The 56,967-nt window shown below is 63.8% G+C and carries 48 protein-coding genes and 1 tRNA gene (1 of these 49 only partly in view); 20 read left to right on the top strand and 29 right to left on the bottom strand.

The features are described from left to right. Window positions 1-225, top strand: the end of a protein-coding gene (locus AB3N21_RS00245) for a sensor histidine kinase N-terminal domain-containing protein (protein WP_367933317.1). The gene continues 1,161 nt to the left of window position 1, outside the view; the window shows 225 of its 1,386 coding nt (coding positions 1,162-1,386); the start codon falls outside the window, past its left edge; the stop codon is at window positions 223-225. Next, window positions 195-1,226, top strand: coding sequence for an ABC transporter substrate-binding protein (locus tag AB3N21_RS00240; RefSeq protein ID WP_367933316.1), 1,032 nt, complete (start codon window positions 195-197; stop codon window positions 1,224-1,226). The genes AB3N21_RS00245 and AB3N21_RS00240 overlap by 31 nt, the downstream gene beginning before the upstream one ends. A 60-nt stretch (window positions 1,227-1,286) precedes the next feature. Here AB3N21_RS00240 and AB3N21_RS00235 read toward each other — a convergent pair whose 3' ends face one another. Genes AB3N21_RS00235 through AB3N21_RS00195 form a run of 9 tightly spaced genes read right to left on the bottom strand, consistent with a single transcriptional unit; the run spans window position 1,287 to window position 10,608 of the window. Then, window positions 1,287-1,664 carry a cytochrome c family protein gene (locus tag AB3N21_RS00235; protein ID WP_367933315.1) on the bottom strand — a complete coding sequence of 126 codons (378 nt, stop codon included), beginning with the start codon at window positions 1,662-1,664 and terminating at the stop codon, window positions 1,287-1,289. A gap of 19 nt (window positions 1,665-1,683) precedes the next feature. Next, window positions 1,684-2,586, bottom strand: coding sequence for an FAD:protein FMN transferase (locus AB3N21_RS00230; RefSeq protein WP_367933314.1), 903 nt, complete (start codon window positions 2,584-2,586; stop codon window positions 1,684-1,686). Further along, the gene (locus AB3N21_RS00225) at window positions 2,583-3,101 is read right to left on the bottom strand and encodes a nitrous oxide reductase accessory protein NosL (protein WP_367933313.1); all 519 of its coding nucleotides are present in this window, start codon (window positions 3,099-3,101) and stop codon (window positions 2,583-2,585) included. The genes AB3N21_RS00230 and AB3N21_RS00225 overlap by 4 nt, the downstream gene beginning before the upstream one ends. Further along, window positions 3,098-3,919, bottom strand: a complete 822-nt coding sequence (locus AB3N21_RS00220; RefSeq protein ID WP_367933312.1) for an ABC transporter permease — start codon at window positions 3,917-3,919, stop codon at window positions 3,098-3,100. Before AB3N21_RS00220 ends, AB3N21_RS00225 begins: the two co-directional genes overlap by 4 nt. After that, window positions 3,916-4,809, bottom strand: a complete 894-nt coding sequence (locus AB3N21_RS00215; protein WP_367933311.1) for an ABC transporter ATP-binding protein — start codon at window positions 4,807-4,809, stop codon at window positions 3,916-3,918. The genes AB3N21_RS00220 and AB3N21_RS00215 overlap by 4 nt, the downstream gene beginning before the upstream one ends. Further along, window positions 4,799-6,055, bottom strand: a complete 1,257-nt coding sequence (locus AB3N21_RS00210) for a nitrous oxide reductase family maturation protein NosD (protein WP_367933310.1) — start codon at window positions 6,053-6,055, stop codon at window positions 4,799-4,801. Before AB3N21_RS00210 ends, AB3N21_RS00215 begins: the two co-directional genes overlap by 11 nt. Window position 6,056: 1 nt before the next feature. Continuing rightward, the gene (gene nosZ / locus AB3N21_RS00205) at window positions 6,057-7,964 is read right to left on the bottom strand and encodes a TAT-dependent nitrous-oxide reductase (protein WP_367933309.1); all 1,908 of its coding nucleotides are present in this window, start codon (window positions 7,962-7,964) and stop codon (window positions 6,057-6,059) included. 14 nt (window positions 7,965-7,978) lie between these two features. Further along, window positions 7,979-10,147 (bottom strand): 4Fe-4S binding protein, encoded by a 2,169-nt coding sequence (locus AB3N21_RS00200; RefSeq protein WP_367933914.1) that lies wholly within the window; start codon window positions 10,145-10,147, stop codon window positions 7,979-7,981. Beyond that, window positions 10,147-10,608, bottom strand: a complete 462-nt coding sequence (locus AB3N21_RS00195; protein WP_367933308.1) for a hypothetical protein — start codon at window positions 10,606-10,608, stop codon at window positions 10,147-10,149. Before AB3N21_RS00195 ends, AB3N21_RS00200 begins: the two co-directional genes overlap by 1 nt. Before the next feature lie 250 nt (window positions 10,609-10,858). Between AB3N21_RS00195 and AB3N21_RS00190 the strand changes: the two genes are divergently transcribed. Then, entirely contained in the window at window positions 10,859-11,017 is a 159-nt protein-coding gene (locus AB3N21_RS00190; protein ID WP_171177149.1) for a hypothetical protein, read from the top strand. A gap of 110 nt (window positions 11,018-11,127) precedes the next feature. On the opposite strand, the gene AB3N21_RS00185 is transcribed toward AB3N21_RS00190, so the two are convergent. Beyond that, window positions 11,128-12,300 (bottom strand): NnrS family protein, encoded by a 1,173-nt coding sequence (locus AB3N21_RS00185; RefSeq protein ID WP_367933307.1) that lies wholly within the window; start codon window positions 12,298-12,300, stop codon window positions 11,128-11,130. 2 nt (window positions 12,301-12,302) lie between these two features. Continuing rightward, window positions 12,303-14,372, bottom strand: coding sequence for a 4Fe-4S binding protein (locus AB3N21_RS00180; RefSeq protein WP_367933306.1), 2,070 nt, complete (start codon window positions 14,370-14,372; stop codon window positions 12,303-12,305). 113 nt (window positions 14,373-14,485) lie between these two features. Here AB3N21_RS00180 and AB3N21_RS00175 point away from each other — a divergent pair, with 113 nt between their 5' ends. From AB3N21_RS00175 to AB3N21_RS00130, 10 genes are all read left to right on the top strand, one after another. Continuing rightward, a complete protein-coding gene (locus tag AB3N21_RS00175; protein ID WP_367933305.1) occupies window positions 14,486-16,240 on the top strand; it encodes a cytochrome D1 domain-containing protein in 1,755 nt (584 codons plus the stop codon). Between the two features lie 87 nt (window positions 16,241-16,327). Further along, window positions 16,328-17,101, top strand: a complete 774-nt coding sequence (cobA, locus tag AB3N21_RS00170; RefSeq protein ID WP_367933304.1) for a uroporphyrinogen-III C-methyltransferase — start codon at window positions 16,328-16,330, stop codon at window positions 17,099-17,101. Further along, entirely contained in the window at window positions 17,094-17,546 is a 453-nt protein-coding gene (locus AB3N21_RS00165; RefSeq protein WP_367933303.1) for a cytochrome c, read from the top strand. The genes cobA and AB3N21_RS00165 overlap by 8 nt, the downstream gene beginning before the upstream one ends. Then, window positions 17,543-18,688, top strand: a complete 1,146-nt coding sequence (locus AB3N21_RS00160) for a cytochrome D1 domain-containing protein (protein ID WP_367933302.1) — start codon at window positions 17,543-17,545, stop codon at window positions 18,686-18,688. Before AB3N21_RS00165 ends, AB3N21_RS00160 begins: the two co-directional genes overlap by 4 nt. 5 nt (window positions 18,689-18,693) lie before the next feature. Continuing rightward, window positions 18,694-19,683, top strand: coding sequence for an Lrp/AsnC family transcriptional regulator (locus AB3N21_RS00155; protein ID WP_367933301.1), 990 nt, complete (start codon window positions 18,694-18,696; stop codon window positions 19,681-19,683). After that, a complete protein-coding gene (locus AB3N21_RS00150) occupies window positions 19,680-20,132 on the top strand; it encodes an Lrp/AsnC family transcriptional regulator (RefSeq protein ID WP_367933300.1) in 453 nt (150 codons plus the stop codon). Before AB3N21_RS00155 ends, AB3N21_RS00150 begins: the two co-directional genes overlap by 4 nt. Next, entirely contained in the window at window positions 20,129-20,611 is a 483-nt protein-coding gene (locus AB3N21_RS00145; RefSeq protein ID WP_367933299.1) for an Lrp/AsnC family transcriptional regulator, read from the top strand. The genes AB3N21_RS00150 and AB3N21_RS00145 overlap by 4 nt, the downstream gene beginning before the upstream one ends. A 1-nt stretch (window position 20,612) precedes the next feature. Further along, window positions 20,613-21,824, top strand: coding sequence for a heme d1 biosynthesis radical SAM protein NirJ (nirJ, locus tag AB3N21_RS00140; protein WP_367933298.1), 1,212 nt, complete (start codon window positions 20,613-20,615; stop codon window positions 21,822-21,824). A 76-nt stretch (window positions 21,825-21,900) separates the two neighbouring features. Beyond that, window positions 21,901-23,448: a cytochrome D1 domain-containing protein gene (locus AB3N21_RS00135; protein WP_367933297.1), complete on the top strand. Its 1,548-nt coding sequence runs from the start codon at window positions 21,901-21,903 to the stop codon at window positions 23,446-23,448. After that, window positions 23,405-23,668: a hypothetical protein gene (locus AB3N21_RS00130; protein ID WP_367933296.1), complete on the top strand. Its 264-nt coding sequence runs from the start codon at window positions 23,405-23,407 to the stop codon at window positions 23,666-23,668. The genes AB3N21_RS00135 and AB3N21_RS00130 overlap by 44 nt, the downstream gene beginning before the upstream one ends. 1 nt (window position 23,669) lies before the next feature. Here AB3N21_RS00130 and lptF read toward each other — a convergent pair whose 3' ends face one another. From lptF to AB3N21_RS00090, 8 genes are all read right to left on the bottom strand, one after another. Beyond that, window positions 23,670-24,794: an LPS export ABC transporter permease LptF gene (lptF, locus tag AB3N21_RS00125; RefSeq protein ID WP_367933295.1), complete on the bottom strand. Its 1,125-nt coding sequence runs from the start codon at window positions 24,792-24,794 to the stop codon at window positions 23,670-23,672. 68 nt (window positions 24,795-24,862) lie between these two features. After that, a complete protein-coding gene (locus AB3N21_RS00120) occupies window positions 24,863-26,281 on the bottom strand; it encodes an NAD(P)/FAD-dependent oxidoreductase (protein ID WP_367933294.1) in 1,419 nt (472 codons plus the stop codon). A gap of 4 nt (window positions 26,282-26,285) precedes the next feature. Continuing rightward, window positions 26,286-27,617, bottom strand: a complete 1,332-nt coding sequence (locus AB3N21_RS00115; RefSeq protein WP_367933293.1) for a radical SAM protein — start codon at window positions 27,615-27,617, stop codon at window positions 26,286-26,288. Continuing rightward, entirely contained in the window at window positions 27,614-29,377 is a 1,764-nt protein-coding gene (locus AB3N21_RS00110; RefSeq protein ID WP_367933292.1) for a ferritin-like domain-containing protein, read from the bottom strand. Before AB3N21_RS00110 ends, AB3N21_RS00115 begins: the two co-directional genes overlap by 4 nt. Continuing rightward, a complete protein-coding gene (locus AB3N21_RS00105; RefSeq protein WP_367933291.1) occupies window positions 29,370-31,064 on the bottom strand; it encodes a hypothetical protein in 1,695 nt (564 codons plus the stop codon). Before AB3N21_RS00105 ends, AB3N21_RS00110 begins: the two co-directional genes overlap by 8 nt. 51 nt (window positions 31,065-31,115) lie before the next feature. After that, window positions 31,116-32,678, bottom strand: coding sequence for an FAD-binding protein (locus AB3N21_RS00100; protein WP_367933290.1), 1,563 nt, complete (start codon window positions 32,676-32,678; stop codon window positions 31,116-31,118). Window positions 32,679-32,801: 123 nt separating this feature from the next. After that, on the bottom strand, window positions 32,802-36,152 hold the full coding sequence (locus tag AB3N21_RS00095; protein WP_367933289.1) for an AAA family ATPase: 3,351 nt from the start codon (window positions 36,150-36,152) through the stop codon (window positions 32,802-32,804). 349 nt (window positions 36,153-36,501) lie between these two features. Next, a complete protein-coding gene (locus AB3N21_RS00090; RefSeq protein ID WP_367933288.1) occupies window positions 36,502-38,430 on the bottom strand; it encodes a hypothetical protein in 1,929 nt (642 codons plus the stop codon). A 423-nt stretch (window positions 38,431-38,853) separates the two neighbouring features. Here AB3N21_RS00090 and AB3N21_RS00085 point away from each other — a divergent pair, with 423 nt between their 5' ends. Together AB3N21_RS00085 and AB3N21_RS00080 are read left to right on the top strand one after the other, a co-directional pair. Beyond that, window positions 38,854-40,791, top strand: coding sequence for a hypothetical protein (locus tag AB3N21_RS00085; RefSeq protein ID WP_367933287.1), 1,938 nt, complete (start codon window positions 38,854-38,856; stop codon window positions 40,789-40,791). Further along, complete coding sequence (locus tag AB3N21_RS00080) at window positions 40,784-41,809, top strand: hypothetical protein (protein ID WP_367933286.1); 1,026 nt, start codon at window positions 40,784-40,786, stop codon at window positions 41,807-41,809. Before AB3N21_RS00085 ends, AB3N21_RS00080 begins: the two co-directional genes overlap by 8 nt. A 41-nt stretch (window positions 41,810-41,850) precedes the next feature. On the opposite strand, the gene AB3N21_RS00075 is transcribed toward AB3N21_RS00080, so the two are convergent. Both AB3N21_RS00075 and hemA read right to left on the bottom strand, forming a co-directional pair. Next, window positions 41,851-42,048 carry a hypothetical protein gene (locus tag AB3N21_RS00075; RefSeq protein ID WP_367933285.1) on the bottom strand — a complete coding sequence of 66 codons (198 nt, stop codon included), beginning with the start codon at window positions 42,046-42,048 and terminating at the stop codon, window positions 41,851-41,853. A 487-nt stretch (window positions 42,049-42,535) separates the two neighbouring features. Then, complete coding sequence (hemA, locus tag AB3N21_RS00070; protein ID WP_367933284.1) at window positions 42,536-43,759, bottom strand: 5-aminolevulinate synthase; 1,224 nt, start codon at window positions 43,757-43,759, stop codon at window positions 42,536-42,538. 214 nt (window positions 43,760-43,973) lie between these two features. On the opposite strand from hemA, the gene AB3N21_RS00065 reads away from it, so the two are divergent. The 4 genes from AB3N21_RS00065 to AB3N21_RS00050 all read left to right on the top strand — a co-directional run bounded on the left by AB3N21_RS00065 (window position 43,974) and on the right by AB3N21_RS00050 (window position 48,160). Beyond that, on the top strand, window positions 43,974-44,678 hold the full coding sequence (locus AB3N21_RS00065; RefSeq protein ID WP_367933283.1) for a Crp/Fnr family transcriptional regulator: 705 nt from the start codon (window positions 43,974-43,976) through the stop codon (window positions 44,676-44,678). Further along, window positions 44,675-45,238 (top strand): DUF4202 domain-containing protein, encoded by a 564-nt coding sequence (locus AB3N21_RS00060; RefSeq protein ID WP_367933282.1) that lies wholly within the window; start codon window positions 44,675-44,677, stop codon window positions 45,236-45,238. The genes AB3N21_RS00065 and AB3N21_RS00060 overlap by 4 nt, the downstream gene beginning before the upstream one ends. 335 nt (window positions 45,239-45,573) lie before the next feature. Further along, window positions 45,574-46,737 (top strand): CAP domain-containing protein, encoded by a 1,164-nt coding sequence (locus AB3N21_RS00055; protein WP_367933281.1) that lies wholly within the window; start codon window positions 45,574-45,576, stop codon window positions 46,735-46,737. A 247-nt stretch (window positions 46,738-46,984) separates the two neighbouring features. Beyond that, entirely contained in the window at window positions 46,985-48,160 is a 1,176-nt protein-coding gene (locus AB3N21_RS00050) for a peptidase S41 (RefSeq protein ID WP_367933280.1), read from the top strand. A gap of 108 nt (window positions 48,161-48,268) precedes the next feature. Here the strand turns inward: AB3N21_RS00050 and AB3N21_RS00045 are convergent, their stop codons facing one another. The 7 genes from AB3N21_RS00045 to AB3N21_RS00015 all read right to left on the bottom strand — a co-directional run bounded on the left by AB3N21_RS00045 (window position 48,269) and on the right by AB3N21_RS00015 (window position 54,621). Next, window positions 48,269-48,541, bottom strand: coding sequence for a cytochrome C oxidase subunit IV family protein (locus tag AB3N21_RS00045; protein WP_367933279.1), 273 nt, complete (start codon window positions 48,539-48,541; stop codon window positions 48,269-48,271). 5 nt (window positions 48,542-48,546) lie between these two features. Beyond that, on the bottom strand, window positions 48,547-49,095 hold the full coding sequence (locus AB3N21_RS00040; protein WP_367933278.1) for a cytochrome c oxidase subunit 3: 549 nt from the start codon (window positions 49,093-49,095) through the stop codon (window positions 48,547-48,549). Next, window positions 49,092-51,059 (bottom strand): nitric oxide reductase activation protein NorD, encoded by a 1,968-nt coding sequence (locus AB3N21_RS00035; RefSeq protein ID WP_367933277.1) that lies wholly within the window; start codon window positions 51,057-51,059, stop codon window positions 49,092-49,094. The genes AB3N21_RS00040 and AB3N21_RS00035 overlap by 4 nt, the downstream gene beginning before the upstream one ends. A 9-nt stretch (window positions 51,060-51,068) precedes the next feature. Continuing rightward, window positions 51,069-51,884 carry a CbbQ/NirQ/NorQ/GpvN family protein gene (locus AB3N21_RS00030; RefSeq protein WP_367933276.1) on the bottom strand — a complete coding sequence of 272 codons (816 nt, stop codon included), beginning with the start codon at window positions 51,882-51,884 and terminating at the stop codon, window positions 51,069-51,071. Further along, on the bottom strand, window positions 51,884-53,251 hold the full coding sequence (locus AB3N21_RS00025) for a cbb3-type cytochrome c oxidase subunit I (RefSeq protein ID WP_367933275.1): 1,368 nt from the start codon (window positions 53,249-53,251) through the stop codon (window positions 51,884-51,886). Before AB3N21_RS00025 ends, AB3N21_RS00030 begins: the two co-directional genes overlap by 1 nt. A 15-nt stretch (window positions 53,252-53,266) precedes the next feature. Next, window positions 53,267-53,719, bottom strand: coding sequence for a cytochrome c (locus tag AB3N21_RS00020; protein ID WP_171177209.1), 453 nt, complete (start codon window positions 53,717-53,719; stop codon window positions 53,267-53,269). Window positions 53,720-53,907: 188 nt separating this feature from the next. Beyond that, a complete protein-coding gene (locus AB3N21_RS00015) occupies window positions 53,908-54,621 on the bottom strand; it encodes a lysophospholipid acyltransferase family protein (RefSeq protein ID WP_367933274.1) in 714 nt (237 codons plus the stop codon). 150 nt (window positions 54,622-54,771) lie between these two features. Here AB3N21_RS00015 and AB3N21_RS00010 point away from each other — a divergent pair. Continuing rightward, a tRNA-Trp gene (locus AB3N21_RS00010) sits at window positions 54,772-54,847 on the top strand. Between the two features lie 567 nt (window positions 54,848-55,414). Here the strand turns inward: AB3N21_RS00010 and AB3N21_RS00005 are convergent. Continuing rightward, window positions 55,415-56,734, bottom strand: coding sequence for a tetratricopeptide repeat protein (locus tag AB3N21_RS00005; RefSeq protein ID WP_367933273.1), 1,320 nt, complete (start codon window positions 56,732-56,734; stop codon window positions 55,415-55,417). Window positions 56,735-56,967: the final 233 nt, after the last annotated feature.

Below are 56,967 nucleotides of genomic sequence, written 5' to 3'. Positions count from 1 at the left end.
GCCCGGGTGTCGATCGAAGATGAGGCCGGAGGGTTCGGCACCACCGACACCCATGCCCTGACCGAACGTTTCGTGCGGGGCGAGAATACCCAAGGCGTCGTCGGCTCCGGGCTGGGCCTGACCATTGCCCGCGAAGTGGCCGAGGCCCATGGCGGCACCCTGACCATCGAAACCAGTAAATCCGGAGCCGGTGCATGCGTAACCCTCTGCTTTCCCTCGCACTGATCGCCAGCCTGTGGGGCGTCTCGGCCAGCGCCTTCGAGATCGAGGACCGGCAATGGGTCGGCCCCGAGAATGCCCGCGCGCTCTCGGTCATATCGACCACCGATTTCGACATTCTGGCGCCGCTGATGGAGAGTTTTCTGCGTAACCGCCCCGGGGTGGCAGTCGATTATGTGGTGGCAAGCAGTTCCGAGCTGATGAAGGCCATCGCCGATGAGGGGCAGGCCTTTGATGTAGCGCTGTCCTCGGCCATGGACCTGCAGACCAAGCTGGCCAATGACGGCTTTACCCGCCCGCACCAATCCTCGGCCACGGCGCTGATCCCCGACTGGGGCGAATGGCGCAATCACGTGTTTGCGTTCTCGCAGGAACCCGCCTCGATCGTGGTCTCTGCCACCGCACTGACCGAGGCCGAGATGCCACGCACACGGCAGGCGCTGATCACGCTGCTGCGCGAACAGCCCGACCGGTTCCGGGGCCGTATCGGCACCTATGACGTCTCGGTCAGCGGTCTGGGCTACCTCTTTGCCACACAGGACGCCCGCACGTCCGAGACCTATTGGCGGCTGATGGAGCTGATGGGCGGGCTGGATTTGCAGCTATATTGCTGCTCCGGCGCGATGATCGAGCAGGTGGCAGATGGGGAGATCTTCGTGGCCTATAACGTGCTCGGCAGCTATGCGCGGGCGCGGGCGGATCTGGCGGATCGTATCGTGGTGATCGACCCCGAGGACTACACCCATCTGATGATGCGCTCGGCCATCCTGCTGAACGATGCCGCGCAGCCTGAACTGGCCGAGGCATTCGTCGATCACCTGATCACCGCTGCGTGGTCCAACCCTCCGGCGCCGGAATACCCGTTCCGCCACCCTCTGGGCGCCCCCGGGCCAAGCGAAAGCGCGCGGCGGCCGATTCAGTTGGGGCCGGGTCTGCTGGTCTATCAGGACAGGGAAAAACGCAAGCGCTTCCTCGGCGAATGGGTCAGCGCGTTGCGGCAGGAGTGATTCCGTCGTTATGCCGAAAAAGTGGAACCCGGCCCTGCTCAAACCGGGTTCGCATATGGATCAGAAACCGCTCAGATACGCGATGACGTCGGCCTGATCGCTTTCTTTCTTGAGGCCCGCAAAGGACATCTTGGTGCCCTTCATGAAGTCCTTGGGCTTGGCCAGAAACTCGGCCAGGCTGGCCTCGTCCCAGACCAGACCGCCCTCGGCGGCTTCGGTCAGGGCGGACGAGTATTTGAACCCTTCGACCTGACCGGCGGGCGCGCCGATGATACCGTTCAGCTGCGGACCTACCTTGTTCTTGGCGTCCTCGCCCACTGCGTGGCAGGCCTTGCATTTCCTGAAGACTTTCTCGCCCTTCTCGGCGTCGCCTTCGGCCAGTGCCGGCAGTGCCAGCGCCGAAGCGAGGGTTGCAAGGATCAGGCTACGTTTGATCATGAGGTTTCCTTTCCGTCTTTCAGATCAACAATTCCAGCTTGGTTCCGGGGAAACGTGTCAGAACCTGCGCGCCCCGGTCGCGCGGCATGAGGCAAAGCGCGGTCGACAGCCCGTCGGCCAGCGCAGCACTTGGGGCCGAGACAGCCACGGTCTGCTGCAGCGGTTCCTGCCCGGTCGGATTCAGGATATGGCCCTGCCCCTCGCCCAGCACCGTGCCCATCGGTGATGAGGTCGCCACCGCCCGATCCCGCAGGGCGATCCGCTGCGCAACCGCTCCGTCCGGTCCGGCCAGCCCCACCCGCCACGCGCCGCCGTCGGCGCGGGTGCCAAGGGCGGCGATCTCGCCCATATCCACCAGCACATCGGTCAGCCCCTGCCCGCGCAGCAGCGCCGCAACCCGGTCGGTGATCGCGCCCTGCGCAATACCGTTGAGCGTCAGGGCGGTACGCCCCGGCTGGTCCAGCCGGATTTCGTCGCGATGGATGTGCACTTGGCTCCACCCCACAGCCGATTTCGCGCGGTTCAGATCATCCCCGTTCGCACCCTGCGCCGTCGCCACCCAGAGCGGCTGAATGCTGGGATCGAAGACCCCACCGGTGGCGTCATGCAGCGCGGTCGACAGGCTCAGCACATCCAGCAGTTCCGGCGCCGGGTTGGACAGCCGCCCATCCCGGTTCAACCGGCTGAGCTGCGAGTCCGGGCGGTAGAGGCTGAAGACGCGCTCCAGCCGCTCCAGCTCGGCCTCGACCGAGGCGATGACCGGCGCGGCTTGCACATCCGTCAGCCCCTCCAGCCGCAGGCTTGCCCCGGCGCCCAGCGCATTGCCCCGCCAATGCGCAACAGGGGTGGCCAAAGCGCCCGTGGGCAACGCGGCGCAGGCGGCAGAGATGGTCAAAAAGCGGCGGCGTGAAAGATGGGTCATGCCGGTGTCTCCAGTTTCAAGTCCAGATCGACGGGGCCCAGAACGGCCTCGTCCGGAATATCCGTCAGGGGCATGGCCGAACCGCCATAGCGGGCGATGAAAGCCTCGGCCCCGATGCTGTCGGCAAAGGGCACCACCTCGGGCGCGCCCATGCCGCCTGCCACCCCCGCGCCAACGACGAATAGCGCGCCATCTGCGGCGATCCAGTTCGAGATCCCGGGGTTTCGCCAGTTCGGCGCCACGGTCATGTCGCTGACATAGACGGCGGTAATCTCGGCGTCGCGCTCGGGGCTTTTGAGATAAGCCAGCATGTCGCGCACCTGCGCGAAGAAGAGTGGCGCCGGATAGCCTTCCAGATGGATCTGTCCCTTGGGCCCGCCATGCTCGGCGATGTTCATCTGGCAGAAATAGCTGAGCGCAGTTTCGGTCAGCTCGACCGGCGCAGGGGGTGCTGCGGCCTGCTCCTCCTTGCAGGCGGCCAATGCGACCAGTGCGATCAGGGCGAGGTGTCTCATGGCTCGACCCTCCGGAATGCGGCGCGCGCGAGGATGAACCCCAGCACCGGCCAGATCAAAAGCGAGGCGGGCGCGGCCCAGACGGGCAGGGCCTGCGCGGCACCGGCCATACCCGAGGCCATCGCCACGCCCTCGGTCGCGGCGATGTTCCACAAACGGAATGCGTCGGCCGGGTTGGCCACCATCACCCATGGAAAGACGGATCGGGTGAAGGTGCCGCCCTGATCCATGACCACGGCCCCCAAAAGCCCCAGGTCATAGAGGACGACAAAGACCAGCCAGAGCCCGGCCGACAGACCTGCCGCCGCCGTGGCGCCCCGTGCCAGGGCGGACAGCAGGTATCCCAGCGCCAGAAACACGGCGCCCAGCAGGATGGATGTGAGGATAAGGCGCACCAGCGCCAGCAGGCTTTCGGGACCCGCTCCGCCAAACCACGCCGCGACGGCGCCTGCGGTGCCGAAACCGATGGTCATGGCGAAGGCCAGCGCCGCCAGATGGGCGGTGAACTTGCCCAACAGGATCTCTCCACGCCCCGCCGGGTAGGACAGAACCAGCGCAAGGCTGCCCCGGTCTACGTCGCCGGCGATGGCGTCGAACGAGATCATCAGCGCCAGCAGCGGCGCGAGATAGACCGAAAGCGTGGTCATCGACGCCACGGAAACGGTCAGCATGTCGACACCCAGCGTGCCGGTGGGGGCGCTGCCCGCAAAGGTCAGCGCCAGCGCAAACAGCACCATGATGAGCGTGGCCACCAGCAGCCAGCGGTTGCGGCGCAGGATCAGCATTTCGGCGCGGGCAATGGCAAAGAAACGGGTCATTGCAAGGCCTCCCGTGCATAGTGGCGATAGAGGTCTTCCAGCTTCGGCGGGGTCATTTCGACATCCGCCACCGCTTCACCCATCGCAGCGATGCGGCGCAGCGCCTCCATCTTGTCGGCGGGCGAACACAGCAGCTCGACCGAGGCGCCGTTGATGCGGTTGCCACCGATTTGAGCGGCCAGCGTGTCGGCATTCTCAGCCGCCCGCACCCGCAGTTTGATCGGCAAGCCGGCCAGTGCCGACAGGTTGGCCAGCGTGTCATCCGCCACCATCTGCCCCTTGCGCAGGATGGCGATGCGGTCGGTGCGGGCCTCGACCTCGGTCAGGGCATGTGAAGCGATCAGTACCGCCGTCCCCTGCCCCGCCAGCTCGTCGATGATGGCATAAAGGTCTTGCCGCGAGATCGGGTCCAAACCGCTCGTCGGCTCGTCCAACAGCGCCACTTTCGGCTGGCCCAACAGCACCTGCGCCAGACCAAGACGCTGCCGCATCCCCTTGGAATAGGTGCCGATGCGGCGGTCAAGCGCGTCGCGGAGGCCGACACGCTCAAGCAGGCCGGGAACATCGGCCTTTTCGCCCGAGAGCCGGGCAAACAGGGTCAGTTGCTCGCGCCCGGTGAGGGCGGGATGGAATGAGACGGCCTCCGGCAGATAGGCGGTATCGCGACGGGCCGAAGCACTGCCGGGGGCAGCATCCCCCACGCGGATGGCACCGCCATGGATGGGCGTCAGCCCGAGGATGGATTTGATCAGGGTCGACTTGCCCGCGCCGTTATGGCCCAGCAGCGCCATGCGCTCGCCGGGGGCCAGGGTCAGGTCGATGTCGTCCAGAACGCGGGTCTTGCCCCGGTCCTTGCTCACATGTTCGATGGTCAGGGCCTTATCCGTCATGAGGCACCTTTTTCATAGCTGGGGGTTCAGGGGCTTGCATCAGTGGATTGCTGTCCATCACGCCCCCCGGCAGCAGCGCCGGGAAGGCCGATTGCGACCAGCGCACCAGTTGCACGGCGGGGGAGCCGAGCAGCAGTTTGGCTGCGGGTTGGGTCCACAGCACATGGTCCATACTGTCATTGGGGCGATAGGGGGCATCGGCGATGCCGTTGCCATCCACATCATAGGCGGCGAAATCGGACCAGTAATTGCCGCGCCCATCCTCGGACCACTCGACCCATTTGGTCGAGACATATTTCACCTGGGTCCGGTTGCCGATGAATGCGTTGCCGAGGATACGGTTGCGTTCCGAGCCGGCGGTAAAGTGAATGCCGATGCCGCAGCCCTGGAACCAGTTGTCGGTGAACTCGTTCTTGTTGGAATTGTAGAGAAAGGTGCATTTCTCCTTTGCACCCTTCACCACATTCCCGGTGATCACGCTCTTGTTGGCATAGTTCAGCATCACGCCATGCTCTCGGTCGCCGATCGACACATTGTCGGCGACCTTTACGTTGGTCGAGAACATGACGGCATAACCTAAGTCATTTCCGACCGAGATATTGCCGGAAACAACCGAATCATCGGCATACATGTAGTGAACGGCGAAACGCAGATCGCGGAACAGGTTGCCGGTGAACGTGTTCTTCTTGGACGAGTTCACAAAGATCCCGTCGCGGCCATAGCGGATGTCGTTATCTTCAACCACCGCGCCCGGCGCGTTCCAGACATAGACCCCATTGCCGCGCGCATTCATGTGGCGGTCTTGGCGGCCTTCGATCCGGTTGCCGCGGACGATGCTGTCCTTGGCGCCGTGAATGTCGATGCCATAGAGGTTGCCCAGCAGCACGTTGTCCTCGACCACCGGCGCTGTGGCCGTCTTGGTCAGTTGGATGCCGCTGTCAATCCCGTCATGGCCCGAGCCCGAGCCGATCACCGTCAGCCCGCGCACAGTCACGCCCGGCCCGGTCACGGTGATGACGCTGCCCGCGCCTTGCCCGTCGATGGTGGCCTGTCCCAGCCCGTCGATTGTGACGGGCCGGTCCAGCACCAATGTTTCGGTGTAGACACCCGGGCTCAGGCGGAGGGTGTCTCCATCCGCCGCCTGCGCCAGTATCTCGTTGATGGCCCCCGCCCGGTTGGGCACATCCCAATCCGCCGCCCAAAGGGGCGAGCCGAGCAGGAGCGGTATGAGCAGGGGCCAACGCATTTTATGCGCTCCGCGGCTCAACAAACATCCGGCCGCGCATTTCCATGTGCAGCGCGTGGCAGAACCACTGGCAATAGTACCAGTGCACGCCCGGACGGTCGGCGATGAAGGTGACCGAAGCGGTGGCCTGCGGTGCGACCTCCATCGCGATGCCGAAGTTCGACAGGCACAGCCCGTGGGTCACGTCGTCCACGTCATCCAGGTTGGTGACATAGATGGTCACCTCATCGCCCTGCTTGACCGAGAACTTCTCCATGCTGAAGACAGGCGCGGTCGAGGTCATGTAGACACGGACCTTGTTGCCGTCGCGGATCGGTTCCTCGGCGCCTTCTTCCAGATCGACACCATCGGCAGCCGCCTGTTGACGCGCATCTTCCCACATCGGGTCGTTGCGGTCCCAGACGTTGACCGGGTTCACCTTGGAGCGGTGGACAAGGATCGAGTCGTGCGGCTCGGCAAAGGTCGGGCCATCATGGACCACCTTCATCTTGTCGCCCGAGATGTCGATCAACTGCTCGTTTTCCGGCTTCAGCGGACCCACATTCAGGAAGCGGTCTTTCGAGAACTTGTTCATCGAAATCAGCCACTTGCCGTCGGCTTCGGCGGTTTCCCCCATCGAGGTCGAGTTGTGGCCCGGCTGATAATGCACGTCCACCTTGTCGACGATCGGGTCGACGTCCGCACCGGCATAGGCTTCGATGGCCTTGGCGATGTCCCATTTCACCACCTGGCTGTCTAGGAACAAAGTGGTGAAGGCATTGCCCTTGCCGTCGAACGCGGTGTGAAGCGGGCCAAGACCCAGCTGCGGTTCGGCCACGATGGCAGACCGCGGATCGGCGTTGTCGGCAAACAGCGCGTCGACCTTCTCCACATCGATCACGGATACGGTCGGCGACAGCTTACCGTTGATCATGATGTGTTTCTTGTCGGGCGCGGCGTTCACACCGTGCGGCGAGTTCGGGATCGGGATGTAGCGGGTCAGGTTGCCACCGGCCTCTTTACGACCGTCCACGACCTTGACGCCGTTCAGTTCCTGATAGTTCCCGGCGGCCACGGCCTCTTCGATGCCTTTGAGGTTGAACACGACCACATGGTCCAGCTCGTTCTCGGTCATCTCGGCCAGGTTCATACCCATTTCCGAGTTATACGAGGTCGAGAAGGCGTATTTGCCCTGATAGTCGCAATCAGTGTTGTCGAGGTTGCCCGACACCATCACCTGCCACGCGATCTCCATTGTGTCGCCGTCGATGGCGGTGAAGATGTTCACGTATTGCGATGGATCGTCGAGGATCTCGCCATCGTTGACCAGCGGTGCCTCGTGCTCGCCGTTGGCAAAGATATAGCCGGTGCGCGGGTATTTCTGCGGACGCAGGCCGTGGATGTCATGCGCGTTCGGGATCTCGATGATCTTGTCGCATTTCATCACGTCGCAGCGCACGCGGGCCACGCGGGTGTTGGCCTTGTCGTTCATGAACAGATAGCGGCCGTCATAGGTGCCATCGGTGAAGGACATGTGCGGGTGGTGCAGGTCGCCGTTGTCATAGGTAACCTTGCCGTTTGCGGCCAGATATTCCTTGGTTTCCGGCAGCAGGCCCTCGGTCAGAACCTTCAGCGATTCATTGGTCTGGCCCCAGCCGGTGGCCGAGCAGCGGTTGAACACCGGCACCCGCATCAGCTCGCGCATCGAAGGTACGCCCAGAATGCGCAGCTCGCCGGTCTGGCCCGAGGACCAGAAACCGTAGTATTCGTCCAACTCGCCGGGCTCCAGATGGGCGTTGGCGGCGGCGCTGGCCTCTTTCGCGGTCATCAGGGTCGCGCCCAGACCGGTTCCGGCCAGCACGGCCCCCGTCGCGGTTGCCCCCAGCATTCCGCGGCGTGTGACGTTCAGGGTCTTGTCGTGTTCCGACATGGTCGTTCCTCCTTTTAGGAAACGGTTTGCGGTTTGGCGTTCGGATGGTTCGCCGGTGGTTGTCCAAGAGCCCCCTTCAGATCGGCGGTGCCGACCTTGGCGCGGCGTTTGATCTGTTTGATCACCACCGGGCATTTGCTCTCGGACTGATAAAGGACCTGACAGTGCAGGCAGGTGACGCATTCGTTCGGGTTGATCTCACCGGTCGGGTGGATCGCCTGAACCGGACATTCATTGGCGCAGGTCTGGCACGGGGTGCCGCATTCCTTGTAGCGCTTGAGCCAGTCGAACATGCGGATGCGCGCGGGGATCGCCAGCGCCGCGCCCAGCGGGCACAGGTAGCGGCAGTAGAAACGCTCGATGAACAGCCCGATCAGCAGCAGGACCACGGCGAAGACCACGAACGGCCAGTCGCGCACGAATTTCAGGATGATCGCGGTCTTGAACGGTTCGATCTCGGCATAGGTTTCCGCCAGCGGGATCGAGACCATGCTGAGGCCGAAAAGACCAAGGAAAATCATATATTTCAGCGGCCAGAGGCGTTCGTTCAGCCCCCAGGGCAGCGTCCATTGCGGTACGCGGAAGGCACGCGCGATCTTGTTGGTCAACTCCTGCAGGGCGCCGAACGGGCAGAGCCAGCCGCAATAGGCACCCCGGCCCCAGAACAGCAGTGCGGCGGCCACCGCGAACCATTGGATAAAGACCAGCGGGTCGAGCAGGAAGGCGTCCCAGGTAAAGCCGGTGCGCAGGCTTCCGGCCAGCGCCATCAGGTTGACGACGCTGAGCTGCGCGTTGGCGTACCAGCCCACGAAGAACAGCGTGAGGGTAAGGTAGCCGATGCGGAACCAGTAGAAGAAGCGCGCATTGGCCGTGGCCTGGAACTGGAAAAAGAAGGTCCCGGTCAGCACCAGCAGCATTACGCCGAGGACGCCGATCTCGACGGTCCGGTCCTTCCAGATCCGCTGCCAAAGCGCGGCCTTGGCGGCGGCCTCGTCGGTGGCATCCTCAACCACCGCAGGCGCGGCAAGGGGGAGCAGGTAGCTTTCGGGCAGTTTGTAGCCCAGATCGAAGGTCAGGAAGGTCTTCTCGACCGCGCCCACGGCCCGCTGCACCAGCAGTTGCAGGCGGAAGGGTTCGGCGGGGTCGAACTCGGAATCGGCGGGGATCCTGAAGATGTCGAGCTCGGTGAAACTGGGTGCGTCGGGGGCCGCGACCTCGCCCAGGCGACGTTGTTGACGGTCGAAGAAGCGGACCGAGCGGTCGCCCTGAATGAGCTGGATGCGGTCGAAGATACCGCCGCGGACATAGCCGGAGCCCTTGAAGCTGTAGGCGCCGCGGCCCAGTACGAGGATGGCGTGTTCACCCTCGTCCAACCAGTTGACAAGATTGGCATATTCCGCCTCACCCAAGAGCGACTTGCCGATGGAGGGCACCGAGACCAGCGCCATGTGCATGTCGATGAAGGTGTCATCCGGTTCGCCCGGTTCGGGGCGCCTGATGGCGCGCTGGTCGCCGGTGGCCTCGAACGCCGCGTTGATCTGGCCGATGTCCAGCGTCATTCGGCGCACCGAGCCATCGCCCGAAAGCGTTGCCCAGTCATAGGTTTCGCTCAGCCCGGTGTCGATCTCGCGCTTGGGCCCGTCTGCCTGAACCGGGGACAGACCGCCGAGGCCCAATGCGCGGGACACCTTGATGCCGGCGCGCACGAGGCTGTCGTCGATCACCATGATGGTCACCGTCGCGCCCGAGATGATGTCGAGGTCATGGCCCTCGCCACCGGTCTCGGCCTCGCGCTTGAGGTCGAGGCCCGCGTAACCCTCTGTCAAAGCAACCATTTTCGAGTTGGGGATGCCGATCAGAACGATGGGTTCGGAGTGTTTGACCAGTTTCACACCGGTCAGCACCGCGTCGGCGTCAATGGCCGCAACCACGTGGATGGGCTTGCCGGAATAGCCCGTGGTGCCAACGAAATCCGAGGTCAGGAAGGCCCATGCGACGGTCTCGCCGCCCTTCAGAACAGGGGCGACTTTCACGTCCTCGCGCACCGCGCCGAAGGCGTCGGCGCCGGGGGCGAGTTCGGCGGGTTCGATCTCGGGGAGGAAGCTGGCGAGGCTGTCGGCCTGAGCGCTCAGCGCCATCAGGCAGGATAGGGCAAGGGCCAGCAGAAAATAGGTTGCTCGCATCAGGACCACGGCGCACCTCCGGTTACTTGGATTGACGCCATGGACGCGCGCGGGGCGCGTTCGGTTCTGTTTTGGAGCGCGGGCGGAGGGCCGCGGCTGTCGGGCCAGAATTGCGCCGGGTTGTCCGGTTTGTACACCGTGCGGACCTGCCACGTTCCGGTTTGTACACATCCGGACCGGGCGATCCCGGGCAGATCCGGAAGCAGCGCGGCCCCGGTCACCGCGCACAGGGCGCAATGCGCGCATTTCGGGCAAGGGGCGGTGTCGGTGGTGCCGTCTTCGGGATCGACCTGGACCCACACCGCCCCTGCCTCCGAGCAGATCTCCATCCACACACCTTGCTCGGCGCTCGCCAGCGCCGGGCTGAGCAATTGCAAGAGCAACAGGAGGATGCCCAGCCCGCCAGCGGCCGCGCGAGGGGCACGGACGTGACGGCGTGGCAATGGGCGGTGCGCGAACATGGAGGCTCCGACTCGGGATTTCGGCCCATGTCTTAGACCCGCAGCGGGCAGAGGGACTTGACTTCGGTCAGGTCGGGCGCGGCCTGATCGCCGCAGGGGGTCAGCCGGGGGTACAGCGGGCAGAGCTATTCAGATCTGCATAACGGATATGCGTAAAAGTAAACCAATTAGTTCAGTTCGCTGGTTGAAAACTGAACCGCATAGTTTACCTCGGTGATGTGAACTGAGTAGTTCAGATCGGAGAAAGACCATGAAACCCCTTATGATTGCCCTTTCATTGACCCTTGCAACGATGGCCGCACCGGTGATGGCGCTGAGCGTGGACATGAGCAACCTGACCCCTACTCTGACTTTCCCGGAACCTGCCCCTGAACCGGTGAGCCAGGACGCTGTCATTATCAGCAAGTAACGCCACCGGGCTGCGGGCGGGGCGGGATGGCCCTGCCCGCGGTCAGGATGGGAAGAGCATAGTGCCGCCGAACAGCGTCGGCGTGCTGCACCAAAAACCCGGACGTCCAATCACTCGACCGTTGTCACGCGAGGCCCGGTCAAGGCGGGCCACATGGCCATGAGGTAAAGCGTAAAAGCGGCGGTCCAGAGACCTCCGGTCGCCAGCATGGCGGGCAGGTAGAGGCTGTCGATTTCGGTTCCCGCCCAGCGCAGCAATGCGGCGGCGGCCATCAGGCCATAGCCCAGCGCCATCGGCGCGGATGCAACCAGCGGACGGCCCGAATGGCCCAGCGCGGCGCGGCTCATTACCGCCAGTGTCATGCCACCGACGCAGCCGATGCCGAGGATGTGCAGACCGGCCAGCTCGTTGCCGATGCCCAGACCCGAAAGCCCCCAGAGAAGCATTCCGAGCGCCAGCATTGCCAGCCCCAGATGCAGGGCGAGCAGGATGGGTTTGTTCAGGCACCATGCTCCGCCCCAGCGGGCCAGCCGCGCGATCTGGATCAGGCCGAAGAGGATGGCGGCGGGGGCGATCGCCTGCGCGGGCAGGCCCGTCATCACCAGGATTGGCAGCAGCAGTGCGAGGATCAGTGCCGCGCGCTCGACCGGTTTGGCGCTTTGCGGCCAGCGCGTCTCGGGCACGCCTGCGCGTTTCATGGCGTTGCGGGTGAAGGCCGGCGTCACCCGGCCGCCCAGCACCGAGATGAGCGCGGTGACGGCGATCAGGCCGCCGCGCAAACCGGCCAAGGCGGTGTCGCTGGTCGCTCCGGTCCATTCCAGATGCACCAGCAGGTTGGCGGCCCAGATATAGGTGAGAAACAGCAGAAACATGACGTTCTGCGGTTTCGGGCGTTTCAAGAGCTGGGTGAGGATTTTCAGCGCCAGCACCGGGATGAACGACAGGTCCAGCGCCGCGACCAGCACCGGCGGCAAAAGCCCCGCGTACCAGACCGCCAGCCGTCCGGCCAGCCACAACCCCGCCGCCAGCGCGATGAAGCCCTGCCGCGCGCCCGGGGCGCCGGTCCAGTTCGGCACGGCGGTCAGGAAGAAGCCGCCAATGGCGGCAGTGGCGTAGCCGAATATCATCTCATGCGCGTGCCAGAGCACCGGGGCCTGCGACGATGCCGGGCCGGCGGAGGCGCCGCCGAGATAGAGCACCCAGATCAGACCGGTGAAGACGCCATAGAGCCCGGCTGCCAGGAAGAACACCCGGAAGCCTTCGGAAAACAGCCGGTTCAGCATGGCTAGGCCGTGGCCTTTTGCTGTGCGGCCCGCGCCCGGCGTTTCAGGGTTGGGCAGGTGTTGGGGTCGTTGAAGATGACCTGGCATCGCAGACATAGGACACACTCATTTGGATTGATCCGGCCCAGCGGGTCGATGGCAGCGACGGTGCATTTGGGTTCGCACAACCGGCATTCGCGACCGCATTGCGGGCGGCGGCGCAGCCAGTCGAAGATCTTGAGCTTGGCCGGGATCGCAAGCGCGGCACCCAGCGGGCAGAGGTAGCGGCAGTAGAAACGCTCGATAAAGAGGCCTGCCGTCAGCAGGACCAGCACGAAGAGGACGAAGGGCCAGGCGCGGATCATCCGGAGCGAGATGGCGGTCTTGAAGGGTTCCGCCTCGGCCAGGATCAGCGCGTCTTTCATCGAGTAGAAGCTGAGCGCGAGGATGGCGATAAAGAGGGTGTATTTGATGATCCAGAGCCGTTCATGCAGCGGTTGCGGCACGGCGATCTGTTTGACGCCGAGACGGCGGGCGGCCTGATTGAGCAGTTCCTGCAGGGCGCCGAACGGGCAGAGCCAGCCGCAGAACACGCCCCTGCCCCAGAACAGCAGCCCCAGCGCCACCCCGGCCCAGAGGGTGAAGATCACCGGTTCGATCAGGAACGTCTCCCACCGGAAACCGCTCAGCAGCGATTGCACGAAGGCCACCACCTGCACGACCGAGAGCTGGCCGTTCACGCCCCAGCCGAGCCAGACCAGCGTGACCGAGAGGAACCCGAGCCGCAGGCGGAACCAGAGTTTCGGGCGGCGCACGATCCACTCCTGGCCCAGCAGGATCAGGGTCAGCAGCACCTGCATCGAGGCGACGCCTATGACGGCCCACTTGCGGCGCTCCCATGTCTCCTGCCAGAGCGGGATCGGCTCGGGCGGCAGCGGGTTGAGGTAGGTCTCGGGCAGCGCGTAGTCCAGCGCGGCGGTCATCGAGACCTCGCCCTGCGCGCCGGGGCGGCGGGCGGTGAGTGCGAGTTGGAAGGGTGCGGCGGGGTCGAAGCCCGGGCCGCCGATCTGGAAGAGGGAGCGTTCCTTGAGGTCGGGTGCGCCCTTGGCGAGCTTGTCGATGCGGGTATAGCCCTGCCGCAGCAGGGGCAGGCGCAGGTCGCCCTGCACCACTTCGAGCCGGTCGAACAGGCCCGATTTGCGCCAGTCGAGCCCGCGATGGGAATAGAGCCCGCGCGAGCCCACGAAGAGGCCCACCTTGTCGGCAGGCAGGCCGCCCACGGCGCGTGTATAGCTTTGCTGGCCGAGGATGGTGCGGCCAATGGTGGGCGGGTCGATCATGGCGGCGAACAGTTCAATGAAGGTGCCGTCGCCCGGTTCCAGCTGCGGTTCAGCTCCGGCCAGCCCTTCGGCGGCTTGCGTCATGTCGAGATGCAGGCGGGTGATGGCGCCCTGTTCCAGCAGCGCGTCCCAGTCGCTGGGCGCATAGCTCACCCGGTCGATCCGCCCGGCGTCGAGGATGCCGCGCGACAGGGCCAGCGTGCGCCCGACCCGCAGGATTGCATCGCGGATCACCCCGGTCGAGACGGTGGCGCGCGAGATGATGTCGGGGGCGCCCGCCTCGGCCAGCGCTGCCGATTGCAGCGGTGCGGTCAGATCGACGCCGCCGAACCCGCCGACGAAGCGGGCGATGTCGGCGTCCGACAGGCCCAGGGTCAGGATCGGCTCGGAATGGCGCATCAGCCGGGCGCTGGCGATGCGGGCGTCGGGGGTGACGGCGACCAGCATGTCGATGGGGCGGCCCGAATAGCCGACGGTGCGGGCGATCTCCCAGCTTGATCCGATATGGGCCAATATCGTGCCGTCCGGCGCCTCGACCCGCCAGCCGGGCGGCGCGCTGTCCGTGTCGCGGATGACGATCACCGGGCCGGGAAGGTCCAGCATGTCGGCGGCCAGTCGGGCGTCGGGCTCGGCCGGGGCGATATCGGCCTCGAAGCGAAACCGGTCCTGCGCCACAAGAGGCGCCGCCGTGGCGGTCAACAGCGCAAGCGCGCCAAGCACGCCGCACCAGATCCGGTGTCGCAACGTTTCCATGATCCAAGCGCTACGCCCATCCGCGTGGGCCAACCTTAACCAAAGTCAAGGCAGCCGGGGGCCCGTGCTGCCAGAGTCGGCGGTGCCTCACCAGCTCAACGGAGATACCCGTTATGAAACAACCAAATGCCATTCGCAGAACATTGCTTCTGACCAGCGCCGCGCTGACGCTGGGCTTGGCCGCGCCGATGGCCGTGGCCGAGGAAAAGCCCAAGGATCACGCTGACGGCCCGGCGGCTGCGTATGAACCCAGCATGACAACGCTGGGCCAGCTCAACCTGGAAATCCCCGGCCGCAAGGAAGGCGACCCGGTGATGACTCAGGATGAGTACAACACCGCCAACAAGATCTATTTCGAACGCTGCGCCGGCTGCCACGGCGTGTTGCGCAAGGGCGCCACCGGCAAGGCGCTGACCACCGACGTGACCCGCGAGAACGGGTTCGAATATGTCCGCGACTTCATCACCTACGGCTCGCCCGCCGGTATGCCCAACTGGGGCACCTCGGGTGAACTGACCGAGGAAGAAGTGGACATGATGGCGCGCTATATCCTGCTCGATCCGGCCTCACCGCCGGAGTTTGGCATGCCGGAGATGCGCGAGACCTGGAATCTGATCATCGCGCCCGAAGACCGCCCGTCCGAGAAGATGAACGACTGGGATCTGGACAACCTGTTCTCGGTCACCTTGCGGGACGCGGGCCAGATCGCGCTGATCGACGGGGCCTCCTATGAAATCAAGGCCGTGATCGACACCGGTTATGCGGTTCACATCAGCCGGATTTCCGCGTCGGGCCGCTATCTGTTCGTGATTGGCCGCGACGCCAAGGTGAACATGATCGACCTGTGGATGGAGAACCCCGATACGGTTGCCGAAATCAAGGTCGGCTCCGAGGCGCGTTCGATCGAGACCTCGAAATTCGAGGGGTTCGAGGACAAATACGCCATCGCCGGGTCCTACTGGCCGCCGCAATACGTGATCATGGACGGCGACACGCTGGAGCCGCTCAAGATCAAGTCGACCCGCGGCATGGTCTATGACGAGCAGACCTTCCACCCGGAACCGCGTGTGGCGGCCATCGTGTCCTCGCACTACAACCCCGAGTTCATCGTCAACGTCAAGGAAACCGGCAAGATTCTGATGGTCGACTACTCCGACATTCAGAACCTGAAAGTGACCGAGATCGAGGCCGAACGGTTCCTGCATGATGGCGGGTTCGACAGCACCAAGCGCTACTTCCTGACGGCGGCAAACGCCCGTAACAAGGTTGCGGTCATCGACACCAAGGAAAGCAAACTGACCGCGATCCTTGATACCGATGGTCAGACCCCGCACCCGGGCCGCGGCGCCAACATCATGCACCCGACCTACGGGCCGGTCTGGGCGACCTCGCACCTTGGTGACGAAACCGTGGCGCTGATCGGGACCGATCCCGAAGGCAACCCGGACAACGCCTGGAAGGTCGTGCAGCAGCTCTATTCGATGGGTGGCGGTTCGCTGTTCGTGAAATCTCACCCGACATCGAACCACCTGTATGTCGATGCACCGCTGAACCCGGATGCCGAGATCACCGGTTCGATGGCGGTCTTCAAGATCGACGAGCTGACCCAGGAGGAACCGGAATACACCGTTCTGCCGATCGTGGAATGGGCCGGGATCACCGAAGGCCAGCCGCGCGTGGTGCAGGGCGAGTTCAACCAGGAAGGCAACGAGATCTGGTTCTCGGTCTGGAACGCCAAGGATCTGGAAAGCGCCATCGTGGTTGTCGATGACAAGACGCTGGAACTGAAGTCGGTGATCAAGGACGAGCGCCTGATCACGCCGACCGGCAAGTTCAACGTCTACAACACTCGGGCTGACGTCTACTGATCAGTCCAACGGGGCGGGCCATTTTGCGTTCCTTCGGCCCGCCCCCTTTTCCCTTGCGCCAGCCACCTTCTACTGACGGAGCACGCCATGCATGACGCCGGAAAAGTCCATCTGATCGGAGCCGGGCCGGGAGATCCCGAGTTGATGACCTGCCGGGCGGTTCGGATGCTGCAAGAGGCGGATGTGGTCGTCTATGACAAGCTGGTCAGCCCCGAGATCGTCGCCATGGCGCCTGCGGGCGCGCGGATGATCCCGGTGGGGAAATCCCCGAAATGCCATCCTGTGCCGCAGGATGAGATCAACGACATTCTTTTGAACGAGGCCCGCAAAGGGCATGTGGTCGCGCGCCTGAAGGGCGGCGATCCGATGATATTCGGGCGCGGCTCGGAAGAGGCCGCGTATCTGATGGCCTATGGTGTGCCCGTCGATTACGCTCCCGGCATCACCGCCGCGCAGGGCGCAAGCTGTGCCACCGGCGTGCCGCTGACCCATCGCGGGCTGGCGACATCGGTGCAGTATGTGACCGGGCACCGGCAGGCCGACAGGGTGCTGGATCTGGACTGGAAGCGTCTGGCCGATCCCGACTGTACTCTGGTGATCTACATGGGCGTGGCCAATATCGGCCAGATCGCCATGGGTCTGATGACCGAGAACCTGCCGGGCTCGACCCCGGTTCTGGCCGTGGGCCGCGCGACGACGCCGGATGAGCGCCGTCTGGTGTCCCGTCTGGACCGCATCGCGGCGGATGTGCGGGAGGCGGCGCTGACGGCGCCGACGCTGTTCATCATCGGCAAGGTGGTCTCGCTTTATGCTGAGCAGCCGGTGGGTGAGCTTATGGAGCAGGTGAAAGCGCATGGGTAGCGTCGCTCATAAGGGCTTAGGGCGGCGCCCGACCCTGAGTGGGCGTGAAGCGCCCGCCGTCGTGCCGGAGGCACGCGTTCCGCGTGACGGGGGCGGTCGGGCGCTGCCCGGCGTTGCCGCCGGGCGGTCCGGTTGGACGGCGCGGGCGGTACTGACAACCGCTTTGCTTGTGGCCACCTCGGCCTTTGCTGCCGACGTGCTCGACCCCAACGCACTCAAACGCCTGGTGCATCAGGATTGCGGGTCGTGCCACGGCCTCACGCTGAAAGGTGGGCTGGGTCCGGATCTGCGGGCGCAGAACCTGCAGCATTACGATGTGGACGTCCTGACCGGCGTTATCCTCGACGGCATCCCCGAAACCGCCATGCCGCCCTGGCGCCCGCTGGTCTCGGAAGAAGAGGCCGCGTGGATCGCCCGTTACCTGCTGGAACCGGAGGACCAATGAAACGCTTTGCCCTTGGCCTGATGGCCTCCCTGATGATCTCGGCAGCAAGCGCCGAACCCATGGCGACCGGCGACCTTGGCCTTGTGATCGAGCGGGCCACCGGCACGGTCCTGCTGGTCGATCAGTCCGACCGCGCCGCGCTGGCGCGGATCGAAGGGCTGGGCGATCTGAGCCATGCCTCGCTGGTCTATTCGCCGGACGAACGGTTCGCTTATGTCTTTGGCCGTGACGGAGGTCTGACAAAGGTCGATATCGTCACCCGCCAGATCGCCGGGCGCGTGGTGCAGGCAGGCAATGCCATCGGCGGTGCGATCTCGGACGATGGCGAGCTGGTGGCGGTTTCGAATTACGAACCCGGCGGCGTGCGGGTCTTTGATGCCGACACGCTGGAGATGGTGGCCGACATTCCCACCGACAGCAAAACCATCGGCCTTGTCGATGCGCCGGGGCGGCGGTTCGTGTTCACCATGTGGGATACCGGTGAGACCTGGATCGCGGATTTTGCGGGTAACGACCCGCAGATCACCAAGATCGAGGATATGGGGAAGAACCCCTATGACGCGCTGATCACCGCCAATGGCCGCACCTATATCACCGGCCTGTTTGGCGAAGACGGGCTGACCGCGCTGGACCTGTGGGCCGACAGCCCCGAGCCGATCCGGGTGCTGCCCGGCTATGGCCGGGGTCAGGAAGAGATGCCGGTTTACAAGATGCCGCATCTCGAGGGCTGGGCGCTGACGGGGCGCGAGTTCGTGCTGCCTGCGGTGGGTCACCCGCAGGTGCTGTGGGTCGATGCCGAGACGCTGACCGAGACCGGGCGCACGCAGACCCATGGTCAGCCGGTCTTTGCCATGGCGCGGCCTGATGGGCGGCAGGTCTGGGTCAATTTCGCCCATCCGCTCAACGACACCATTCAGGTGATCGACAGCGTCAACAAGCAGATCATCCACGAATTCAAACCGGGCCCCGCCGTGCTGCATATGGAGTTCACGCCGCGTGGGCATGAGGTGTGGATCAGCGTGCGGGACGCCAACAAGGTCATGGTCTACGACACGCAAACCTTTGAGAAACTGCGCGAGATCGAGGCGGAGAGCCCGTCGGGCATCTTCTTTACAGCCCGCGCGCACAGAACGGGGCTGTGACCGAGATGTGCCATATCACCGATCCCATCGACCGCGCCCTGCTGGACGACTGGCAGCGTGATTTCCCGGTGACCGCGCGCCCGTTTGCGGTGCTGGCGCAGGTGTTGGACCTGACCGAGGCCGATGTGATCGACCGCCTGGCGCGGATGCGCGCGGCGGGGCGGATCACCCGGGTGGGGGCGACGATCGCGCCGGGCACCGTCTCGGCCAGTACGCTTGCCGCCGTGGCCGCGCCCGAGGAACGGATCGAGGAGGTGGCGGCGCTGATCGATGCCGAGCCCGGCGTGAACCACAACTATCTGCGCGAGGATCGCTGGAACCTGTGGTTCGTGGCCACCGGGCCGGACCGGGAACATGTGAACGACACGCTAGCGCGGATCGAGGCGCGCACCGGGCTGCGGGTGCTCGATCTGCGGCTGGTGCGTCCGTTCAACGTCGATCTGGGCTTCCGGATGGCAGCCAAGACGCCCCGCGTCCCGGCCCCGCGCCGGATCGACCGCGCCGCGATGCAGAGTGGAGACCGGGACTTGTTGCAGGCGCTCAGTTCCGGCCTGCCGCTGGTGGCCGAGCCTTATGCGGCACTGGCCAAGTCATTGGGCCGTGACAGCGGGGAGGTCATGGAGCGCATCGCGGCGCTGCATGGGGCGGGCATCATCTCGCGGCTGGGCGTTATCGTGCGGCACCGGGCGCTGGGGTGGTCCGCCAATGCGATGGTGGTCTGGGACCTGCCGGCCGAACAGATCGACGCTGCGGGCCCGGCGCTGGCCGCGCATCCCGGTGTGACACTCTGTTACGAGCGCCGCCCGGCCGAGGGGGTCTGGCCCTATCGCCTTTACTCCATGATCCACGCCCGCTCACGCCCCGAGGCGCGCGAGGTTCTGGCCGGGGCCTCGGCCCTGCCCGAACTGGCGGGGGTTTCGCACAAGGTGCTGTTCTCGGTCCGCTGCTTCAAGCAGACCGGCGCGCTGATCAAGCCGAAGGAGGCCGCCGCATGACGCCGCTCGATGCCACCGACCGCCGCCTGCTGAACCGGATGCAGGAAGACCTGCCGCTGGTCGCCCATCCCTATGCCGCCGTGGCGGAGGAGCTGGGGATCGGCGAGGATGAGCTGCTGGCGCGGCTGGCCCGCATGAAGGAGGACCGGGTGATCACCCGGTTCGGGCCGTTCTTCGATGCCGCTGCCATGGGTGGGGCCTTTTGCCTGTGTGCCATGGCGGTGCCGGAGGCGGAGTTCGAAACCGTCCTGACCAAAGTCAATGCGCATGCGGAAGTGGCGCATAATTATCAGCGCACGCACCGGCTGAACATGTGGTTCGTTCTGGCCACCGAAACGCCTGACGGGATCGGGGCCTGCGCCGATGCGATTGAACGGGAAACGGGGATAACGGTCCTGCGGTTTCCGAAACTGCAAGAGTTCTTCATCGGGTTCCGGGTGGCGGCATGATTGACGACACGGACAGACAGATCATCGCGGCGATGCAGGGCGGTTTGCCGCTGGTCCCTGCCCCCTTTGCCAAGATCGCCGCGCGGCTGGAGATGGACGAGGGCGACCTGATGGCGCGCATCGCGGCGATGAAGGCCAGCGGTGTGATCCGGCGCATTGCCGCCGCGCCCAATCACTACAAGCTGGGCATGACCGCGAACGGGATGACCGTGTGGGACGTCGAGGATGCCCGCATCGCCGAGCTCGGCGCGCAGGTGGGCGCCCTGCCCTTTGTCACCCATTGCTACGAACGTCCCCGCGCCCTGCCCGACTGGCCCTATAACCTGTTTGCCATGGTTCATGGCGCCTCGGGCGATGAGGTCGAGGAAAAGCGGGCGCAGATCGCGGCGCTGCTGGGGGCGGCCTGCCGGGGGCACGACATTCTCTATTCAACGCGCATCCTGAAAAAAACCGGGCTGCGCCTGAAAGAAAGGAACTGACATGTTCCGACTGAGCGAATACATGAAGCAGCTGGTCGCGCCGACACCGGTGCGCAAACGCCGCCCCGGCCCGCTAAAGCCGGTGGTGATCTGGAACCTGACGCGGCGGTGCAACCTGAAATGCCGTCACTGCTACACGGTGTCGGCGGATGTGAACTTCCCGGGTGAGCTGAGCCATGAACAGGCGATGGAGACGCTGGAGGATCTGGGCCGGTTCCGTATCCCGGCGCTGATCCTGTCGGGCGGCGAGCCGCTGGACCGGTTCGATTTCTACGATATCGCGACCCGGGCGCGGGACCTGGTGCCGATGCTGGCGCTGTCGACCAATGGCACCAAGATCCATGGCGAGGCCGCCGACCGGATTGCCGAGGTGGGGTTCAGCTATGTGGGCATTTCACTCGACGGGATCGGGGCCACCAATGACTGGTTCCGGGGTGTCGAGGGCGCCTTTTCCGATGCGTTGCGCGGGGTGCGCGAATGCAAGAAACGCGGCATCAAGGTGGGGCTGCGGTTCTGTCTGACCGAAGGCACGCAGCATCATCTTCCGGACCTGCTGAAACTCTGCGATGACGAAGGGGTGGACAAGTTCTATCTGTCGCATCTGGTTTATGCGGGCCGGGGCGACAAGAACCGGGGCGAGGATGCCGAGCGCAAGCGGACCCGTCATGCGATGGATCTGCTGCTGGAGCGGGCCTGGGACGGTGTGCAGGGCGGCCAGCCGCTGGATATCGTGACCGGCAACAATGACGCCGATGCCGGGTATTTCCTGGGCTGGGTGCAGCACAACTTCGATGACGCGCATGCGGCACATGTGCGCGGGCATCTGGCGGCCTGGGGCGGGAATTCTTCCGGCCTCGGTGTGGCCAATATCGACAATCTGGGCCGGGTGCATCCCGACACTTATTGGTCGGATTACACCGTCGGGAATGTGAAAACGGCGGCGTTTTCCGAGCTGTGGACCGGCGGCGACCGGATGCTGGAGTTGCTGCGGACGCGGCCTCGCCCGTTGAAAGGGCGCTGCGGGGCGTGCCGGTTGCAGGATGTCTGTGGCGGCAACACCCGCATCCGGGCGCTGCAGCTGACCGGCGATCCCTGGGCCGAGGATCCGGCCTGTTACCTGTCTGATGCCGAGATCGGGGTCGAAGGCGGTGAGCGGCTGGAAGTGACGCCATTTCGGGGGAAGAGCCATGATCCGGCGCATCAGTTCTTTTGATTTGGCGGGGCGTGGCTCCGCAACGGCTGTGCGGGCGGCAAGTGCGGGAGCCTCCGGCGGGAGTATTTTTGAAAAGATGAAGATCGGGGGCGTTCTTTGGGCTCTGGCCGTCGTGCTTGCTGGAGCGGCGCAGGCGGGGCCGGTGGAGGATTATGCGGAGAACTGTGCCTCGTGCCATGGGGTCGACCGGCTGGGCGGGCTGGGGCCCGCGCTGATTCCCGAGACGCTGCGGCGGATGCGGGGGCCGAAAGTGGCCGCCGTGATCCGGGACGGGCGCGCGGCGACGCAGATGCCGGGATTTGGCGATGCGCTGGACGAGGCCGCGATTGCGGCGCTGTCGGACTATCTCAAGGAGCCGCTGGCAGAGGTGCCGCCCTGGGGCGAGGCCGAGATCTTGGCGAGCCGGGTGTTGGATGAGGAGTATGTGGCGGCGGCGGCTCCGGTCTGGGACAGTGATCCGATGAACATCACGCTGGTGGTGGAGACCGGCGATCATCATGTCAGCGTGCTGGATGGCGATACATTCGCGGTTCTGGACCGGTTCGAGACGCCATTCGCCGTGCATGGCGGGCCGAAATTCAGCCCCGACGGGCGTTATGTCTTCATCATGTCGCGCGATGGCTGGGTGCAGAAATATGACCTCTGGTCCCTGAGCCAAGTGGGCCGCGTGCGCGCGGGGCTGAACAGCCGCAACATTGCCATGAGCCATGACGGCAAGTGGCTGGCGGTGGCGAATTACCTGCCGATGACGCTGACGATCCTGTCCACCGAGGATCTGTCGGTGGCCCGCGTCATGGAGGTGGTGAGCAAGCAGGGCGAGCCCAGCCGGGTCTCGGCCGTTTATCAGGCGCCGCAGCGGCAGAGCTTTATCCTGGCGCTCAAGGATGCGCCCGAGATCTGGGAAGTGGCGACCGATCCGGATGCCGATCCGGTTTATGAAGGGTTCATCCACACCCAGCGCAAGGGGATGATCGAGGCGATCCCGTCCTCGGAGGGGCTGTTTGCGCGGCGGCGGATCGAGATCAGCGAGCCGCTGGACGATTTCTTTTTCGACGACGATTACCGCAATCTGATCGGGGCCGCGCGCGATGGGGTGCGGGGCGTGGTCGTCAACCTGAATGTGGGCCGCGAGATCGCCGAACTGCCGCTGGAGGGGATGCCACATCTGGGCTCGGGCATCAGTTGGGAGCGGGATGGCCGCAGGGTGATGGCGACGCCGCATCTGAAGGAGGGCAAGCTCTCGATCCTCGATACCGAAAGCTGGGAGGCGATCACGACGATCAGGACCGAGGGGCCGGGGTTCTTTCTGCGCAGCCATGAGAACACGCCCTATTTCTGGGCCGATGTGTTCTTTGGCCCCAACAAGGACGCGATGCATGTGATCGACAAGCAGAGTCTTGAGATCGTGCGCACGCTACGTCCGGTGCCGGATGCCACGGTCGCGCATGTGGAGTTCACCCGCGACGGCAAACACGCGCTGGTCTCGGTCTGGGAGGAGGACGGCGCGGTGATCGTCTATGATGCGCAGACGCTGGAAGAGGTCAAACGGTTGCCGATGCGCAAACCGTCGGGAAAATACAATGTCTTCAACAAGATCACCTTCTCGGAAGGCACCAGCCACTGAGGGCCGCTGGCCGGTCTGGAAACTGGCGCTGCTGCTTTACCCCTTTGCTGCCGGAACGGTGGCGATCAACCTGTTTCTGGCGGGGCTGATCGCGCATGCCGTCGGGTATTCGGCGCTGAGCCCGATCGCCTCGATCCTGTGGTCCCTGCCGCTGGGCATACCGGCCACCTGGGCGGCGGGGCGTTGGGTGCGCAGTCTCATGGATGAGGCGGACGGGTAGCTCAGGCCGCGAGCGCGGGGTCCTTGCGGCGGGCCAGAGGGCGCCCGGCAACGGCGAGGAAGGCGGTTGAGACGGCGATGCCCAGAATGGCGGGGCAGTAGAGCAGCCACCACAGCTCGGGCCGCTGGATCACCACCGGGGCGATCACGCCGCGTATGCCTTCGAGAACGACGAGGATGGTGAAGGCGGTCAGGATCTGGGGCCACAACCCAAACCGTGAAAAGCCGCCGAGCATCAGGGTGGCAAACCCCATCAGCGCCACGGCGATGCAGATGGCGATCCATGAAAACCGCTGATGCAGTTCCTCGATCATTTCGCCGACGCTGTATTCCTCGACCTCGGAAATGCTGTCCCGGTCGAGGATCAGATCGACGGTCGGGATCGCCTGCAGGCTGCGTTTCAGCATGCCGCCACCCCGGGTAAGCGAGGAGATGTCGTATGAGACGTCCTGAAACAGCGTGGTCGACATGGTGCGCGTGCCGGTGTCGTAGCGCAGCGCCATGCCGTCGAGCATGACCAGGTTGAGCCCTGCCCCGCCGCGCACCAAAAAGGCGCGCGTGCCGGAATAGGTCACGGGTTCTGCCGGGTCGCGCCGGTCCGAGAGGAACACGTCGTTCAGGGTGCCGTCCAGTTCGATGCTGCCGATATAGACCGTGACCCCATCCGCCGGGTGCAGGAACTCGCCCTCGTTCAGAAGCTGCGCGGTGACGTCGCCCGCGACCTCCTGCTGGCGCTGTTCCAGTTGCAGGACGGAGGCCGGGCGCAGGTAGAGGCTGATCGCGCCCATCATCAGCCCCGAGATCAGGCCGAAGAGCAGCACCGGGCGTGCCAGACGCCAGGGGCTTGAGCCAGTGGCCAGCATCACCGTCAGCTCGCTTTCCCGGCTGAGCCGGTTGGTGGCATAGACCGAGGCGGCGAAGATCGCCATGGGCATGACGGTGCGGATCAGCGTGGGCAGCGACAGCGCGGTGAATTCCAGAAACACCATGGCCGACTGGCCGCCGCTGATGACCCGGTCGAACAGGCTGACCGAGCGGGTGATCCAGAACACGCCGACCAGAACCAGGGTGAAAAAGCCGAACAGCACCAGCAGTTGTCGCAGGAAGTATCCGTCGAAGCGCGACATGTCTCTCCTATCCGGGCGGTTCGAATTCCAGCCGACATTAAGCCATTACCGCGGCAGAGGAAACCGGGTCAGCGGACATTCTGTGCCGGGATCAGGATGCGGTGGCGCCAGAGCCAGGTGAGGAGTTTTTTGGCTCGTTCAGGAGTGGTTTGGTTCGTCCATCTGCGGGCGATGGCGTCGGCGGATTGGCCGGGCGTGAGGCGGTGCAGGAGCGGTGCGATGCGCAGGCCGTCGAGGAAAACCACGGGGCGGTTTAGGTTTGGATGGGTCAGGGCGGTTTCAGGGCGGATCAGGGTTTCGGTCTGGATGGCGGAGGGTTTTAGCGCGGCCTCGGGAGAGAGGCGCAGCGGGAGGTCGCTTGGCGGGGCAGTGACCAGCAGGTCCGGGGGTGGGGTGGCCAGCCAATCCGGTGGGGTGGCGCGGTCGGTCCAGAACGGGTTGGGATGGTGCCGCGCCCGCCGGGCGTAGTAGTCGGCGGCAAGGGTTGCGTGGGTGCGGATACGCTCGGTCTGGCGGTCGGCGGCGAAGGTGAGGGCCAGTTCGGTATCTTGGGGGCGGATCAGCAGGGTGTGGGCCACGGCTGCTGTCTGCATCGCCTGACCCAGCGCCGATTGCACGCCCTGTGAGGACAGCGGGTCGATCGAAAAGCTGGCCTCACCCACGCGCAGCAGATGCGCTGCGGGTGGGGTCTGTTCGGCGTAGCTGGCGGCGTCGCAGCTGCGGACATGACCCCGGCGGCTTGTATCGAGGCAGGGCGAAAGCAGCGTCGATTGCGCCAGCAGGTTCAGGTAGAGGTCGCGACGGTCTGCGGGGGAGAGGCCAGCGGCCCGTGCGGGGTCGAGGAATATGGTGGCGTTCACCGTGCCATCGGGCAGCAGCGCGCCCCAGTACCACTGCGCCTCACCCGCCTCGACCCGGGTTTCGGGGCCGAAACCGGGGGGTGGCTGCCAGTAGGCGTAGAGGGCCAGCAAGGGTTGCGAACAGCGGCGGAATTTGCGGGCAAGACCGGCCTGTTTGCCTGCCGCGTCGATCAGCAGGCGGGTGTGGATGGTCTGTGGCGTCTCCCCTCGCAAAGGGACTTCCCAGCCCTTTGTTGTGCGCCGGGGGCGGTGGGCGCGGGCGGGTTGGAGGACGGCGACCCCGGCCTCGTCTGCGGCGTGCAGCAGCAGGGCGTCGAAGCCGGCGCGGTTCACCAGCAGGCCCGGTGCGCCGGGGGACGTGCCGCGCCGTTCGAATTCCCCGCCCCAGTAGAGGATCGAGCCGTGGGAGCGGAGGAAGCCCGCGCGCTCGAACCGGTCGCGCAGGCCGAGGGCGGTGAGCGTGGGCAGGATCGAGGGGGGCAGTGACTCGCCGATATGGGCGCGGGGGAAGGCGGCGCGTTCGACAAGGGTGACGCGGTGGCCGAGTTGGGCCAGCCGCAGGGCGACGCCGGACCCGGCGGGGCCGCCGCCGATAACGCAGATTTCGGTCTCGTGGCGCGGGGGCATGGGGTCAGGCTTGGGCGGCAGCGGGGACGGCGCCGAAATAGTCGGGGCGGGCCTCAGACAGGCGGATATAGGCCTGCAGGCAGTAGTGCAGCCAGCCGCGGATATAGTCGCAGGCGGGGCGACCACGGTGGATCACCTCGTGATGACAGCCGCCACCGCAGAGATAGCGCGCCCAGCAGGTGGTGCACGGGGGTTGGCGGTGCACATGGCGGTCTGACAGCCAGGCCTCGCGCCTTGGATCGGGGCCGTCGGTGACGGTGCCCATGGCGCCGTCCGCGTCCTCGACAAAGCGGTGGCAGGCGAAGAGGCCGCCATCGGCGGAAACCCCGAAATAGCCCGCCCCCGCGCCGCAGGGATACGGGCGGTGGGTGCCGCGATGAATCTCGTGCATGGCGGCGGACATGTTGGAGAACGGGTAGCGGCGGCCTGCGATCACGGCGGCCTCGAAGGCCTGACCGCAACGGATCATCTGGGCCAGCATCTGGTCCAGCCCGGGTTTGTCCAGCTCGTGCTGCCCGTTGGGCGCGGTCAGCATGGGCGAGAAACCGACCGAGTGGAACCCCATCGCCACGAAACGGTCGAGCGTTTCGGGCAGGTCCATGTTCTGCGGCGTGACCGTCACGCGGGCGCCCACCTGCATGCGCTTTTGGCGGGCCAGCAGCGGTTCGACCCGTTTCAGGATCACATCGAAGCTGCCGCGCCCGCCGCGATAGGGGCGCAGGCGGTCATGGGCCGCACCGATGCCGTCGAGGCTGATGGTGACGGCAAAGCCGTGCTGTTCGAAAAACTCTCCATCCTCGGAGCGCAGCAACGTGCCGTTGGTGGTGATCGAGAACCCGGTGCGCACGCCCTTGGCCTGGGCCTGTTGGGTGGCGTATTCGGTGGTGCGGCGGATCAGGTCGCGGTTGATCAGCGGCTCGCCCCCGAGATAGGCGAGGTTGATGCGGACGCCCGGCTCGGCCTCGGCGATCAGGCGGTCGACCGAGGCCTTGGCGACCGCCCACGGCATGTTTCGCGCGGGCGCGCCGAAATCACCGCCCGAGGCGTAGCAATAGGTGCAGGCGAGGTTGCATTTCTGCGCCACCGCCAGCGACAGGGAACGGACCGGCATGTCCTGCGGCGGTGCGTCGTCGATGTAAGGAGCGTCCCCCGCCCCGAGGCCGGACAGGAACGCGGCCTGCTGCGCGGCATCCCAGCCCGACCACGCCGCCGCGCTGCCCGGGGGGACGTCGAAGACCCGTGAGCCGTCGACCGCCAGCATGTGCTGCCCGTGCTGGGTGTCGAAGAAATGGGCGGCGCCCGCGAGGCCACGCAGATCCGGCGGGGCCTGGGTCATGGGTCGTGATCCGGCCAGAAGGGAATGCCGATCTGGTCGGCGGCGAGCTTTTCGCCCTCATCCCGCAGGATCTTCATCTCGGCGCGAACCTGAGACAGATAATCCTGCGCCTCGGGGTAATCCTTGCCCGCCTCGGAGACATAGGCGTCGTGCAGCCCCTCTTTGACATTGTCGAAGATGTCGAGCGCATGTCTGGCCTGCTCCTCGGTTCCGACCTCGACCGGGCGCAGATAGGCCGGGAGCCCCTCGCCTGTGTTGTACTTGGCCAGAACCTCTTTCATCTGGCGGAAGCGCAGATAGTGTTCGTCCCCGTCGGTGTCGATGCGCACGGCCAGCGTGTAGAGGTGACGTTCGTACAGGTCCCTCTGTTCGAGGGTCGCCACGCAGCGGGCATAGGCGCGGTCGATATAGCCGCCGGGGCGCTCGATCTCGATGAAATCGTCGATGGCCTCGGTGGTCAGCGGGCGCAGCGAGCGGGGATAGACCTTGCCCGGGCCGGGGCCGAAGCGCAGGGTTTTGGCGGGCGTGAGGACCGGTTTGTAATCCTTGCCCTGCAACTCCCACAGCAGTTGGTTGGCGCAGCGCATATGGGTCATTTCGCCAATCGCCACCTCGATCAGCGCGCGGCGGGCGAAGATCAGGTCGTCCTTGAGCGTGGGCCAGCGGGCGGTGTCCGCCGTTTCGGGATCGGCCAGGGTGAAATAGGCATAGAGATATTGCAGGCTGAGCGTCATCTCCATCGGTGCGAGCCGGGTGCGCAGATCGGCGATCATCTCGGCGGTGGAGGGATAGGGCAGCACGTCCGGCAGGTCGATATCGGCCTCGTAGACCTCGCCGGTTTCGCGGCCCTCGACGACGATGGGCAGATCGCTCCACATCTGGTTGACCTGATAGTGGTCGATCTGGAACGGGCGGTTCTGTTCGACCGTGTTGAACGCGGCCACATTGCCCGCCGGGCTGCGGTCCGAGCGCAGCCAGTCGAGATAGGTTTCCGCCTTGATCGGGTTGTAGGACTGGCCGGTGGGCAGGGCGTGGGCCGGATCGGTCTCGGCCATCACCACATCGGGGTGGTTCGACGGCCAATAGTGACAGCCGCAGTCGCGGAAGTCGTGGGACCACGGGTTGCAGAGGCTCTGGGTCAGTTCGCCGGGGTCGTAGGCATCGCTGAACACGCCCGCCTCGGTGCGGTAGCGGCGGCGGTAGCCGTGCAGCTCGACCGGTTCGGTGTCCACGATCCCTTCATGATTGCGGCGGACCAGCGCGAGCGAGACCGGGTTGTCCGATCCGGCCTCAAGGCTGCGGATGAAGCGCCAGACCATCATGCCGTCATAGGGCGTGCCGTCCTCGTCATGCATGTCGATGCGGCGCTCGCCCTGCTGGACCCAGGACAGGAACCAGCGCCCGGTGCCGAGCTTGGTGCCGATGTCGCCGCGATAGGCGGACAGCAAGGTCTGCACCCAGTCCTCGCTACTGTCGTCGGGCAGCATCGGGTCGTACATGTAGTCGACAAAGACCAGATGGAAGCCTTGGGTGTTCTTGGGCGCCTCGGGCACCGGGTTGAGCGGCACCCGCACGGCGTTGAACACCAGCCCGGGAAAGAAGCGGCGGTCGAGGTCGCGGACGTCCATTTCCAGCCCTGGAAAACAGTTGCCGACCGAGCCGTCGAGCCTTGTGTTGGCCGGGTTGCCGGGCACGCGGTAAGCGGCGCGGGCAGTCAGGTTGCGGGGTTTGACGCGGATTGGCTTGGGCTGGTCAGGCATCTTTCTGCCCTCCTGCATCCATTGGTGCGGGCGGGTGGGCCTGCAGATAGTCGATGAACGAGACCACCAGGTGATACTGGCGGCGCGAGAGCGACAGCGGGTAATAGTTGGAATCGCGCATATAGGGCGGCATGCGCGCATCATGCATCTGATCGCGAACGATGCGGGGGTCGCGGAATGCGGGGTTGGGCTCCTGATCCGGGTTCGGGTCGGCCTCAAGCTGGGTCAGGATGCCGAAGGGCGGGCGCAGCAGCCGTTTGACGTAATCCGGGCGGCGGCGGAGGAAATCCAGAAGTGCGACCTCATCCACCAGTTGCTCGTGCACGAACTTGACCGCGACGGTGTAGGGCAGCCGGTCGTTGGGCACCGAGTTGGAGAAGACCGAGACCGGCTGCGGCCGGATCAGGTCGGGGATCTTGTCGGGGGGGACGGCATCCTCTTCGGTCATCGAGCGGGCATCGGTCGAGGGCAGGCCCGGGGTCGGCGGGATCTTGGTCTGGGCCTGAAGCGAGGCGTTGTCCTTGAGGCCCTGTGCACGGATGTCGTCGAGATTGATCAGGCTGTTGGTCTCGAACGCGCGGCGGAAGATGTCGATGACCTCGTCCTTGCAGGCCTCGTAGGTCTGCTCGGTCACCTCGATCAGAGACAGGTCGCGGTCGTCGAGATCGTCGGCCAGGCTGTAGAACGGGCGCCGGTCGGGGGCGAAATCGGGCGGGCCGGTGAAGATGCGGGCGCGCGCGGTCAGGCGCTCGCCACCGACCGAGAGATAGGCCTCGATGGTGCCGTCGCTGGTGTCGTCGACGACGCCCCAGGACTGGTCGTTGCCGACGCGGGCGCCGTCATAGCTGTCATGCGGTTCGGGATCGTCGTAGAGCCCGGTCATCATGATCCATTGCGACCACGGGGTGTCGGGGTTGAGGATGCGGTTCTGTGGCGGCACGATTTCGTGGATGCGGCCATATTCCGACTTGGGCGGGTCGTTCAGATAGCCCGGCACGGCCAGCGTGGCGGGGCCATAGGCGGCGTCGGGCGGGCCATAGACCTCACCCGGCGGTGGAGTGAAACGCAGGCGCAGGATGCTGAGATCGACGGTTTCGTCGCCGCAGGTCTCGCAAGCGCCTGGGACCGGGCGGATGGCGCGGACGGTGCCCAGCGGGATCGGGTTGTGCTCGTAGACCAGCGGCTGCTGTTCCGAGGTGTGGGGGCTGAAGGCCAGCAGTGGCTTGCGGGTGAAATCGTCGCCCGCGATCTCGGTCCGGACGCGGAAACCGCAGGCGGCATCGCCGGTGCGTCGGGCGGCTTTCTGGTTGCCGACCGTGACGTGGTAGCGGACATGTTTCAGCGACAGCCCGTGCCGGTCCAGCAGATCGGGGGTGATCGGGGTTTCGTATTCCTCGCCGCTGTCGGCATCATGCAGCCGCGCCCACAGCTCAAAGAACGGTGCCACAGGACGCAGGGCGCCGGTGTCTTCGTCCCGGAACCGTATTTTCCGGGGGTCCGGCAGATAGGCCGAGATGCTGCCATCCTCGCTTTCCTTCAGCGTCACCGAGGATCGGATCACCGTTTGGTTGTTGCCATGGGCATCCACGTCCTGTTCCCACTCATAGCTTTCGAGCGGGGTCTTGCCCGGCCCCAGCCGGGCGACCGCCATGGGCGGCAGAAAGAAAATCTCGCGTATGGTTTCCATCAGTCGGGCCTCCCACCCCGTCCGGTTGCGTGCGGCGCTCCCCTGATTTCGTTACGGGTTGGAATAGGGTTCGTAGGTGATGCTCGGGTCCGAGAAGAACGGTGTGGATTTGTCCCGGATGATCCAGGGCGGCGCGTCCGGGGGCACCTCGGAGATGCTCTGCTGGTAGTGAAAGAAGTTTTCCGGGTCGAACTTGTTCTTCACGAAGAGCAGCGAGTTGAAATTGTCGCCCCAGTAGAGCCAGCGGTAGTTGAGCTGCGTGGCGCGTGGATAGTTCTGATAGCTGCGGTCGATGAAGAACCCCTCATGGCTCATCATCTCCATGAAACCGTCGAGCCAGGGCACAACGGTGGCCTTTTCCTCATCCGACAGCCAGAACACGTCGACGTAGAAATTCATGTCGACATCGCGGTGGATGAAGGCGTTGCCGTCCTTGCCAACGGGCACGCGGTTGATGGCGCCGCCATAGGGTTCGATGGCCACCGCACCGTAATTGTTGGGGGTGGAATCGAGATAATCCACCACGCGCTGCCATTCGGCCTGGCTCAGCTGCCGCGCGATATAGCCGCCCTGCTTGTCCTCGCGCGCCTGATCGGGAACGACGGGGATGTCGTATTTCTCGTCATAGAGCCACGAGTTAATCTCCTGGTAGGTGCCGGTCTTGGAGTTCTCCAGCTCGCCGCCGATGGGGTCGTCGAGCAGGGGCTGGATGACCTTGCGCCCTTCATCCTCGGGGCCGTGATAGAGGCCCGAGACCAGCAGGATTTTCTCATCGCCCTGATAGGCGAGGAAGATATAGGCGCCGAACTCATCCGGGCCGGTTCGCATGTAATTGGCCTGCAGGAATTCGAGCGCCTTGGCAGCCTTGTCGAGCGGCCATTTGATGTGAAAGCCCCAGACCTTGTAGAGGTCGTGCAGCCGGTAGCGAACCTCGAGCAGCACGCCGAAATTGTTGCCGGTGCCGCCCCGGATCGCCCAGTAGAGATCGGGGTTGGTGTCGGCATCGGCCACCACGATGCTGCCGTCCCAGAGCATCACGGTGACGCCCAGCACGTTGTCGCAGGCCATGCCGTAAAGCCGCGAGGTAAAGCCGTAGCCGCCGCCCATCATGAAGCCCGCGACGCAGACATCCTGACAGGCGCCGCCGGGCACGTGCAGGTGATAGGAGTTCAGGACCGAGTTCAGCACCTTGAAGGGCGTGCCGGGGCCGACATAGGCCATCGGCGCCTCGGGCTTGGGATCGACCACCACGTAGCTGAGTTTGCTGGTGTCCAGCACCATGGAGTTGTTGACCGAGTATCCAGCAGTGCTGTGACGGCCCGAGCGTGACACCACCCACAGGTCGTGCTTGCGTGCAAAGGCGAGGCTGTCGCGCACATCCTCGATGGTTTCGCAATAGACGATGATTTCGGGATAGTCCTGAAACGCCGGGTTCCAGAGCTGGCGGTCGTTGTTGTAATTCGGATCCGTGGGCAGAACGACCGTGCCCACCAGCCCCTTTTCAAAGGCGCGGATGTCTTCGGGATCTATCGGGTGGTAGCGTTGCAGGACGGTGTCGGTGCGGCTGCTTGCGATGCTTTCCTTGGCCAGAATGGTTTTGCTGATTTTGTGCATTTGCTGTCCCCAATAAACAAATTTTTTGAAAACCATCGGTCGGTATTCGGATCGGATCTCCGAACACGCACAACCATTTACACCACCCACGAGGGCCAAGCTGGCAGCAATCGGCCCCTTGGGTCAAGAAATCGTTTCGAAAAGCGCGCGGGCCTCGGTGACGTCGGCCAGTTCGGCGTTCTGGCCAATCCGGTCGAGCACGGGTTGCAGGGTTGGCTCGACCGCCACGCCGCGTTCCTTTTGCAGGCGTGCCAGTGCCACCGCGGCGCGCAGTTCGAACAGGTCGGCGCCGTGTTCGCGCGCAGCCGCCATCGCCTGTTTCAGCAGCGGCACAGGGTCCTCGCCGCGTTCCCGGGCCAGCAGCGCCTGCACCCGCAATTGCTCGGCCCGCGCCCAGCCCTCTTCGGTTTCCACGATGTGGAATGACGCCTGTTCCAAGGCCGTTGCCGCCGCCTGAACGCCGCCGGCAGTCAACAGATGCTCTGCCAGCAGGGTGCGGAAAAAGGGCTTGTAGTTGCCGGCCCCGCTGGCCCACCATTCTTCGGCGGCGGCGCGCAGTTCGCTGATCCGCTGCGCGTCCGGGGCCAGGGTCGCCTGAGCCCAGCTGCGCCAGAACCGGGCGGTCGTGGCCATGAACGAGAACGAGTGTTCGTCCGACAATCTGGCCAGCCGGTCGGCGGTTTCCAGAGCGGCCGGGAAATCGCGCCGCAGCAGATGCACCATGCACATATAGGTCAGAACCTGCGCGACGCTGTGCGCATGTTTGAGCTTTTCCGCCCCCTCCAGCGCGAGTGTCTGAACCTCAAGCGCGCGCTCGGGCAGGCCCATCACGCAATAGCACTTGCCAAGGAAGGCCGCCGTGATCGCCGCGTGGTCGGTGCCGTAGACATAGGCGAGATGGCCATGTTCATCCCGGTCATAGAGGGCCAGCGCCTGTTCAAGGTGACCCCGCGCGTCGGGCAGATGGCCGATATGGAGCTGCACCGCCCCCATTGCGCGGTGCCCGACCATCAGGTGTTCGGTCTTGCCGGTGCGGTCGGCCAGTTCCAGGATCTGGGCCGCCACCTCATGCGCGAGGCGGTATTCGGCGCGGACTAGGTGAAACGCGTAAAGGCCGTTGAGCACCGGGAAGAGCTGCTGCAACTCACCAATCCGGCCACAGAGCTTGCGCAGGCGTGCATAGGCATCGCCCGTGTCATCCGCCGCGATGCCCACCGTCGAGCGCAGCACCCCGGCGCGCAGAACCTGTATCTCGATCTCCTGCCGGTCGCGGCGTTCCGTCCGTGGCTGCTTTGCCAGCAGATCCAGCGCCCGGGACAGGTGGGTGACCGCTTCGGTGTTGGCCGAGCGTTCGACCGCCTGCCGCCCGGCGCTCTGCCAGTGGTGCACCGCCTCATCCGGGCGGTTTGCCATGGTGTAGTGATGCGCCAGCACCTCGGGCTGGGTCTGGGACAAATGCGGCTGCTGGTCGTGCAGCGCGCCCGCCGCGCGTTCATGCAGCACCTGCCGTTCGGTTCTGAGCAGGCTGTCATAGGCCATGTCGCGCAGCAGCGCGTGGCGGAACACGTAACCCTCGGCCGAGACCATGCCCCGTTGCAGGATGATCCCCGCCGAGACCAGTTGATCCAGCCCCGCCCGCAGGGTTGAGGGCGACAGCATCGACACCGAGGTCAGCAGCGCAAAGGTAAAGTGGCGTCCGAACACGGCGCCGGTCTGAGCCACCTCCTTGGCCATGCCGAGACGGTCCAGACGCTCCATCAGCGAGTCCCTGAGCGTGTTGGGCACCGACAGTTCCGGCAGGGGCCCGATCGGCACAAAGGTGTCACCGGTATCGCGCAGCTGACCGGATTCGAGCAGACCCCGGGTCACCTCTTGCACATAAAGCGGGATGCCATCGGCCTTGGCGGCGATCAGGTCGCAGACCGCTTCGGGCAGGGGTTTGCCCGCAACCTCGGTCACGATCTCGGCGATGTGCCGGCTGGACAGGCGACCAATCTGCAGATCCGAGACATTGGCGCGTGGCCCCCAGCCCGGGTCGAAACCAGGGCGCGTCGTCATGACGATCAGGACCGGCAGATCGCGCACCCGTTCGACCATCTGCTGCAACAGTGTGTGCGTGGTGGGGTCGATCCAGTGCACGTCCTCGAACAGGACCAGCACTGGGTCGTCCGCGGCCATCCGAACAAGCTGCTCGGACATCACCTGAAACGTCCGTTCCAGCCGTTGCTGCGGGGTCAGGTCGAGCGGGCCAAACCGGTCCTTGGTGGGCAGGTGCAAGAGATCGGCGATCAGGCACATGTCCTGATCCGCATCGAGCTGCATCAGGTCTTCGAGCTTGGCAAGCCGCTCTTCGGCGCTGTCCGATTGCGTGAATTTGGAGGCGCCTTCCAGGTGCTGGATCAAGGGGTAAAGTGCACTGTTCGAGTGATAGGGCGAGCACTGAAAGCTGAGCCTGATCCGGCCGTCCGCCCGGGTTTCCTGACTGAGCCCTTCGGCCAGGCGCGACTTGCCGATCCCGGCCTCGCCCGAGACCAGCACGACCTGCCCTGCCCCGGACTGCGCGGCGCGCCATTTTTCCTGCAGGTGTTCGAATTCGGCCCAGCGGCCAACCAGCCGGTCCGAACCGGTGTCCAGCATCACCCCGAACCGGCGTTCGTTGCGGGCCGGGCCGATCACGGTCCAGGCGGGCACCTTGTTCGAGAACCCCTTGAGCGTGAACTGGCCCATATCTTCAAGCTCGAACGCATTGCCGACCAATTTCCGGGTGGGCGCGCCGATGACCAGCGTGTTGGGTTCGGCCAGCGCCTGCAGACGCGCGGCGAGGTTCGGGGTCTCGCCCATCACCACATCATTTTCCTTTAGCCCCTCGCCATGGATGGTGCCCACGACGACAAGCCCGGTGGATATGCCGATGCGGGCCCTGAGCGGCTCGTCACTGTCGATGTCGGGCAGGGCGCCGAGGATTTCCAGCCCGGCATGAATGGCGCGGGCGGCGGCGTCTTCGTGGGCATGCGGGTAGCCGAAATAGATCATCGCCCCGTCGCCCATGAAACTGGCGACGTGGCCGCCGAACCGGCCGACGGCGGTGGTGCAGGTTTCCTTGAAGCGGCGCACCAGCTCGCCCAGATCCTCGGGATCGAGCCGCATGGACAGCGGGGTCGAGCCCACGAGGTCCACGAACATGACGGTGAGCTGGCGGCGCTCGGCCTCGATCTTGCCCGCCTTGCCGGATCGGTTCGCGCCGTCGCCCTGCGCGCCGTGGGGCATCAGCGGAGGTGCGGCGCGTTCACGCTGCGCCTTGAGGATCCTGCGCCGGGGGCCGAGCGGCAGGCCCATGTCCTGCAAATCCGCCTCGGAAAGCTCGGGCAGATCGCTTAGCTCGACCTCAGCGGCCTCGAACAGCGGCGTGTATCTCGCCAGTCCAAGGCCGTTCAGAAATGCGGCGATGTCCTTCATCTGCGGTTCACGATCCATCCCACACCGCGCCTTTCGGCACGATGCATCCCCTCTCGATTGCTCGGCGCCTGCCCCCTTTTGCGTGCCCCGTAGGCCGGGTCACCTGTGGTTACCGTCGGTCTGCAGTGTTTTCGCAACGGGCGCTTCGGTCAAGCATGCAGACCCTGTAAAGGTCCAAAATTGTTCGGAATCTTCACGGGAACGCGGCGTCGCGGGCGTATGCCAAAGGTATTTGAGATTGGGAGTCTGGGAGCGAGCCAAGGGTTTTCAGGACGGATTTACGATCCAATCGGATCGGTTGAACCGGCATTGTGCACGAACAGGAAAGGCCCGCGTTTCACGGGCCAATCCTGTGATCAGGCGGGAATCACGGCACCAGGCAGAAGCTCTGCTGGTAGTCTTCCCAGTTCGAATTGGTCAGATCCCAGTCGTTCTGGGCGAACTTGAAATTGCCGTTTCGCGTCCGGTCCCAGGCGACGAGGCGGATCGAAAAGCCGCATTCCGGCAGCGGGTCATCATTGTCGATACCGTCAAGCTCAAGATCCCACTGCTGGGTCAGGTTCAGCGTGCCCAGCGCCACATCGGTCGCAGGGGGCTGGGTGCCGGTGTCGTTCAGGCTGGCGCTGCCCGGAGGCCAGCTCTGGATCAGGGTTGCGGGCACCGGACCGCCGACATTGCCGTTGCCGTTCCAGCTGAGCGTGTAATGCGAGAAATGCTCGTCAAAGATCTCGCCCCGGATGTCGATGATCACGTCATTGCCCATGCCGTCGATCTTGCACTGATCGTCGAACTGCACCGGCGGGGAGCCGGGCAGGAACAGGGCCATGTCGACCGGATTGGGCTTTTCATTGTCCACCCGGATGCGAACCGGGGCGGAAAAGGTCTCGACCGCCGTCCCGATCTCGCGCATCACCACACGAAAGACCGCCGTTTGCGCGCCCGCAACAGTGGCCGAACGCCATGCGGCCAGATAGCCGTGGTCGGGGCATTCGGCAAAACGCCAGTAATCGGTCAGGGCGATCCAACCCGAGATATCCTCGGCATAGAGGTCATTGTCGTTGCAGGTCGGTCCGACATCGCGCATCCAGTTCAGGCCCGCATGGTTGATCGGCAGTTCCGGCCCGCCATTGACCGCGACCCGCACCTGAAACTCATGCGTGGTGTATTCCGGGCAGGCGCTGCCGGGCAGCACGCCGTCGATGCTGATGTCACGTCCGAAAGGGCGCTGGTCACCGAACAGCCCTGTGATCTGATTGATGTCGATGACGTCGATATCGCTGATCTTGTTGATGTAGAAGTTGCAGCCCTGCACGACGGTTCCGGCGGCCAACGCATCAAGACCCATATCGGTATCGCGCGGCTCAAACGACGCGATCAGGTCCTTGTTGCGCAGATACACGCCCGGCCCGACGGTCAGCGCGTCACCATCCGAAATCGAGCCTTCGCGGGCCTGAATCTCGATCGAGAGCAGCTCGATCGGGACCTGCTCGATCGGGTCGATCGCGGGTGTATAGGCGTCCAGGCCATAATCCACACCCTCGGCCGGAAGACCCGAGGGCAGAGCGGGCAACAGGCTGTTGTTGGACCGCACGATGGTTCCGTTTTTTGCCGACAGCAGGTCACCGTCCAGGAATTGCGGCTGCTGCACGTCCGGCGGGGTGCCTTCGGTCGAGAACAGGATGTCGGTGTTGGTGCCGTCCAGAATGTCGATCAGCAGCCCGGGATTTTGCCGCAACTCATCGACGCTGGTGCTGCTCAGCTTGGCCATCAGGTCGCGCTTTTCGTTCGGGGCGCCTTCGATATACACCGCGTCGAGGCCCAGATTCAGGCTGCGCGGCAGATCGAACTTAACCAGCAGAGCGTTGTTCGGCACCACCGCGCCATTGCCGAACAGCAGGTCGCCGGCGGTGAACTGACCGGCGCCGTTGACGGAATCGATCTCGGTTGAGAACGCGATGAACACGGCGCCGTCGTCGATGGTGATCTGTTCGACGGCGTCCAGCCCGTGATCATAACGCTCGATATCGAAGACACGCAGCAGATCGGCGTTGCGGGCGCAGAGCCGCGAGCCGCTGCCAACCTCGAAAGTCAGCAGATCGCCGTCGGACACAACCGGGCCGCCGGGCAATCTGGTGCCTCGCGACAGGAAATCCTCGGATGTCGAAAACCACAGGCCCTTGCAGTCCGCCAGGTTGATCCCCTGAGCCATCGAGGCTGACGGCGCGACCAGCAATGCAGCACCGGCCAGTGCGGTGCAGGCAATAATAGATCGCCCAATAAAATTGGGAAAACGCATTGATTTACTCCATAAATTTGACCGTCCCTAAAATCGCGGGACCTAAAGTATTGATTTTTATAAAATTCACCTTGGAAAAATCGGTCAAGGCAAGAGGACAGTACCACAAAAGCCCGGTTTTCGACAGGTGGGAATACCTTACTTGGGCGCGTTCACCCCGTCCGCCGGGCGCCCTGCGGGGTGGCGAGGGGCGGCGGTGGTGGTTCGCGCAAAAGTTGCCTCAAACCGGGATTCGTGCTAGGTAGAGCCTTCTTTTTTAGTAAGTTCTTGGAGAAATGTTATGAAACACGCCGCTGTTTTCGCGGTTCTTGCGGTGCTTTTCCTGCCGCCCGGCCTTCAGCCGAAATCGGGCGACATCTTCGCAGGACCGTGCAACCCCGAGGTTCAGGACTGCCCCTAGTTTCCGGCAGATAGTCAGACATCATGGTCGATTGGATCTACGTCGGAGCGATACTGTTCGGCGCCTTTTCGCTGTTGATCGAGGCGGATCGCAATTACCGCACGTCGCTCGACAACCACCCGTTTCCGTATCACGCCATCCTTGAAAAGGTTGAGCTGGAGAACCTGTGCACGCCGCGCGAATGGCTGCTGGGGTTTCTGTTCTATTCGCTGCTCTACCTGCTGGCCTATGCGCTGATCCTCAGCTCGACCGAGCTGTTCCTGCTGGTGCGCAGCGCCAATCTGGCCGAGCTGCAGGTGGGCGCGAATACCGATTACGTCGGGCCGCTTTCGGACCCGCTGGAATTGGGTGACAGCACCTATGGCAAGCCGATCTTCGTCTCGGCCTTCCTGATCGCCTTTCTGTCGATGGGCGCGATGAAGCCGGTGGAAACCTATATGCGCGCCCTCGCCCACCGTCTGGCCGGGGTTCCGCGGGGCGTCTACAAGGTGCTCGAAGCGCTGCAATCGGTCGAATATCTGAAACTCAACCGGGGCGCGCCGAGCCCGCTTGTGAACAAGTTCGACACCCTGCTGAAAGAGAAACGGTCGGAACTGTCGGGCCTGACCGATCAGTATACCGAAGGCATCCGTGCCCAGCTTTCCACCATTGATTGCCTGTCCCCGTCGGTCATTGCGGGCTTCAGCCATCTGCATTTCCCGATGACGCATTTCGACGCCTTCAAGGAGGTGCCGGACCTGCTCAGGAAAGAGATCGACGATGTCGAGGCCGATATCACCGATCTGAACCCGACCGAGGCCAGCCTGAAATCCCTACATGAAAAGGCGGTTCTGACCGCAAACAGCGCCAAGGCGGTGTTTGCGGTGTTCTATGTGCGCAACAACCACGCGATCAAGAACACCACACCGAACTCGCCCATCGCCCGGATCGAAAAGCTGATCGCCCGGGGATATCGGATCGAGCTGAACTCGTTCGCCATGTCGATCTGCGTCAGCTTCATCCTGTCGCTGATGATCTGCTTTTTTGCCTATCAGAGCTGGAACGAGGCCAAGGTGTCGCAAAGGCCCGCCCTGGCCGAAGCCGAGATCGCCACCGTTTTCCTCAGGCTGACCGAGATCAAGGGCCTCGAGGCGCGCACGGTGGCGCAGAATACATGCGTCGGGGCGCTGGCCGATCCGGCGCTGCTGACCGAGGTGGACCAGACCTGTGCGGAGGCCGTCGCCAAGGGGCAGGCAGCGTGGCTGCGGGCGCAGTTCACCCGGTTTGGCAGTTGGAGTTTTTGGGACACGTTGCAGCGCGGCCTGATGGTCTTTGGCGTTGTGGTCTCAACCATCTTCTTCCGCGAGGTGCGGGTCGATCAGAACTCATGGAAGCCCTGGTCGATCAAGCGCATCCCGTTTCTGCGCCTGCTGTCGATGAGCGCCGCGCCGGCGGCGATTGGCGTGTTTGCCCTGTCGTCGGGCTATGTCATCCAGCTGGTCTGGGATTCCGGGTTCGACCTGACACAGCGCCAGCTGACCATCCTGTTCCAGAACTACTGGATCTATTTTGCCTGGCATTTCCTGCCCGGCATGTTCCTGAGCATCGCCGCGCTGACGCTGATGGACAAACATGACGACTGGGTGTTCGAGGCGACAGCGCTGACCGGGGTCCTGTTCGCGGTGGTGCTGATGGGGCTGGCCTGGGTCATTTTCCAGCTGACCACGCCCAGCCCTCAGGCCACGGTCATCGAATTGCAGACCTGGTTCGGCGATCTGCGGATCAACCATGCCCTGCGCGACACGATTATCGTCTCGGCACTGCCTGCGCTGTTCATCTTCTGGTTTGCGGTGTTTTTGGAAGCCACCGAGGAGAGCAAGCAGACCCGCTGGCTGATCGGTCGGCCATTCGCAAGCCGTCGGGGCAAGAGCGGAGGGTTCGCCAGCCGGCGCGACAAAACCGGAGGGGGCGGCGATGCGTGACTTCTATACGTTGGTCCTGGCCGCCACGCTGATTGCCGGCACCGCAATTGCCCAGGCCTCCCAAACCGGCGAGCCGGCGGCCAGCGACAGCGTGCTGCGCATCGGGGTGCGCAGCGATGCGCGCCCGTTTTCATACCGATCCGAGCGCAATTTCGACGTTCTCACCGCCGCTACGCCGGGGCCTTTGGCAAACCGAAAATACACCGGGTTCATGATCAAGATCTGCGATGCGGTGCTGACCGACATGCTGGTCAACCCGGCCGGAGAAGGCCGCCGGTTCACGAACCGCGATCTGAGGATCGTCGATGTCGATGAGCTGGTGATGAAGAACCCCGAGAAAAGCCGGTTCGAGTATTTTGGCGAAGAGTTCGACATTCTGTGCGACCCGGCCACCATCACCAACGACCGCCGCAGCGGATTAATCCTGTCGCCGCCGCTGTTTCTGAGCGGCATCAGCTTTATCGACCTGCCGGAATTGCCCAAACCGCGGCAGGATGGTTGCCCGAGCCTGCCGCTGGTCGGTCTGGTGGGCAACACCACCGCCGCCCAGACCGGCATTCGCGCCGTCCTCGAGGCGGACGAGTTGCCGCGCTACAAGGCTCTGCTGGTCGACTATCTCAACGATGGGAAGACGAACTGCGCCAAGGAGGAGATCGAGTACGAGGCGGTGAGGATATTCGCGTCGCATTCCGAGGCGGCAGAGGCCTTTTGCGACAAGGAATATTACTATTATCTCGGGGACCACGAGATCATCACCGCCAATGCGCGCCTGATCCCCGGCTGTGATTTCGAGCATTCCGGGCGGACTTTTACCACCGACCGGTACGCGATTTTCGGGCAGATCGATTATCAGAACACCGAACGCGCCCTGCATGTTGCGCGATTCTTTGAAATTCTCAGCCAGAAGGTGCCGTTCAGCCCCTCGATCCTGGATACCGCGTTTTCGGATACCTTCATCGGAACCGAGAAAAGCCGCGCATTGGAATTGTTCTTCTGGAGTGTGCGCGGCTCAAAATAGTTGGCCTTGCCAGCGCTGTATCGCTCTGGCGGCCATGCCGCTCAGCTGCCCTCGGCCCCGAGGTCGGCCAGACGCTTTCTGCGCCGCAACTCCTGATCCAGAAGCTGAGAGATTTCGGATCTGGTGAGCACGTCCCGACCCTTGACGGAACTCTCCATGGGTTGTTGCTCAACGCCCGAAAACGAAACCTGGGCGGCTTTGGTACGAAACGGAAACTTCAAAAAAGATCTGATCGACATTTTGTGCTCCTCAGTCCGTTGGCGGGGTGTCGCTGCGGATGTTTGCCCGAACCCCGAGGGTGAGGCTCAAGGGCGTCCGTGAATGGGTGGTGGTCCGCAGCGACATCTTGCAAAAACCAAAAAAGAGCGTGGATCCAAAGGGGAAAAACACACAAAAGCGGTCAGTATTGATCGTTTAGTCAAATTTTGATGCCCGAATTACGCACGGTTTTCGGTCGCCGGTTGTGGTGCAACCTGCGCTAATTCCATGGAAAATCGGGCCGGGGTCACGATGAGGGGCGGGAAGTGCCACTCTGAGACGTGTGGGAAACGGGTGTGGAAACGGACGTAGCGTCACAAACCCACAAACTTCTGGGCACCACATGGACTGCGTGCATCGTGCCTGAATTTGCAGTCGCTGATTCGGCGAAATCGCAGCCTCCCCCGCCGCGCATCACGTTATCGGACGTTCCGGATGCGGTGCAAAGCGGGCTGTGGTGGGTGCAGATTACTGCGCCGCCATGGGCATTCTTGCGATCTGGCAGCGCTGCCAGAGGGTGGACAGCGCGCCGACCAGATGATCGACATCGGCATCCGTGTGCACTGGTGACGGCGTGATGCGCAGGCGCTCGGTGCCTTTGGGCACGGTGGGGTAGTTGATCGGCTGGATGTAGATGCCGAATTCTTCGAGCAGCGTGTCCGAGATGAACTTGCACTTGACCGGATCGCCCACCATCACCGGGATGATGTGGCTGGGGTTAGGCAGGTGCGGGATGCCCTCGGCATCGAGCCGGGCACGCACCTGCGCGACGCGGGCCTGCTGGGCGGTGCGCTCGGCCTGTGACGATTTCAGGTGTCGGATCGAGGCGGCGGCGCCGGCGGCAATCGCGGGCGGCAGGGCGGTGGTGAAGATGAAGCCACTGGCAAAGCTGCGCACGAAATCGCAGAGCGCAGCCGATGCGGCGATATAGCCGCCGACCACGCCGAAGGCCTTGCCCAAGGTGCCCTCGATCACCGTGAGGCGGTGCATCAGGCCCTCGCGCTCGGCAATGCCGCCGCCGCGGGGACCGTAGAGGCCGACGGCGTGCACTTCATCGAGATAGGTCATGGCACCGTATTTGTCGGCGAGGTCGCAGATCTCCTTGATGGGCGCGATGTCGCCATCCATGGAATAAACCGATTCAAAGGCGATCATCTTGGGCGCGTTCGGGTTGGCGGCGGCCAGCTTTGCCTCGAGGTCTTCAAGGTCGTTGTGCTTCCAGATCACCTTTTGCGCGCGGGAATGGCGGATGCCTTCGATCATCGAGGCATGGTTCAGCGCGTCCGAGAACACGATCAGGCCGGGGATTTTCGCCGCCAGCGTGCCCAGCGCAGCCCAGTTCGAGACATAGCCGGAGGTGAACAACAGCGCCGCTTCTTTCCCGTGCAGATCGGCCAGTTCGGCCTCGAGCAGAACATGGTCATGGGTGGTGCCCGAGATGTTGCGGGTGCCCCCGGCCCCTGCCCCGCAGCGGTCGAGCGCATCGTGCATGGCGGCCAGAACATCCGGGTGCTGCCCCATGCCGAGATAGTCGTTCGAGCACCAGATTCGCACGTCGCGCCGTGTCTCCCCGTCGGTCTGGCGAGCGTTCGGGAAGGCGCCGCAGCGCCGTTGCAGGTCGATGAAGACGCGGTAATTGCCTTCGTCCTTCAGACCGTCGAGGCTCTGGGTAAAAAATCGCTCGTAGTCCATGACGCTCTACTCCCGGGAATACTGGCTTTGTTAGCAAGGGTATGGGCGGTGCGGGACGAGTTACATGACAATAGTCAAGCCGGGCGGTTATGGTATCGGAGCCCACCATGACGAAAGGGCTGGCGCCCCGGGGGCGGCTTTGGCATAGCGGGGGCACGCACCCAGCCGGGGACATGGCCGTCGACGCCGTGGAATAACGCAAGGGGATGGCCACGTGGCGCATGAATTACAGAAAACGATCGCGCGGAATTCGCTGCTGATCCGGTCGCTGCCCGATCAGCATGTGACCACGCTGCTGAGCCATGCGATCTGGCGGCGGTATGAACGGGGCGAGACCCTGTTCCTGCAGGAGGAAAAGGCACACGCGATCCACGTAGTGATCGACGGCTGGGTCAAGCTGTTCCGGATGGCGCCCACCGGGTCGGAGGCGGTGGTGAGCGTCTTTACACGCGGCGAGAGCTTTGGCGAGGCGGTCGCCTTGCGCAACATGCCCTATCCGGTTTCCGCCGAGGCGGTGACGGCCTGCGAGGTGATGCATATCCCCAGCCACGTCTTTGTCTCGCTGATGAAGGAAGACCCCGAGATCGGGATTTCGATTCTGGCCGCGACCTTTACCCATCTGCATTCGCTGGTGGCGCAGCTCGAACAGCTCAAGGCGCATACCGGGGCGCAGCGGGTGGCGGAATTCCTGCTGAACCTGGCCGATTGCGAGGACGGGGCCTGCGAGGTGATTTTGCCCTATGACAAGATGCTGATTGCCGGGCGTCTGGGGATGAAGCCCGAGAGCCTGAGCCGCGCCTTTACCCGGTTGAAGACAGCCGGTGTGACGGTGAAGAGAAACCATGCCGAGATCGCCGATATCGAGACCTTGCGCGACTATGCCGATAGCGATCCCGCAGAGAGCTGGAGCAGATCATGAGCGAGCGGATGCAGGCCGTGCTGGACGCTATCGACGCGGCCAACGCAGCGGACCCGAGGATGGACGAGGGCCAGCCCGAGGCGCTGCTTTATGGCCGGCGGATGAGCGAGGAACTGGCACGGCTGGTGCCTGAGGCCTCGGAGGTGTTGCAGATCGCGGCGCGGGGTCAGCATGTCGAGCGCTGGAAGCTGGCGCGCAGCGAATACCCCGAGGGCCGCGCCGGCTATCTGGCCTGGCGCAAGGCGCAGGGGGCGTACCATGCCACGGTGGTCATGGGGATGATGTCTCAGGCCGGGTATGGCTCGGAAGAGGCGGATGCGGTGGGCCGGATGCTGCGCAAGGAGGGCATCAAACGCGATTCAGAGGTGCAGGCGCTGGAGGACGTGATCTGTTTCGTGTTCCTCAAGTGGTATTTCGCGCCCTTTGCCGAAAAGCACTCGGCAGAGAAGATCCAGCGGATCGTGGAGAAGACTGCCCGGAAGATGTCGGCGGAGGCGCGGGTGCGGACGTTGGAAGAGTTCGATCTGCCCGAGGATCTGGCGGCGGCTTTCAGGGTCTGATACGGTTCGGTTGATTATGGGCCTCCTCTGTCTTATTGGCGTGGCGTACATGTCAGGCGGGTGGCGGGTCGCAACCCGAAGTGAGGGTTGCCGCCTCAATTCGCATTGCGGCTGTCCGCAGCCAAATCTTGCCTCCTGATCTCCCGAACCAGCAAGAAAACTCCGAGCAAAGTGTCGCTGTGTTGCCGCCTGCGTTTTGGCAACGGCAGGCTGATTCTGCAGCGGCATCTTGCCTGTGATTGCAAGTGGCTTCGCCAAGACGCCAAGTCGGGCTTCCCACAACACAGGCAATGAAGGGAAGACCAATGTCACTTGCAAACACTGCTGAACGACAAATGCTCGACCTGATCAATCAGGAGCGCGCCTCTACGGGCTTGAACCCCCTGAGGCTGAACACGCTTCTGAACGAGTCCAGCGAGGATCACAGCCAATGGATGATCGACACGGACGTTTTTTCCCACACTGGTGCGGGGGGCTCGACCGCGACTGAGCGTATGCGGGCCGCCAACTATCCGTTCGAGGGGTCATGGTCATCGGGTGAAAACATCGCCTGGCAATCGGAACGTGGAGCCGACGGGATCTCTGACGATGTCGTGCAACTGCATCAGGGTCTGATGAACAGTCCGGGACACAGGGCCAACATCCTCAATCCCGATTTCACCGAGATCGGGATCGGGATCGAACGCGGCGACATGGATGGCTTTGACGCGGTCGTGGTCACGCAGAATTTTGCGCGCACCGATGGCGACACCTCGGCAACCGTTGAGCCGGACACAGGGCCAACGCCGGGGCCGACGCCGGACCCCACACCGGAGCCCACGCCCGAGCCGACACCAGAACCTACACCCGAGCCCACGCCTGATCCCGAACCTACACCGGAGCCTGAGCCGACGCCAGAACCCGAGCCGACGCCAGAGCCAACGCCAGAGCCGGAACCCGAGCCAGAGCCGACACCGGAGCCTCAGCCGGACTCTGGCTGCGATGACAATCCAAACATTCACTTCGGAACCGCCGATGACGACAAGATCGCGGCCACAGGTAACTGGGCCATGATCTTTGCAGCCGCAGGCAATGACGATGTCACGGGGTCCGACGGGCACGACTATCTGGACGGCGATGCCGGTGATGATGCCATGGCCGGTGAGGCCGGCGACGACTTCATGGTCGGCGGCGAAGGAAACGACACCCTGAAGGGCGGTGACGGAACGGATCTCCTCGTCGGCGGCGCGGGGGACGACACCATGACCGGTGGAGCAGACGCAGACTATTTCGACTTCACGGCTGGCAACGACAAAATCACCGACTTCACGGCTGGTGAGGATATCCTGTTCCTGGATGCTTCCCTTCTAGGCAACAACCGCAACGCCCGGGATGTCTTTGCCAAGAATGCCGAGGTTGTCGACGGCAACACCGTCGTCGATTTCGGCAACGACACCTCGCTGACGTTGATGGGTGTGACCGAGCTAGACGAAATAGACGTCTATTCCTTCATGTGCTGATCAGGCTATTGCTTGTGATCGCCTGAGCAGGGGGCGCAGCAGCCCGACATGCTGCGCCCTCGGTCTTTTAAGCGTTTAGGGTTGATCCCGCTCAACAGCTCTTGCCGCAATGCCGCTTCCGGGAAGCCCCCATCGGTCACCAGGAAATATGCGGCTGCCTATCCGCACAACGTTTTTTTTGGCAAACGTGTTCGCCCGGTTCGAGCCCAATCTGGACATCGACCAGCAGCTATGCGCACCGTGAACTATGTCACTAACGCAAGACTTCGAGCAAATTCTAGAAACTGCCCTGCCAACCGATCCCAGCTTTCAGCGGATCGAACAGGCGGTGATAGACAGGTGCATTTGTGACACCCGACGATACGCTTTGGAGGGCTCCAAAGAGGCCTTTCTGTTCTCCGCAATGCGCTTACTGGCACTTCCCGACAACGGGCACACACGGCTGATTCCGAACGATGCCATCTCGGTGCTCCCGCTAAGGTTTGTGAGCATCGGAACGGCTCTGCATTTAATTGGTACGGCACCAGAGACAATTGCGCCAAGAGGAGAGTTGATTGCGGTCAACGGCACACCTTTGAGCCAAATCGAAGCCGCCTCAAAAAGATTTCTGGCGGGAACGCGCCAAAGGAAACGGGTCATCGGATCGATTCTTCTCGCGTGGCCGTATGCTTTGGCTCGCCTGGGTTTTTCCTCAAAAGACGATACGACCGAGTATCGCGTGCAAGACGAGAATGGGCAGATAACCGATTTCAAAGTGGAGAACGGGTATACGGTTCCTGCATCAACGCTCTACCCGAGAAACGAGCATGGCAAGGCTGATCCGGCCTGGAAACCCGAGAGATTTGTGGAGATTAAGGACTGGCAGGGACTTGGGCTTTCAATATTGTTGCCAAGTTTCTTCGATCCAGGCGAAAGTGCGCTGCCGAAAGCCATCTCAGGTGCAGCAGAACAAGTAAGCGCCTGCTCGAACAAAGCACTCTTGATTGACATTCGCGGAAACACCGGTGGCGACTTCCTTCAAACGATGCCCTTGATCGACGCCATCTCTGAAAACGCAAGCAGACAGGTTGTTGTGCTTGTCGATAAGTTCACGTTCTCCGCAGCGATAGTGTTTGTCGCCATCCTCAAACATCGTTTGGGACGTAGGCTCAAACTCATCGGGGAAGAAATGGGCGACGCGTTGATGTTTTTTGCTGAGGGCGGTTTGCTCGATTTGCCGACCAGCGGAGCGGTCGTTCGATATTCATCGGCCTTTCACGACTGGGGGAACGGAACCAGCGATGAAACCACACCGGCCGAGATCGCGCGGCAAATAGTCCCGGCTGGAGCACTGGATTTGGATTGGGAATGGACCGCAAAACCTACGGCTGAGGATGCACACGGCGCGTTCTATCAACGAGTTCTCAAAAGTCTGAGCAATTAGACGAACGGCAGGAAGGTCCCGCAGACCGGACCTCAGATACTGGTGACGCGGCGCATGTTTGGTGAGGATGTTAGGGGCTCCTCCGGGAGCGATCACGGCAACACTTCCTTAGATCAGGTAGAGGGCGAAAAGCAGCAAGGTGAAACCGGTCAGGATTGTTGTGAAGCCACGCAGCCAGGCGGGGCTTTGGGTGAGCTCCAGATAGTGGGCGAGGATGGTGCGGGCTTTGATCAGGGCCAGGAGCAGGATGGCGCCGCCCAAAATGGTGGGTGGCAGGGGTGTGGTGGTCAGCAGTGCGGTGGCAAGGCTAAGGGCCAGCAGGGTGAGCCAGGCGCGGGTGGTAGTGTTTGGATTTGCGTATTTGGGGCGAGAAGAAGCCATAAGTGTCATCCCAGCAGATAGATCACGGGGAAGAGCAGGATCCAGATCAGGTCAACCATGTGCCAGAATTGCGCCCCGGCCTCGATATTGCGGGGGTGGTCGCGCCACGCGACCAAGGCCAGGATGCCGACGCCTGCGGCCACATGGGCGGCGTGGAAGCCGGTGAGCAGATAGTAGAACATGAAGAACGGGTGGGTGTCGAAGCTGATCCCCTGTGCCGCTTTGTCGGCATATTCCACGCCCTTAATGATCAGGAACACCACGCCGAGCGCGGCTGCGGCGATGAGCGCCGCGCGGGCGTGCAGGCGTTTGGCGGCGTTGCGTAAGGCAAGCGCCTGCGCGGCGAGGTAGCCGGAGGTGACCAGCACCACCGTGTTGAGCGCGGCGCCGGTCTGGTAGAGATGGGATTGTGCCTCGGCAAAGCCTGCGGGATCGGTCAGGCGCACCGCCATGAAGGCGGCGAGCCCGGCACCGAACACCAGCAACTCGCTGACGATCAGCACCCACATCATCAGCTCGCCGGGAAGTTCGTCGATCAGAGACGCGTCGCTCATGCGCCGACCAGTTGGCGGTAGATCTGCGGCAGGGCCATGGTCAGGCGGTTCGGGTCGGGGATGACGGCGAAACCACCCTGCCCGAACATGCGGGGAAACCAGCTTTTGCCGGTCTTGTCGATGGTGACGCCAAAGACCGATTGGCCGACGCGGCGGGCCTCGCGGATCGCTTGCCTTGTGTCTTCGATGCCGTGGCGGCCCTCGTAATGGTCCAGATCGTTGGGTTTGCCGTCGGTGATGACCAGCAGCAGGCGGCGTTTGCGCGATTGGGTGGCGAGGTCGGCGGAGGCATGGCGGATGGCGGCGCCGAGGCGGGTGTAGAAGCCGGGGCGCAGGGAGGCGATGCGTTGTTCGACGGCCCAGCCCATCGGTTCGCCGAAGGATTTGCAGCGCTGGATATAGACGCGGTGGCGTTTGAGCGAGCTGAAGGCGTGGATGGCGAAATCGTCGCCGCAGGCGTTGAGGCCCCAGGCGAGGGCGGTCAGCGCCTCGCGTTCGACGTCGATCACGGCGCGGCCCGAGACGGCGCTTTCGGTGGAGCGGCTGATGTCGAGCAGGATCGAGACCGCAAGGTCGCGGGCGACGGGGCGGGATTGCATCCAGATGCGGTCATTGCCTTCGCCGCTGGCGCGGCGATCGGTTTCGGCGCGGACGGCGGCCTCGATATCGAGCTGGTCACCGTCGAGATGGCCCCGGGTCATGACGCGGCCCGGGCGCAGCGCCTCGAACTGACGTTTGACGGCGCGGATGCGGCGGGCGGTGGCGGGGTCCTTGCCGAACTCGGCGGCATCCTCGCGGATGTCGGCACCCGACGTCAGGACATTGACGTGATCGGGCAGGTAGGCGCCGGTGCGCACATCCCATTCGGGGTAGAGGACGCGGCCCGAGAGGCGTTCGCGGTCGACATCCTCGGGGGCGAGGTCGAGATGCAGTTTCAGTTTGGTGGGCGGGGCCTTGGAGATCTGGCCGAGGCCGATCTCGTCCTGATCGTCGGCGGCTTTCTTGGCGTTGTCGGGATCGTCGTCATCGACGCGGCGGTTGAGGTTGAGGAATTCGGCCCAGCTGAGGATGGCCTCGAACTTGTGCAGGATGAAGCTGTCGCTGCGCTCGGCCTGATCGGATTTACGGCGGCGGGCGCGGTGGGTTTTTTCGTTGGATTCCTCGGGCGGGCCGTCGGTGTCGCGGCTTTCGACCTCGTGGTGTTCCGAGAAGCCCACGGCGCGCAGTTCGGGCCAGAGGGGGACCGGGCGGAAGGGCTGGTAGCCGCGCGGGGCGGTGAGGTCGGGATGAAGCCGCTTGGAAGCGGCTTGGCAAGCGGTTTCGAAACCGCTTGAAGGCGTTTGCAAACGCCTTGCCTGTTCCGAGAGCGGGTTCGGATCGCCAAGCATATGGCGCACCAGTTCTTCGACTGCCGCCTCGGCCGGCGGCAGGCCCGGCACGTCGCGCTGATGCAGCAGACCCTTGCACAGCTCGGTATAGAGCGGGCGCAGGCCGGGGGCGTTTTCCAGCGTCTCTTCAACCATCTGGCGGGCCGCCATCAGCGCGGAGAGATCGGCGCGGAGGGGGTCGTCCTCGTCGATCCGGGTGCCCGCATGGGCGGCGGCGGCGGCGAGCCATACGTAAAGCGCGCCGTTGGCTTCGCGGGAGGGGTAGACCGCGAGCTGGTCCGGCAGGCGGAGCACTTCGCCATCGAAGGAGGCGCGCGGCAGCAGCTCGGCCTCGGTGCCCAGTCGGCGGCGCCAGCCGAGCCGGTGGTGCGAGAGCTCGGGCGAGACCGGGCGCAGCTCGACGCCCGGTGCCCCGCCGAGCCCCCGGAAAAGGACTGCCAGCCGCCCCGCGACCTGCGTAAGGTCGACCGCGGCTCCATCATGCACCTCAGGTGCATCGAGGCGGCTGGCAAGGGTGTGCCACAGTTTCCCGATGGTTTCTTCGGGTTCCCATGGCTCGAAATCGATCCTGACCATCGGCCGGCCTCACCCAAAGACGGCCGTGACAAGATCGAGGAGCCCGCGTTTGATATCCTCGTCATCGGTGAGAGGTTCGATCATCGCCGCAAGAATGGCGCGATCGGTGGACATGCCCTGCGCGATCAGCGTGGCGGCATAGACGACAAGGCGGGTCGAGACGCCTTCCTCAAGATCCTGACCCTTGAGGCCGCGCAGTTTGCCCGCCAGACGCACCAGCGGTTTGCAGCGTTCCAGCGACAGACCGCTTTCCTCGGACACGACCTTGGTTTCCAGCTCGGATGTCGGAAAGTCGAATTCGACCGAGATGAAGCGTTGCCGGGTCGAGGGTTTGAGGGTTTTCAGGATGTTCTGGTAGCCGGGGTTGTAGGAGGCCACCAGCATGAAGCCCGGGGCGGCCACCAGCTCCTCGCCCGTGCGGTCGATGGGCAGGATGCGGCGGTCGTCGGTCAGCGGGTGCAGCACGACGGTAACGTCCTTGCGGGCCTCGACCACCTCATCGAGGTAGCAGATGGCGCCTTCGCGCACGGCGCGGGTCAGCGGGCCGTCGACCCAGACGGTTTCCCCGCCCTTGAGCAGGTAGCGTCCGATCAGGTCGGCGGCGGCGAGGTCGTCATGGCAGGCCACCGTATAGAGCGGGCGGCCCAGCCTGGCGGCCATATGCGCCACGAAACGGGTCTTGCCGCATCCCGTAGGCCCCTTGAGCAGGACCGGCAGGTTATTGTTATGCGCGGCGGTGAACACATCGCATTCATCGCCCTGCGCGAGGTAGAAGGGGGCGTCAGCCGCCCCCGTTCCAAGGTTCAATGATCCATCCATCTGCATCACTCCGCAGGCGTTTCGGCCGCGCCGGGTTCAATGATCTCTTTGCGCGGCACCCACATGGCGTAGATGAAGACCAGCGCACCGATCACGACCACCAGACCCGAACCGAAGCGCATCCAGTAGAAGATCGCGATCTGGTCCTGAACGTCCATGAAGTAGTCGCCCAGCACCCGTTGCAGGTGGGTCTGGATGGTACCGGCGAAGGTCAGCACGAAGGTCATAAAGACCATACCGCCGGTCATCAGCCAGAAGGACGCCATATTCAGCACCTGATTATAGGGATCGCGGTTGCGCAGGATCGGCATCGCGTAGCTGAAGATCGCCAGATTCAGGGCAACATAGGCGCCGAAGAAGGCCAAGTGACCGTGGGCGGCGGTGATCTGCGTGCCGTGGGTATAGTAGTTTACCCCGTGCAGCGTGTGCAGGAAGCCCCAGACACCGGCGCCGAAGAAGGCGAGCGTAGCACAGCCCAGCGACCACAGAAGTGCGGCCTTGTTCGGGTGGTCCCGACGGCCCTTCCAGACCATGACGAAGGCAAAGGCCATCATCGCAAAGAAGGGGATCACCTCGAGCGATGAGAAGATCGAGCCGATCCACTGCCAGTAGGCCGGAGTACCGATCCAGTAGTAGTGGTGACCGGTGCCCAGGATGCCCGAGAACAGTGCCGCCGCGACGATGACATAGAGCCATTTCTCGACGATCTCACGGTCGACGCCCGTCAGCTTGAGCATCAGGTAGGCCAGGATCGAGGCCATGATCAGCTCCCACACGCCTTCGACCCAGAGGTGGACGACATACCACCAGTACTGTTTGTCGAGCGCCAGGTTGCCCGGGTTGTAGAAGGCGAAGAGGAACAGCAGCGCCAGACCCCAGAGGCCCAGAAGCAGGATGTTCGAGATCGCGGTCTTCTTGCCCTTCAGAACCGTCATCGAGACGTTGAAGAGGAAGATCAGCGCCGCCACGACAATGCCGAGTTTGACCCATTTGGGCTGTTCCAGGAACTCGCGCCCTTCCTTGCCGAGGAAATAGTTGCCCTCGAACAGGTTGAAGACGTAGGTGAGCACTACGCCCAGCGTGCCGATCACCAGGATCGCGAGCTGGATATAGGCCAGCTTGGTCGAGTGGATCTCACGCTCGGCCTCTTCCGGGATCAGGAAATAGGCGGCCCCGAAGAAGCCGGTGATCAGCCACACGATCAGCGAGTTGGTGTGCAGCATCCGCACGATGTTGAACGGCAGCGACTCGGACAGCGTGTTGGGCGAGACATAGATCCAGCCGGCGAGCAGACCGCCCAGCACCTGGATCGCAAAGAGGCCCATGGCAACGGCAAAGTAGACCAGGGCGATTTTCTGGGATTCGTATTTCATTGCTCCGTTCCCTCCTTAGCCCGCGTCGTTGGGGGGCCAGTCCTGAGCGTCGATATTGTCCGTCCAGATCAGGAAGTTGCTCAGATCGCGGATTTCTTCGTCGCTGAGGTTGAATTGCGGCATCTGGCGGCGGCCTTCGATGCCGGTGGGTTGCGCCTCCATCCAGGCCTTGAGGGTTTCGAACGCCTCGTCGGGATCTTCCAGGACGCCCCAACGGGTCATCACGTTGGCGACCTCGGGGGCGAAATAGGCGCCCTCGCCCAGGATGGTGTGGCAGTTGATGCAGGCGTTGTCCTCCCACACCCGTTTGCCGCGGATCACACTGTCATCCAGTTTGTCGGCATTGGTCGAGGTGGTGACGATGTAACGGTGAGAGTGGAAAGAAAGCCCCAAAAAGATGAGGATAAAGAACAGTGACCCGCCATAGAATATGTTGCGGGCCATGGACTTGGTCATGACTTCGCGCATTGCGCTCTCCTTTGCGCCGCGTTGCTGGTGCGGGGAGCATGGCGAGGCGGCGCGCGGAGCGCCTTAACGAAAGTCAAGGCTGGGGGAATGGGTGGCCGGCGTTTCGGGGCCGCTTATGGCGTTTCGGGGCGCACCCGCGATTAGCCAGTTGTCGGGGGTGCGTTCGGCTGCGCAGGGGGTTGCGGCCTTTATCGGTCGCTGTCCGCCCCGTCTGGCCTCCACGGCTCTCGCCCGACCATCCGGTCTGCTTCCGCCGTGATGTCGTTCATATGCTGCTCGAGGTTCTGGCGCAGGGCCTCGATCTGCTCTTCACTGGCCTTGCGAGGAACCTTTTCGGTCCATTCGCGGCAGATGAAGACGCCATCGTTCCGCCAGGGGCGCGGCAAGAGCAGCCGGTCCCAGGTTCCGGCCTCGCGCCCGTGACGGGCGGAATAGGTGATGCCGAAGATCCGCTTGCCCGACGTCCGCGCCCAGATCAGCGGTACGGTTGACGAGATCCGCTCGGGACCCCGGGGGCCGTCGGCGGCGATGCCGATCGAGATGCCCTGTTTCATCTTGCCCAGCACCTCGCGCGACAGGGCCACGTGGCGCTTGTGGCTGGACATGGCGATGGTGTCCATACCGAAGAGCTGTTGCACCTGCCCCACCATGCTGCCGGCGCGCGCGGCCGAGGTGATCGAGCAGATCCGGCCCTTGTCCAGCGGGAAGAAATAGGGTGACTGCGCGAGCCGCTGATGCCAGAGCACAACGATGACCGGCTCGCCCTGCGCGGCCAGTTCGTCCAGCTCCTCGTACCCGATACGCTGCCATTTGGTGTTGCGATGCACCAGGCGGATATAGCCCGCGATGCGCCGGGCGATCCAGTTCAGCACGGCTTCGCTGTCGGCTATCTTCTTTCGCAAACTCAACGGGCGCATCCTTATTGCTGGCCGAACTTGTCTTACCGTTCTCACCGGGTCGCGCAACTTCTTTGTGGGGCAGGCAGGGGCGGCGGAAAGTGAAAAAAGCCTCTTGAGTCCATCGCGCCGCTGGCATATCTGAGTGCACGCCTTAGGGGTATAGCTCAGTTGGTAGAGCGACGGTCTCCAAAACCGTAGGTCGCGGGTTCGAACCCTGCTGCCCCTGCCAAATCTCTCAATGCCATGCAGATTACGCCACGCCGTTCGGAGGAAGTCCTGTGCGGGGTTTCCGGCTTGCAGAATGGCGGTGTTTGCCCTGCCCACTCGCGAATGTTGATTGCAGCGCCGCAAGGAGAAGCAACTGTGTTGGTCCGATGGGAACCGCCGCAAGGCCTTGGCCGCGAACAAAAAATCCGTCACCTGAGCCCGCCCTGCGGGGGCAGAACCATTTTTTCGAAAAAAGTTAACGATGTGTGATCCAGTTTACTGAACGGGCGGCGGATTCATGCCACATTGGGGATGTTAATGAGTGAGTGTTTGACTGTTTATTAGAACACAAGTTTTTTGAACTTCTCCCTGAGATTAGGGCGCGCAATTGATCTGCGCGCCCGCTTTCATTTTTGGGCGTCACCCGCGTGAACCCGGGCGTGAACGGTTAGGGGGGATCACATAAATCGGCGCCTTAACCATGAGCGCAGTGAGTGACAACGGCCCTTGAGCCCAGCCGACAAAGGCGACGCTTACAGATGTGCAGCCGCGCGATCAGCCCGAAGCTCGAAGGCACCAGCCCGCAGGATCAGTTCGATCCGGCCGCAGAGCCGGAGCTTTCGGCTTCGTCCGTGCGGTCGCTGTACCGCACTCGCATCTGGATGGCCTGCATGAAACGGCTTTTGTCGACGAGGGCGGACAGGAAATCGCCCAGATAGTCCCCGTGCAAGCCCGCCTCGATGGCTGCATCGAACGCCGCCTCGCCCTGTTCGAACCGCTCCTCGCGAAGCAACACCAAAGCATTGATGAACTGAGTGTAGCTGTCGCCGGGTTTCAGCTGCAATGCTCGGTCAATGGCGGCACGGGCCTGCGGAAGCCGATCCAGTTCCATGGCAATTTCGGCATGCAGGCGGTGATCGTAGTGATCTGCCTCCTCAAGCGCGACACTGCGTTCGATCTGGGTCAGGGCCGCTACGTAATCACCGTCGTCGGCCAGAAGTTTCGCCCGCCAAAACAGCAGGTAACTGCTTGCGCCAGCGTGCTTTTCAGCTCCGGTCAGCAATTCATTTGCCTCGGACCCGCGGCCAAGCGCGACCAGTGCCCGCGCTTTGCGCACATATCCGTCGTCAGCCTCTGGCCAGGCTTCGATGACCGCATCGGCGTCCTTGAGCGCCTGCTTGGGGCGGTCCAGATTCAGCAGGATCAGAGACCTGCGTGAGCGGGCCGAGATATAGTCGGGGTCGATCTCCAGTGCGCGGGTCACATGGTCGAACGCCTCGTGCCATTTGTCCTGCTGAGACAAAACGTAGGCCAGCCCGTATTCCGCGTTCGCATCCCATTCGTTCTTGGCAAGCGCCGTACGAAACTGCTCAAGCGCGGGTTCGTATCGGTCCGCATATGCCAGCACCCAGCCCAGTTCGCGGATCGCCCAGCGATAATCGGGATCCAGGGCCAGCGCCGCGCGCATATAGCCGGTGAACTCATCCAGATCGATCTGCTTGGCATGGTATTGGCTGGCGGCGAGCCCCGCCATGTTCTGGCCCCGGGGTTTGCGCGCCACCGCCTGACGGAACAGTTCGGCGGCCGCGGCGTAGTCGTCGCGCATGTAAAAAATCCAGGCGTGCCCCTGCAGTCCGGGTTCGGCCTGCGGGTCGATGGTAAGGATGTCGCCAAAGGTCGCATCGGCCCGGTCCAGATCGTCGACGTTGATGTATGACCAGGCGAGGCGGTCCAGCATTTCGATCCGCTGGCCATCGGACGCCCCGTTTTCCTCAAGACCGCGCGTGCAGATTTCAATCAGCCGCTCGGCGGTGTCGTCCCCTGCGATGCAGGCCGAGGCGTAGGTCAGCTGCGAATCCGTCAGGAGGGGCTTGGCGCTGGCATCTCCGCTCGATGCGAATGCGGCCATCAGCAGGGCGAGCGAGAGGCCAGGCAGTGATGCGGGCGCGGGCGAAAAATCTGTTTGAAGTCGTGTCATTTGCCGCAGAATACGCATGAATGTGCAAAGAAAAAGGCCGCTCTTGTTGAGCGGCCTTTTTTGGTTTGTTTTGTTCGGCGGTGTGCCGGGCTGAAGCCCGGCCTGCCGGTTATTCGATGATTTTCGACACCACGCCGGCGCCAACCGTGCGGCCGCCTTCGCGG

It is taken from the genome of Ruegeria sp., assembly GCF_040830605.1.
In the GTDB taxonomy this organism is placed as follows: domain Bacteria; phylum Pseudomonadota; class Alphaproteobacteria; order Rhodobacterales; family Rhodobacteraceae; genus Ruegeria.
The sequence above is the reverse complement of the archived record's forward strand: the minus strand, read 5'-3'. Positions and strand labels throughout refer to the sequence as shown.

What these genes read in the sequence shown, in the direction of transcription:
- AB3N21_RS00240 (WP_367933316.1), top strand. Translation starts at nt 195, where the DNA reads ATGCGTAACCCTCTGCTTTCCCTCGCACTGATCGCCAGCCTGTGGGGC.
- AB3N21_RS00235 (WP_367933315.1), bottom strand. Translation starts at nt 1,664, where the DNA reads ATGATCAAACGTAGCCTGATCCTTGCAACCCTCGCTTCGGCGCTGGCA.
- AB3N21_RS00230 (WP_367933314.1), bottom strand. Translation starts at nt 2,586, where the DNA reads ATGACCCATCTTTCACGCCGCCGCTTTTTGACCATCTCTGCCGCCTGC.
- AB3N21_RS00225 (WP_367933313.1), bottom strand. Translation starts at nt 3,101, where the DNA reads ATGAGACACCTCGCCCTGATCGCACTGGTCGCATTGGCCGCCTGCAAG.
- AB3N21_RS00220 (WP_367933312.1), bottom strand. Translation starts at nt 3,919, where the DNA reads ATGACCCGTTTCTTTGCCATTGCCCGCGCCGAAATGCTGATCCTGCGC.
- AB3N21_RS00215 (WP_367933311.1), bottom strand. Translation starts at nt 4,809, where the DNA reads ATGACGGATAAGGCCCTGACCATCGAACATGTGAGCAAGGACCGGGGC.
- AB3N21_RS00210 (WP_367933310.1), bottom strand. Translation starts at nt 6,055, where the DNA reads ATGCGTTGGCCCCTGCTCATACCGCTCCTGCTCGGCTCGCCCCTTTGG.
- nosZ (WP_367933309.1), bottom strand. Translation starts at nt 7,964, where the DNA reads ATGTCGGAACACGACAAGACCCTGAACGTCACACGCCGCGGAATGCTG.
- AB3N21_RS00200 (WP_367933914.1), bottom strand. Translation starts at nt 10,147, where the DNA reads ATGCGAGCAACCTATTTTCTGCTGGCCCTTGCCCTATCCTGCCTGATG.
- AB3N21_RS00195 (WP_367933308.1), bottom strand. Translation starts at nt 10,608, where the DNA reads ATGTTCGCGCACCGCCCATTGCCACGCCGTCACGTCCGTGCCCCTCGC.
- AB3N21_RS00190 (WP_171177149.1), top strand. Translation starts at nt 10,859, where the DNA reads ATGAAACCCCTTATGATTGCCCTTTCATTGACCCTTGCAACGATGGCC.
- AB3N21_RS00185 (WP_367933307.1), bottom strand. Translation starts at nt 12,300, where the DNA reads ATGCTGAACCGGCTGTTTTCCGAAGGCTTCCGGGTGTTCTTCCTGGCA.
- AB3N21_RS00180 (WP_367933306.1), bottom strand. Translation starts at nt 14,372, where the DNA reads ATGGAAACGTTGCGACACCGGATCTGGTGCGGCGTGCTTGGCGCGCTT.
- AB3N21_RS00175 (WP_367933305.1), top strand. Translation starts at nt 14,486, where the DNA reads ATGAAACAACCAAATGCCATTCGCAGAACATTGCTTCTGACCAGCGCC.
- cobA (WP_367933304.1), top strand. Translation starts at nt 16,328, where the DNA reads ATGCATGACGCCGGAAAAGTCCATCTGATCGGAGCCGGGCCGGGAGAT.
- AB3N21_RS00165 (WP_367933303.1), top strand. Translation starts at nt 17,094, where the DNA reads ATGGGTAGCGTCGCTCATAAGGGCTTAGGGCGGCGCCCGACCCTGAGT.
- AB3N21_RS00160 (WP_367933302.1), top strand. Translation starts at nt 17,543, where the DNA reads ATGAAACGCTTTGCCCTTGGCCTGATGGCCTCCCTGATGATCTCGGCA.
- AB3N21_RS00155 (WP_367933301.1), top strand. Translation starts at nt 18,694, where the DNA reads ATGTGCCATATCACCGATCCCATCGACCGCGCCCTGCTGGACGACTGG.
- AB3N21_RS00150 (WP_367933300.1), top strand. Translation starts at nt 19,680, where the DNA reads ATGACGCCGCTCGATGCCACCGACCGCCGCCTGCTGAACCGGATGCAG.
- AB3N21_RS00145 (WP_367933299.1), top strand. Translation starts at nt 20,129, where the DNA reads ATGATTGACGACACGGACAGACAGATCATCGCGGCGATGCAGGGCGGT.
- nirJ (WP_367933298.1), top strand. Translation starts at nt 20,613, where the DNA reads ATGTTCCGACTGAGCGAATACATGAAGCAGCTGGTCGCGCCGACACCG.
- AB3N21_RS00135 (WP_367933297.1), top strand. Translation starts at nt 21,901, where the DNA reads ATGAAGATCGGGGGCGTTCTTTGGGCTCTGGCCGTCGTGCTTGCTGGA.
- AB3N21_RS00130 (WP_367933296.1), top strand. Translation starts at nt 23,405, where the DNA reads ATGTCTTCAACAAGATCACCTTCTCGGAAGGCACCAGCCACTGAGGGC.
- lptF (WP_367933295.1), bottom strand. Translation starts at nt 24,794, where the DNA reads ATGTCGCGCTTCGACGGATACTTCCTGCGACAACTGCTGGTGCTGTTC.
- AB3N21_RS00120 (WP_367933294.1), bottom strand. Translation starts at nt 26,281, where the DNA reads ATGCCCCCGCGCCACGAGACCGAAATCTGCGTTATCGGCGGCGGCCCC.
- AB3N21_RS00115 (WP_367933293.1), bottom strand. Translation starts at nt 27,617, where the DNA reads ATGACCCAGGCCCCGCCGGATCTGCGTGGCCTCGCGGGCGCCGCCCAT.
- AB3N21_RS00110 (WP_367933292.1), bottom strand. Translation starts at nt 29,377, where the DNA reads ATGCCTGACCAGCCCAAGCCAATCCGCGTCAAACCCCGCAACCTGACT.
- AB3N21_RS00105 (WP_367933291.1), bottom strand. Translation starts at nt 31,064, where the DNA reads ATGGAAACCATACGCGAGATTTTCTTTCTGCCGCCCATGGCGGTCGCC.
- AB3N21_RS00100 (WP_367933290.1), bottom strand. Translation starts at nt 32,678, where the DNA reads ATGCACAAAATCAGCAAAACCATTCTGGCCAAGGAAAGCATCGCAAGC.
- AB3N21_RS00095 (WP_367933289.1), bottom strand. Translation starts at nt 36,152, where the DNA reads ATGGATCGTGAACCGCAGATGAAGGACATCGCCGCATTTCTGAACGGC.
- AB3N21_RS00090 (WP_367933288.1), bottom strand. Translation starts at nt 38,430, where the DNA reads ATGCGTTTTCCCAATTTTATTGGGCGATCTATTATTGCCTGCACCGCA.
- AB3N21_RS00085 (WP_367933287.1), top strand. Translation starts at nt 38,854, where the DNA reads ATGGTCGATTGGATCTACGTCGGAGCGATACTGTTCGGCGCCTTTTCG.
- AB3N21_RS00080 (WP_367933286.1), top strand. Translation starts at nt 40,784, where the DNA reads ATGCGTGACTTCTATACGTTGGTCCTGGCCGCCACGCTGATTGCCGGC.
- AB3N21_RS00075 (WP_367933285.1), bottom strand. Translation starts at nt 42,048, where the DNA reads ATGTCGATCAGATCTTTTTTGAAGTTTCCGTTTCGTACCAAAGCCGCC.
- hemA (WP_367933284.1), bottom strand. Translation starts at nt 43,759, where the DNA reads ATGGACTACGAGCGATTTTTTACCCAGAGCCTCGACGGTCTGAAGGAC.
- AB3N21_RS00060 (WP_367933282.1), top strand. Translation starts at nt 44,675, where the DNA reads ATGAGCGAGCGGATGCAGGCCGTGCTGGACGCTATCGACGCGGCCAAC.
- AB3N21_RS00055 (WP_367933281.1), top strand. Translation starts at nt 45,574, where the DNA reads ATGCTCGACCTGATCAATCAGGAGCGCGCCTCTACGGGCTTGAACCCC.
- AB3N21_RS00050 (WP_367933280.1), top strand. Translation starts at nt 46,985, where the DNA reads ATGTCACTAACGCAAGACTTCGAGCAAATTCTAGAAACTGCCCTGCCA.
- AB3N21_RS00045 (WP_367933279.1), bottom strand. Translation starts at nt 48,541, where the DNA reads ATGGCTTCTTCTCGCCCCAAATACGCAAATCCAAACACTACCACCCGC.
- AB3N21_RS00040 (WP_367933278.1), bottom strand. Translation starts at nt 49,095, where the DNA reads ATGAGCGACGCGTCTCTGATCGACGAACTTCCCGGCGAGCTGATGATG.
- AB3N21_RS00035 (WP_367933277.1), bottom strand. Translation starts at nt 51,059, where the DNA reads ATGGTCAGGATCGATTTCGAGCCATGGGAACCCGAAGAAACCATCGGG.
- AB3N21_RS00030 (WP_367933276.1), bottom strand. Translation starts at nt 51,884, where the DNA reads ATGCAGATGGATGGATCATTGAACCTTGGAACGGGGGCGGCTGACGCC.
- AB3N21_RS00025 (WP_367933275.1), bottom strand. Translation starts at nt 53,251, where the DNA reads ATGAAATACGAATCCCAGAAAATCGCCCTGGTCTACTTTGCCGTTGCC.
- AB3N21_RS00020 (WP_171177209.1), bottom strand. Translation starts at nt 53,719, where the DNA reads ATGCGCGAAGTCATGACCAAGTCCATGGCCCGCAACATATTCTATGGC.
- AB3N21_RS00005 (WP_367933273.1), bottom strand. Translation starts at nt 56,734, where the DNA reads ATGGCCGCATTCGCATCGAGCGGAGATGCCAGCGCCAAGCCCCTCCTG.